Source organism: Novosphingobium sp. BL-S-21 (assembly GCF_055521655.1).
The window spans coordinates 1846301-1903247 of sequence record NZ_CM145496.1 but is presented as its reverse complement, the minus strand read 5'-3'; the positions used below and the strand labels follow the sequence as shown (position 1 = coordinate 1903247).

Below are 56947 nucleotides of genomic sequence, written 5' to 3'. Positions count from 1 at the left end.
CAGATCGGCAAGGCGGTGGTCGGCCAGAGCGCGACGGTGGAGCATCTGCTGATCGCCCTTCTGGCGCGCGGCCATGTCCTGCTGGAAGGGCCTCCGGGCACGGCCAAGACTTTCCTGGCGCAGTGCTTCGCCGCGACCCTGGGCCTGGATTTCGGCCGCATCCAGTTCACGCCGGACCTGATGCCGGGCGATATCCTGGGCTCGAACCTGTTCAACTTCCAGACCAGCCAGTTCACGCTGACTCATGGTCCGATCTTCTGCGACCTGCTGCTGGCGGACGAGATCAACCGCACGCCGCCCAAGACCCAGGCCGCGCTGCTGGAAGCCATGCAGGAGCGCCGCGTCACGCTGGACGGCACCGCTCATGCCCTGCCGGAGCAGTTCATGGTGGTGGCCACACAGAACCCGATCGAGAGCCAGGGCGTCTATCCGCTGCCCGAGGCGCAGCTCGATCGCTTCCTGTTCAAGGTGAGCGTCGATTACCCCAGCTTCGAGGAAGAGCTGCGCATCGTCGCGCGCTTCGGCGAGAATCGCGGCGCGCCCAGCCCGGCCGCCTGCGGGGTGGAAGCCATTGCCAATCACGCGGTGATCGAGGCGGCGTCCCGCACGGTTTCGCAAGTGACCCTGGCCGAGAGCGTGACCGACTATATCGTCCGCCTGGTGCGCGCCACGCGGGAAAGCCCGGACCTTGCGAGCGGCGCCAGCCCGCGCGCGGCCGTGCTGCTGGCCGGCGCCGCGCGCGCCCGCGCCGCGCTGGACGGGCGCGACTACGTGGTGCCCGACGATGTCAAGGCGCTCGCCGGTTCGGTCCTGCGCCACCGCCTGCTGCTCAGCCCCGCCGCCGAGATCGAGGGCAAGCAGGTGGAGGCGCTGGTCGCCCAGCTGGTCGAGCAGACCGAGGCGCCCCGGTGATCCTGCGGTCCTGATCCGATGAGCCTGCGCTCCGCTCCCATGGTGCCCACCGCGCGTGCGGCCGGGTTACTGGCGCTGGCCGCGCCGGTGGCGCTGGTGATCGGTGCGACGCGGCCCGAAGCCTGGGTCGTGGCGCCGGTGTTCGGGCTGGCGGTGCTGGCGTTGATCGCGATCGACGCGCTTCTGGCGGGGCGCCTGGGTGACTTGCGGATCGCGGTACCCGCCGATGTCGAAGTGGGAGAGCCGGCCGAACTGACCGCCGCGCTGGATCTTTCCGCTGCGCGGGCCTCGCGGGTCGAACTCGCCCTGGAATGCGATCCACGCCTCGTTCCCGGCGGACGTGCCAGCCTCACTCTGGCGAACCGGGGCGAGGACGGCTGGCGCGGCACGCTCGCCTTCCGCCCCTCGCGCCGCGGCACCGGCCGGATCGCGCGGACCTGGCTGCGCTGGACCGGACCTATGGGGCTGGGCGCACGGCAGTTTCGCGGTGAACTCGGCCGGGAAGTGCGCGTCTGGCCCAACATTGCCGCCGTGCGCTCCCCGGCGCTGCAGACCTTCCTCAAGGATGCGCAATATGGCCTGATCGCCCGCCGCATCCGGGGCGAGGGCACCCAGTTCGAATCGCTGGCCGAATACGAGCCGGGCATGGACCGCCGCCGGATCGACTGGAAAAGCTCGGCGCGGCACGTCCACCTCTATGCCAAGGAATACGAGACCGAGCGGAACAACCAGATCGTCTTCGCCTTCGATTGCGGACAGACGATGTGCGAGCCGATCCAGGGCATGCCCCGGCTCGACCGCGCGGTTTCCGCCGCGCTCGCCACCAGCTACGTGGCGCTCAAGGGCGGCGACCGCGTCTCGCTGTTCGGCTTCGCCGCGCGGCCCGAAGTGGCGACGCCTTTCGTCACCGCATCGCGCGACTTTCACCGGCTGCAACGCGCGGCGGCGGGGCTGGAATATCGCTCCGAGGAGCCGAATTTCACGCTGGCGCTGGCCACCCTGGCCGCGCGCCTGCAGCGCCGTTCGCTGATCGTGGTGTTCTCCGACTTCACCGACCCCACCAGCGCCCAGCTCATGATCGAATCGATCGGCCGGCTCGTCTCGCGCCATGTCGTGCTGTTCGTCACCATGGCCGACGACGAGCTGGAGGCGATCTCGGGCGCGGCGCCGGACGACCTCGAAACGCTGTCCATGGCGGTTTCCGCAGATACCCTGCTGCGCCAGCGCGCGCTGGTCACCCGGCGGCTGCAGCAGCTGGGCGTGGACGTGGTGGAAGCGCCTTATCACACGATCGGCACCCGGCTGATCGATGCCTATCTCGAAATCAAGCGATCGGGAGCGATCGGATGAACGCCGCCACTCTGCCTTCAGGTACGGGGCGCTCCGATACCGGGCTTCCCGATTCCGTCTCCGCCATCGAGAGCGCGGCGCTGCGCTCCGACCGCTTCCGCCTCGAGCGCGAGGCCGACTGGCAGCGGCTGGAAGCGATCGTCACCAGCATGGAGAAGGGCCGCCTCCGCCGCCTGTCGGACGAAGACCTGCTGGCTCTTCCGGGGCTCTACCGCACCGTGGCCTCCAGCTTATCGATCGCGCGGGAAACCTCGCTCGATGCCGCGACGCTGGCTTATCTCGAAGCGCTGGTGCAGCGCGCCTGGTTCGTCGTCTACGGCCCGCGCAGTTCGCTGTGGGACTGGCTGCGCGGCTTCCTGGGCGGCGGTTGGAGCGCGGCGGTGCGGGCGATCTGGCTGGACATCCTGGTGGCGCTGGTGGTGATGGTGGCCGGAACCGCGGTGGGCTGGCTGCTCGTGGCGCACGACGTGGACTGGTACCATGCCCTTGTCGGCGGCGACATGGCGGGCGGCCGCGTGCCCGGGGCGACCCGCGAAGCCCTGCGCCACACGCTGTTCGGCGATAGCGGCCGCAACGGCATGAGCCTGTTCGCCACCCAGCTGTTCAGCAACAATTCGCAGGTCTCGATCCTGGCCTTCGCGCTGGGTTTCGCTTTCGGCATCCCCTCTCTCCTGCTGCTGGTGCACAACATGGCCATGCTGGGGGCGATGCTCTGGCTCTACCATGGGGCCGGGCTGCTGACCGATTTCGCCGGATGGCTCGCCGTCCACGGTACGACGGAACTCTTCGCCATCATGCTGGCGGGCGCGGCAGGGCTGCACATCGGCCGCTCGCTCGCCTTTCCCGGCAACCGGCCGGTGCTTCAGGCGACGGCGGAAGCCGGGCGGCGCGCGGCGCTGGTCATGACCGGGGTGGTGCTCATGCTGATCGTCGCCGCGCTGCTCGAAGGCTTTGCGCGCCAGCTCGTCGACCAGACTTTCGGACGATTCGCTATCGGCGGCTTCATGCTGGCGGCCTGGTGCGCCTATTTCTTCGCCTTCCGGGGCAACCGCGGCAAAGTGCGCGCGGCATGAGCGTGCTGCCGACCCGCTACCGGCGGACCTCGCGCGACCGCGTGCTGGTGACGCCGGAAGGCATCTCGGTCCCGGTGACGGTGGCCAGCCGGGGATCGCGCGTGGGCGCGCTCATGCTCGATTTCCTGGTGATCCTGGTGCTCATGGGCCTCACGACCTGGGGGCTCATCGAAATCGCCGGCGGGTTGACCGGGATCGATCGCAATCTCGAACAGAAGAATGCGCTGGGCCATGCCCTGCAGTTCCTCGTCATCGTCTGGCTGGTGGCGATGTTCCTGTTTCGCAACGCCTATTTCCTGTTCTTCGAACTGGGACCGCGCGGCGCCACGCCGGGCAAGCGTATCGCCGGCATCCGCATCGCCGCCCGCGATGGCGGGCGGCTGACGGCGGACATGGTGATCGCCCGCAACCTCCTGCGCGACATCGAGCTGTTCCTGCCGATCGTCTTCATCCTGCAGGCGGGGGCGCAAAGCGGCATGGGCTGGCTGACGGCCACCGGCTGGCTGGCGATTTTCCTGCTCATGCCCTTGTTCAACCGCGACGCCTTGCGGGCCGGCGACATGATCGCGGGGACCTGGGTGCTGGAGCGGCCACGCCAGAAGCTGGAGGCGGCGATGTCCCTCGCGCGCGCGCCGGCGGCAAGGCATGAGGACGAGGTCGCCCTCGATGCCGGCGCGGCGCCGGCGCGGCGCACCTATCGCTTCGAGGAAGCCGAACTGGCGGTCTACGGCGAATACGAGCTGCAGGCGCTGGAACGCGTCCTGCGCGACGACCGCGCGCAATCGCTCGAAAGCGTCTACGAAACCATCGCCCGCAAGATCGACCGCAACGATGGCTGGAACGACGAGCGGGCCTTCCTGGAAGACTACTACACCCAGTTGCGTGCCCGCCTGGAAGCAGGCATGCGCATGGGCCGCCGCAAGGCAGACAAGTTTTCCGGGAGCCAGGAATGACGCTTCATCTGACGATCGTGGAAGATGACCTGACGGGCCGTGACGTACTCAATCTCCTGCAGTTCCATCTCGACGAAATGCACCAGTGGTCGCCGCCGGAGAGTGTCCACGCCATGCCGGCCGCCCGCCTGCGCCAGCCCGATGTCACGTTCTTCTCCGCCTGGGATGGCGAGCGCCTGGCCGGGTGCGGGGCGATCAAGCGTCTGGACGAGGGCCACGGCGAACTGAAATCGATGCGCGCGGCACCGGACTATCGGGGGCGAGGCGTGGGCAAGGCCATTCTCCTGCGCCTGATCGAGGAAGCCCGCACGCGGGGCTATCACCGCGTCAGCCTGGAAACCGGGCGGCCGGAGCCGTTCCACGCCGCCCATGCGCTCTATCGCGCGCACGGTTTCGCGGAATGCCCGCCTTTCGGCAGCTATGAGCACGATCCCTTCTCCATGTGCATGACTCGGGAACTGACATGAATCTTCGCCCCGCCAACCCCGCCGATGCCGCGGCCCTGGCCGAACTCGGCGCCCGCAGTTTCGTCGCGAAGTTCGGCCATATGTACACGCCCCAGGATCTGGAGAATTTCCTGGCCGATTCGCACAGCGAGGCGAAAGTGGCCAAGGAGATCGCGGACCCGGCCATGCGCGTGCTGCTGGCCGAAGAGGACGGCGCGCTGCTGGGCTTTTGCAAGCTCGTCATGGCCTGCGGCTGGCCCGAACATGCGCGGCACGAGCGGGTGGTGGAACTCAAGCAGCTCTACACCGATCCGGAAACGACCGGGCGCGGCATCGGCGCTGCGCTGATGGACCGCGCGCTGGAGATCGGGCGCGAACATGGCGCCGGGGAAATGCAGCTTTCGGTATGGAGCGGCAATGAAGGCGCGCAGAAGTTCTACGCCCGCTACGGCTTCGGCAAAGTGGCCGACATCCATTTCATGGTCGGCGAACAGCGCGACGAGGAATTCCTCTACGCCCGGATGCTGTGACCGGCGGCGCCGGACGGGCGCCGTGAACGCGCCTCTCCGGTGCCGCTCTATCGGCCACCCGAAAGGGGATTGCGCACCCCTGCGCAATGGTGCTTCAAACCGTCACTGCAAAGGCCTATAGGGGGCGCATGTCTTCCGTACGTCCCTGGCGCGATATCGAGCGCCGCAAGAGCCGCCAGATCATGGTCGGTAATGTTCCCGTCGGCGGCGATGCCCCGATCACGGTGCAGACCATGACCAACACCCTGACTTCCGACGCCAAGGCGACGATCGACCAGATCCGTCGCTGCGAAGAAGCCGGGGCGGACCTCATCCGCGTTTCCTGTCCCGACGTGGAGAGCACGGCGGCAATGAAGGAAATCGTGCGCGCCGCGAACGTCCCGTTGATCGCGGACATCCATTTCCACTACAAGCGTGCGCTTGAGGCCGCCGACGCCGGCGCTGCCTGCCTGCGCATCAATCCCGGCAATATCGGCTCTGACGACCGCGTGGCCGAAGTCGTGCGCGCGGCAAAGGCCAACGGCTGTGCGATCCGCATCGGCGTGAACGCGGGCAGCCTCGAAAAGGACCTATTGGAAAAGTACGGGGAGCCTTGCCCCGAAGCGCTCGTCGAATCCGCGCTCGACCATATCAAGCTGCTCCAGGACCACGATTTCCACGAATACAAGGTGGCCGTGAAGGCCAGCGACGTGTTCCTGGCCGTCGCGGCTTACCAGGGCCTGGCTGATGCGGTGGATTGCCCGCTGCACCTGGGCATCACCGAAGCGGGCGGGCTCATCGGCGGCACGGTGAAATCCTCGATCGGCATGGGCATGCTGCTCTGGTCGGGCATTGGCGACACCTTGCGCGTCTCGCTTTCGGCCGAGCCGGAAGAGGAAGTGCGCGTGGGCTTCGAGATGCTCAAGGCGCTCGGCCTGCGCACGCGCGGCGTTCGCGTGGTGTCCTGCCCGTCCTGCGCCCGCCAGGGCTTCGACGTGATCCGCACGGTGGAAGCGCTGGAGGACCGGCTGCAGCATATCAAGACGCCGCTCTCGCTCTCGGTGCTCGGCTGCGTGGTCAATGGCCCCGGTGAAGCGCGCGAAACCGATATCGGCCTCACCGGCGGCGGCAATGGCAAGCACATGGTCTACTTGTCCGGCGTGACCGACCACGTCGTGCAGTCCGAAGACATGCTGGACCACATCGTCAAGCTGGTCGAAGCCAAGGCGGCTGAGATCGAAGCCGCGAACGAGGCGCAGGCGCAAGCCGCGGAATGAATCCGGGCAGAGCGCCGAAGGCGAAAGCCCTGCGCGCGTCCGCGCGGAGGGCGGCGCACGCGCCTGCGGCGATGGAAGCGGGGGCGGGGGCGCCGATGGAGCGGCTCCGCGCGGAAGCCCGCGGCTTCTTCGCCTCGCTGCGAGACAGTCTTGTCTTGTGGAACCTGGCGCCGGTAATCCCCGCGCTCGCCGCCATCCCGGAATTCGCCCAGCATGTCGTCGAGATCCGCCTCGGCATGTTCGCCAGCCGCGATGCCTTCGCCGCCCTGGGCTCGGACCCGGCGCGGCTCTCGCTGGGTTCGGTCAAAGTCGCGGGATTGGTCTTCGCCATGCTGCTGGCGGCGCGCTTCTGGGCCAACCGAGAGGCGGGCCTGCGCAGCCTGAGCCTGGCCGGGATCGGCTGGAAGCAGGTCCTGACCGGATTTCTGGTCCAGGTTGTCTTCACGCTGCCGGGCCTGATCGACTTCCGGATGCCTGCGGCGGCCTTTGCTATCTCGATCCTCGCGACGATCGCCAGCATGCCGGGCCTCGTCCTCATGGTCGGCGGATTGCTGGGCGACCGCGAGGCCGGGCTGGCCGATGCCTATCGGCGCGGCTGGGGCAAGGCGCTGCGGATGCTGATCTACATCGCCCCCGCGCTGGCGATCCTGCAGCCGCTGCACCGCTGGGATCATATGGTTGTCCTGGGGCAGCCCCAGGCGCTCGTCTGGGCGCTGATGGCCTGGGATGCCTTGGTCGTCGGGCTCATGGCGGCTGTGGCCGGTACGGGCCTGCACCGGGGCTATACCTTCTGGCAGAGAGCGGGCTGACAAGCCGAGTCCGGGCTTTGGCCAATCCAGCATGATTCGCGTGGCGGCTTCCGCATGAGGTCCGTCACGAGGCCATAAGGGCGCAGTTGAGAGCCCGCGGCTAAAGGCGGGCTAAAAGCGGAAGTTGGCAGCGATCGTTGCAGCGCCCTGCGCACGGTGACAGCCACTGACGATTCGGAAAACGCGATGGATCAGAAACGAGCGCCGTGGATCCTGCATAATCGGATCGAAAACGGCTCTATCTCTCCGCGATCGGACGTCGGCGTCCCCTGAAATGCCAATCCAGTAGGAATGGGCGTCAGGCGAAGGCGCTGAATCCCGCAAGGCTGGACCAGACTGCGAGCGCAGCCATGGCGATGACCGAAGCCATCGCGGCAGGTACGATCTTGGACTCAGGGTTGCCCATCCGGAACCAGCCTTGCGAGAGAGCGGGGGTGCGGTCGCTATGCCCGGAAAGGCGCCCGCGAGCCATGTCGCCCGTCGAGCGCGGTAAGCCGCCTATCGAAGCCGCCCCTTGGCCGCACCGCCTTGACGCAGGCCCGTCATGCCCAAAGCAAAAGGCCCCGCCGGATCGCTCCGGCGGGGCCTTTATTCTGCCTGTCAGGCGGTAGCGGGGAGACTTACGCCTCGTCGCCACCTTCCGGCTGTTCGCCTTCCGACTGGTCGTCGCCCTTGATCAGGTAATCGCCGGCATCGGCGTCCAGACCATGGGTTTCACCCTCGACCGCGGCAAGCGGATCGTTGCCGATCGCGGCTTCCGGGCCCTGGGCCAGTTCGGCTGCATGCTCTTCTTCCGCCGTGTTGGCGGCGATCAGAGATTCCTGCAGGCGACGGTAGGACGCGCGCAGGGCGGCATCGCGGCTGGTGGCCGCCACGCGGACGCGGTTCATGCCGGCACCGGTACCCGCCGGGATGAGGCGGCCGACGATGACGTTTTCCTTGAGGCCGATGAGCGAGTCCTTCTTGCCCTCGACAGCCGCCTGCGTGAGCACGCGGGTGGTCTCCTGGAACGACGCCGCCGAGATGAACGAGCGGGTCTGCAGCGAGGCCTTGGTGATGCCGAGCAGCACCGGCTTGCCTTCCGCGGGCATCTTGCCCTCGGGAAGCTTGCTGTTGATCTCGAACATTTCCTCGTAGTCGACCTGTTCGCCCGGCAGCAGGGTGGTGTCGCCACCGGCCGTGATCTCGACCTTCTGCAGCATCTGACGAACGATCGTCTCGATGTGCTTGTCGTTGATCTTCACGCCCTGCAAGCGGTAGACTTCCTGGATTTCCGCCACGAGGTATTCCGCAAGTGCCTCGACGCCGAGAACTTCCAGAATGTCGTGCGGATCGGGCGAGCCCGAAATCAGGTTGTCGCCCTTCTTGACGAAGTCGCCTTCCTGCACGTCGATCACGCGGCTCTTCGGGATCAGGTACTCAACCGGATCACCCTCTTCCGGGATGATCGCGATCTTGCGCTTGGCCTTGTAGTCACGCACGAACTCGATGCGACCGGAGACCTTGGCGATGATCGAGTTGTCCTTCGGCTTGCGGGCCTCGAACAGTTCGGCAACGCGCGGCAGACCGCCGGTGATGTCGCGGGTCTTGGCGGCTTCGCGCGAGGCACGGGCGATGATGTCGCCGGCCTCGACGGTCTGGCCGTCTTCCACCGAGAGGGTCGTGCCCGGCGCCATCATGTAGCGCGCGGATTCGCCGGACGCGTCGTCGAGAAGGGTGATGCGCGGACGCAGGTCCTCCTTCTTCTTCGCGGTGCGCGACGAACGGTCTTCCGTCACGACGCGGCTGGTCATGCCGGTCGCATCGTCGACATGCTCGGTCAGCGTGCGGGTGTCGATCAGGTCCTGATACTTCACCGTACCCGAGGTTTCGGTGATGATCGGGAGCGAGAACGGATCCCACTCGGCCAGGCGTTCGCCTTCCTTCACCTTCGCGCCATTGGTGTGGAGCAGCACGGTGCCGTAAGGCACGCGGTGCATGGCGCGCTCGCGGCCTTCGGTGTCCATCACGACGATTTCGCCGTTACGGGCCAGCGAGAGGCGACGGCCGCGCTTGTCCACGATCGTCGGGATGTCGCGATATTCGACGGAGCCTTCGCAGATCGATTCCAGATGGCTGGTTTCGTTCAGCTGGGCAGCGCCGCCGATGTGGAAGGTACGCATGGTGAGCTGCGTGCCCGGTTCACCGATCGACTGTGCGGCGATGACGCCGACAGCTTCACCGATGTTGACCGGCGTACCGCGTGCGAGGTCACGGCCGTAGCACTTGCCGCAGACGCCCTGCTGGGCTTCGCAGACCAGCGGCGAACGGATGCGGGCAGCCTGCAGGCCGGTCGCCTCGATCGCAGCCACGGCGGCTTCGTCCAGGAGCTGGCCCTTGGCGGCGATGACGTTGCCTTCCTTGTCGGCAATGTCCTCGGCCAGGGTACGACCCAGGATACGCTCGGCGAGCGAGGCGATGGTGGAACCGCCCTGCACGATCGAACGCATTTCCAGCGCGCGCTCGGTACCGCAATCCTCGATCACGACGACGCAGTCCTGCGACACGTCGACCAGACGGCGGGTCAGGTAACCCGAGTTCGCCGTCTTGAGCGCCGTATCCGCCAGGCCCTTACGAGCACCGTGGGTCGAGTTGAAGTATTCAAGAACGGTCAGACCTTCCTTGAAGTTCGAGATGATCGGCGTTTCGATGATCTCGCCCGACGGCTTGGCCATGAGGCCGCGCATACCGCCAAGCTGCTTCATCTGTGCCGGGCTACCACGCGCACCGGAGTGGCTCATCATGTAGATCGAGTTGATCTGGGCCATGCGGCCCGTCTCGGGATCGACCGGCTGAGCCTTCAGCTCTTCCATCATGGCGTTCGCCACCTGGTCGCCGCAACGGCTCCAGGCGTCGATCACCTTGTTGTACTTTTCCTGCTGGGTGATCAGGCCGTCCTGGTACTGCTGCTCGTAGTCGGCAACCAGTTCCTTGGTTTCGCCGACCAGGGCTTCCTTCGAGTCCGGGATGATCATGTCATCCTTGCCGAAGGAGATGCCCGCCTTGAACGCGTTGCGGAAGCCGAGCGACATGATCGCGTCGGCGAACAGCACCGTGTCCTTCTGGCCGGTGTGGCGGTAGACCTGGTCGATGACGTCGCCGATTTCCTTCTTGGTGAGAAGGCGGTTGACGACGTCGAAGGGCACGGTGTGCGACTTCGGCAGGCATTCGCCCAGCAGCATGCGGCCCGGCGTGGTCTCGAAGCGCTTCATGTACTGCTCGCCGTTCTCGTCGGTCTGCGGCACGCGGGCCTCGATCTTCGAGTGCAGCGTCACGGCACCGACGTGAAGCGCCTGGTGCACTTCGGCCATGTCCGCGAACTTCATGCCTTCGCCCGGCTCGCCGATGCGGTCCATCGACAGGTAGTACAGGCCGAGAACCATGTCCTGCGAAGGAACGATGATCGGCTTGCCGTTTGCCGGCGAGAGGATGTTGTTGGTCGACATCATCAGCACGCGCGCTTCCAGCTGGGCTTCCAGCGAGAGCGGCACGTGGACGGCCATCTGGTCACCGTCGAAGTCGGCGTTGAACGCCGAGCAGACGAGCGGGTGAAGCTGGATCGCCTTGCCTTCGATCAGGACCGGCTCGAACGCCTGGATGCCCAGACGGTGAAGCGTCGGCGCGCGGTTCAGCATGACCGGGTGCTCGCGAATGACTTCGTCGAGGATGTCCCAGACTTCCTTGCGCTCCTTCTCGACCCACTTCTTGGCCTGTTTCAGGGTCATGGAAAGACCCTTGGCGTCCAGACGGGCGTAGATGAACGGCTTGAACAGCTCGAGCGCCATCTTCTTCGGCAGGCCGCACTGGTGCAGCTTGAGTTCCGGTCCGGTCACGATGACCGAACGGCCCGAATAGTCGACGCGCTTGCCGAGCAGGTTCTGACGGAAGCGGCCCTGCTTGCCCTTGAGCATGTCGGACAGCGACTTCAGCGGACGCTTGTTGGCGCCGGTGATGACGCGGCCGCGGCGGCCGTTGTCGAACAGGGCGTCGACCGCTTCCTGCAGCATGCGCTTTTCGTTGCGGACGATGATGTCCGGCGCACGCAGCTCGATCAGGCGCTTCAGGCGGTTGTTGCGGTTGATGACGCGGCGATAGAGGTCGTTGAGGTCCGAGGTCGCGAAGCGGCCACCGTCCAGCGGCACCAGCGGGCGCAGTTCGGGCGGAATGACCGGCACGACGTCGAGAATCATCCACTCGGGGCGGTTGCCCGAATCGATGAACGATTCCACGACCTTGAGGCGCTTGATGATCTTCTTGGGCTTGAGTTCCGACTTGGTCGTCTCAAGTTCCTGGAGAAGGTCCGCACGCTCCTGCTGGAGGTCGAGGTTGATGAGCATGTGCTTCACCGCCTCGGCACCGATGCCGGCGGAGAACGAATCCTCGCCGTACTCGTCCTGGGCGTCGAGCATCTCGTCTTCGGTGAGGAGCTGGTACTTCTCGAGCGGGGTCAGGCCCGGCTCGATCACGATGTAGCTTTCGAAGTAGAGAACGCGCTCAAGCTGCTTGAGCTGCATGTCGAGCAGCAGGCCGATGCGCGAAGGCAGCGACTTCAGGAACCAGATGTGCGCGACCGGTGCGGCCAGCTCGATGTGGCCCATGCGCTCGCGGCGCACCTTGGTGACGGTGACTTCGACGCCGCACTTTTCGCAGACGACGCCCTTGTACTTCATGCGCTTGTACTTGCCGCAAAGGCATTCGTAGTCCTTCACGGGACCGAAGATGCGGGCGCAGAAAAGGCCGTCACGCTCAGGCTTGAACGTACGGTAGTTGATGGTTTCCGGCTTCTTGATCTCGCCGAAGGACCAGGAGCGGATGCGCTCGGGCGAGGCCAGACCGATCTGGATCTGATCGAAGGTCTCGGGCTTCGCCATCTGGTTGGTGAACTTGGTCAGGTCGTTCATGTTTCAGTCCCTCTGGGGGTGAATTCTCGAGGCGGAAGGAAGGGAAGGCGGGGCCGTGCGGGCCCCGCCCGATCCCGTTATTCCGCCGCCAGGGCCACGCCGTCGTCGTCCTCGTTGTCGTCGTGGCTGGTAAGCTCGACGTTGAGGCCCAGCGAGCGCATTTCCTTGACGAGCACGTTGAAGCTCTCGGGGATGCCGGCCTCGAAAGTATCGTCGCCCTTGACGATCGCTTCGTAGACCTTGGTGCGGCCGACCACGTCGTCCGATTTCACCGTCAGCATTTCCTGGAGCGTGTAAGCCGCGCCGTAGGCCTGGAGAGCCCAGACCTCCATTTCACCGAAGCGCTGGCCACCGAACTGCGCCTTACCGCCCAGCGGCTGCTGGGTGACGAGCGAGTAGGGGCCGATCGAACGCGCGTGGATCTTGTCGTCGACAAGGTGGTGCAGCTTGAGCACGTACTTGCAGCCGACGGTCACCTTGCGGTCGAAACGATCGCCGGTGCGGCCGTCGTAGAGGTCCACCTGGCCTGACTCGTCGAGACCGGCGAGGCGGAGCATGTCGGTGACGTCCTTCTCGACGGCGCCGTCGAAGACCGGCGAACCCATCGGCACGCCCTTGCGGACGGACTGAGCGAATTCGACGATCTGCTCGTCACTGCGCGCCTCGATCTCGGCGGTGTAGTTGGAGCCGTAGACTTCCTTGAGCAGTTCGCGGACCGCTTCCGGCGGTTCGCCGGCCACGGGATCCGGATTGGCTGCGCGCCAGTCGTCCAGAGCTGCACCGATACGCGCGCCCAGGCCGCGGGCGGCCCAGCCGAGGTGCGTTTCGAAGATCTGGCCGACGTTCATGCGCGAAGGCACGCCCAGCGGGTTCAGCACGAAGTCGACGGGGGTACCGTCCTCGAGGAAGGGCATGTCTTCCAGCGGCAGGATGCGGCTGATGATACCCTTGTTGCCGTGACGGCCGGCCATCTTGTCGCCCGGCTGAAGCTTGCGCTTCACGGCCACGAAGACCTTGACCATCTTGAGCACGCCGGGCGCGAGTTCGTCACCGCGTTCCAGCTTCTCCTTGCGGTCCTCGAACTTCTCCTGGATCGCCTTGACGGTGAGGTCGTACTGGGTCTTCACCGCTTCGAGCTGCGACTGCATGTGGTCGTCCGCAACGGCGAACTTCCACCACTCGTGACGCTCGACCTCGTCCAGCACCTCGTCGGTGATGTCCACGCCCTTCTTGATGCCCTTGGGCGCCGAAGCGGCGACCTGGCCGAGGAGCATGTCCTTCAGACGGTTGTAGGTGGCGCGGTTGAGGATGGCGCGTTCGTCCTCGCGGTCCTTGGCGAGGCGTTCGATTTCCTCGTTCTGGATCGCGCGGGTACGGTCGTCGACCTCGATGCCGTGGCGGTTGAACACGCGCACGTCGACGATGGTGCCCGAAACGCCCGGCGGCAGACGCAGCGAGGTGTCGCGGACGTCCGAAGCCTTTTCACCGAAGATGGCGCGGAGGAGCTTTTCTTCCGGCGTCATCGGGCTTTCGCCCTTCGGCGTGATCTTGCCGACCAGGATGTCACCCGGGTGCACTTCGGCGCCGATGTAGACGATGCCCGCTTCGTCGAGGTTGCGCAGGGCTTCCTCGCCGACGTTCGGGATGTCGCGGGTGATGTCTTCCGGACCCAGCTTGGTGTCGCGGGCCATCACTTCGAACTCGTCGATGTGGATCGAGGTGAAGACGTCTTCCTTCACGATCCGCTCGGAGATCAGGATGGAGTCTTCGTAGTTGTAGCCGTTCCAGGGCATGAACGCGACGAGCACGTTGCGGCCCAGGGCCAGTTCGCCCAGCTCGGTCGAAGGACCGTCGGCGATGGTGTCGCCGGCCTGGATCACTTCGCCCACCTTCACCAGCGGACGCTGGTTGATGCAGGTCGACTGGTTCGAACGCTCGAACTTCTGCAGGCGGTAGATGTCGACGCCGGACTTGCCGGGTTCGATATCGCCCGAGGCGCGGATGACGATACGCGTTGCGTCGACCTGGTCGACGATGCCGGCGCGCAGCGCCGAGATCGCGGCGCCGGAGTCACGCGCAACGGTTTCTTCCATGCCGGTGCCGACGAACGGAGCGTCCGCCTTCACGAGCGGCACGGCCTGACGCTGCATGTTCGAGCCCATGAGCGCGCGGTTGGCGTCGTCGTTTTCCAGGAACGGAATGAGCGAGGCGGCCACCGAGACGAGCTGCTTGGGCGAAACGTCCATCAGCGTGATCTGGTCGCGCGGGCTCATCACGAATTCGCCGTTCTGGCGAGCCGAGACGAGTTCCTCGACGAACGAACCGTCGGTGTTCAGCTCAGCCGACGCCTGCGCGACGGTGTGCTTCTGCTCTTCCATGGCGGAGAGATAGACGACGTCCTTCGAAACATGACCGTCGACGACGCGGCGGTAGGGGGTTTCGATGAAGCCGTACTTGTTGACGCGCGCGAAAGTCGACAGCGAGTTGATCAGACCGATGTTCGGGCCTTCCGGCGTTTCAATCGGGCAGATACGGCCATAGTGCGTCGGGTGAACGTCGCGGACTTCGAAGCCGGCGCGCTCACGGGTGAGACCACCCGGGCCCAAGGCCGAAACGCGGCGCTTGTGAGTGACTTCCGACAGCGGGTTGGTCTGGTCCATGAACTGCGAGAGCTGCGAGGAACCGAAGAACTCGCGAACGGCGGCCACGGCGGGCTTGGCGTTGATGAGGTCGTTCGGCATGACCGTCGACACGTCCACCGACGACATGCGCTCCTTCACGGCGCGCTCCATGCGGAGCAGGCCGACGCGGTACTGGTTCTCGAGCAGCTCGCCCACCGAACGCACGCGGCGGTTGCCGAGGTTGTCGATGTCGTCGATTTCGCCCTTGCCGTCCTTCAGGCCGACCAGTTCCTTGACCACGGCGAGGATGTCCTCGACGCGCAGCGTGGTGACGGTGTCCTCGGCATCGAGGCCCAGGCGCATGTTCATCTTCACGCGGCCCACGGCCGAGAGGTCGTAGCGGTCGGCGTCGAAGAACAGGCCGGCGAAGAGGGCTTCAGCGGTTTCCTTCGTCGGCGGTTCGCCCGGACGCATGACCTTGTAGATCGCTTCCAGACCCATGTCGCGGTTCTCGGCCTTGTCGGCCTTGAGCGTGTTGCGGATCCAGGGACCGGTGTTCACGTCGTCGATGTCGAGCAGGTCGATCTGGTCGATGCCGGCCTGGTCGAGCGCCTCGAGGTTCTCGGGCGAAACTTCGTCGCCGGCTTCGATGTAGATGCGGCCGGTCGACTCGTTGATGAGATCCTTGGCCGAATAGCGGCCGAAGATTTCCTCGGTCGGGATCAGCAGCTCTTCAAGACCGTCCTTCTGCGCCTTGTTGGCGGCACGGGGGCTGATCTTGGTGCCGGCCGGGAACACGACTTCGCCCGACTTGGCGTCGACGATGTCGAAGGCGGGCTTGGCGCCGCGCCAGGCTTCCGACTGATAGGGCAGCTGCCAGCCGCCCGAACCGCGCTTCCAGGTGACCGTCTCGTAGAAGTAGTCGAGGATCGCTTCGTTATCGAGGCCGAGGCCGAACAGCAGCGAGGTCACCGGCAGCTTGCGCTTGCGGTCGATACGGACGTTGACGATGTCCTTGGCGTCGAACTCGAAGTCCAGCCAGGAACCGCGGTAAGGGATCACGCGGGCCGCGAAGAGGAACTTGCCCGAGGAGTGGGTCTTGCCGCGGTCGTGGTCGAACAGGACGCCCGGCGAACGGTGCATCTGCGAGACGATCACGCGCTCGGTGCCGTTGATGAAGAAGGTGCCGTTCTCGGTCATGAGCGGCATGTCGCCCATGTAGACGTCCTGCTCCTTGATATCGAGGACCGAACGGGTCTCGGTCTCGGCATCGACTTCGAACACGATGAGGCGCAGCGTGACCTTCATCGGGGCCGCATAGGTGATGCCGCGCTGGCGGCACTCGGTCACGTCGTACTTCGGCTCTTCCAGCTCGTAGTGCACGAAGTCGAGTTCGCTGGTGCCGGCGAAGTCGCGGATCGGGAAGACCGAACGCAGGGTCTTTTCCAGGCCCGAGACGTAGCCCGTCGCAGGGTTCGAGCGCAGGAACTGCTCGTAGCTCTCGCGCTGGACCTCGATCAGGTTGGGCATCTGGACGACTTCGTGGATGTCGCCGAAGATCTTGCGGATCCGCTTCTTTGCAGAGCGGACGCTTGCGGGCTTGGTGGCCATGAGCTGGTCTTTGCCTCTTCGCTTCAAAGGACCGATTCGCGTGAATCGGGCCGGAAAAATTCGTCGTCGCGAGTGACGTTATCCCTGCGTGGGGCAGGGCATCCGAAACGCCAAAAGGCCGCCCGGCACGCGCGGAAAACCTGGAGTTTTACCGATGCGGCCAGCAGCCTTCTGCGTCAGATGAAACCCGTATCGCTTCCTTCCCGGGCCTGTCCCCGCGCATGGACAAGCCTTGCTCGAAGCGATCGAGCGAGGGCGTCATATAGAAGTGGAGGGGCCTGGTGTCAAACCGTCTGGCGATGGCGCGCAGAAAGATTCGTGAAAGCGGAGGGCGCGCGTCAATCCAGAAGCGATAGTATCGTCAATTTTCGCGTGAACGTCAAATTAACATCCGGCGGCGTCAATTTAATAAAGCACGGCAGAGGCGAACGGATATGTGTATAAATGCGTAGATGTGTGCATTTCGTCCGGCTTTTCATTTCCTTTCGTCTCTTGGCGAGTCATTTCGGCGTAACTTCATTGTCTCCCATGCATTGAGCTTGCATGGAAAAAGATCCCGCCCCCCGCCCGTATGGCGCGGTAACGGCGATTGCCGCCGTTCTCGTGCTTTCTGCAACCTCGGCTCTGGCCCCGGCTCAGGCCCAGGACATGACGTCCGGTACCACTTTGCCGACCCAGCCGGGCTCGGCGCCGGTTCCCAGCACGGTCGTGGTGCCTGCTCTGCCCAGCGCGGTGCCGCCGGCGCCCGCTCCGGTGGCGCCCCAGGTCGTGCTGCCGGATTTCAGTCCAGCACCGGCCGTGGCTGCGCCGGAAGCAGCCACCCCTGAAGCAGCCTCGGGCGCAAGCAATGCGGCGCCGCTGCCCGCAGCGCCTGCCGAGGCGGCCAGCAGTACCGCTCCGGCGCGGGCTATCGCCCGCTCGGCTCCCGAACCGACCCGCGTGCCCACGGCGGCCGATGCCGGCGCCGCGCGTGACGGGGCGCTGGCCGGCGGCGATGCTCCGCCGCCCGTCGCTGCGCCGCCGCGTGATGCATCGTCTGTTAGCCCATCCGCGGCCGCGCTGGCTGCACCCGCGGCCAGCGCGCCTGCCGGCAATGGACCGGCCCGGAACGAGGGTCTGCCGGTCGAGGGTGTCCTTGGCCTGCTGGCGGCCCTTGGCGTGGCCGGTGCGGGTATCGCGGCGATGATGATGCGCCGCCGCAAGCCCGAGCCGGAGGCCGATTCCTATTCCGAGCCCTGGGCAGCGACCTCCGTCGACGACAGGGCCTATGTGCAGCCGCTGGAACCCGCCGCGGAGGCGCGTCCTGCCGAGGCCGCCGTGCCGATCGCGACCGCGGCCGTGATCCCGCCGCCAACAGGTCCTTCGGCCGATGCGATGGCGGAAGGTCCCGTGCCCTTGCAGCAGGATCGCCGGGCCTTGCTCGAAGCCATGGTCGATGCGCCGCCCGACGCCGCCAATCCCTTCACCTCGCGCAAGGGCCGCATGCGCCGCGCGCGCCTGATCCTGCAACGCCGCGAGCATGCGCAGACCGAGGGCAAGCCCTTCGACTGGCGCACCTATAAGCCAACGACCACGCCCGCCGCGCCGGCAATTGCCGGGCGCAAGGAGCCGGTCGAGGTCTGACGCCGCGCTGCCGTAACCCCTACGCGGCAAGCCGGCGTGTGCGGGGCGGTTCCTCAGGGAGCCGCCCCGCTTTTCGTTGCCTGCGCGATTCGCGGGTCCTGACCTGATAGACCTGGCACGGCCGTCGCTTCCCGCGCGGCGATGGAACCGGGTGTGGGGGCACTCGGGAACTGGATCCAGAGTGGCGGATTCTCGTGCATTTTCGACGGTGCTTCTCGAAAAGCAACGAGCCTCATATCGTTTTTCAATATTATTGTTTGACGATATGCCGAATCGAGTTTATTGAATTTCGATATCAGGCATATCGGAGAACGAACAATGATCTTCTCGACTACCCAGGCCGCCAGCCGACCTTTCGTCATTGTCCTTTCCCTGGCTTTCGTTGCCGGCTTCTGGCTGCCGACGATCTCCACGCCCGCGCATGCGGCCGATACGGTGGTCCATGAAACGGCCTCCCGCGACGGCGCCGTCACGCGCATCGTCATCGCCGCGCCCGTCGCGCCGGCCTTGATGTAAGCCGAACAGAAAAGGGGCAGGACGATGACTTCCACCATGCACGCGCTCACCCGCGATCCGCTGCTCGCCATTGCCAAGGGCATGCTCTGGTTCCTGATGGGCGCGATGGCCCTCGCCATCGGCGCCTGCCTTGTCGCGATCCCGGCGATGCTGGTGTTCCAGAACGAGATCTCGGCGGAAATGGCCAGGGAAATGCCGCTGCTGCTGCCGCAGTTCTATTGGGTGGTCAGCGGGATTCTGGTCCTCGCGGCGGTCCTCTGCGGGGTGCTGTTCCGGATATTCCAGCTGCTGAAGCGCATCGTCGGCACCGTGGGCGACGGCGACCCCTTCGTCCCCGAGAATGCTCGGCGGCTGACGCAGATGGCGTGGCTCAGCCTTGTCGTGCAGCTTCTCGGCCTGCCGCTCTCGGCGCTGGGCGCGCTGATCAACAAGATCGGCAAGGGCGAGACTCATCTGGACTCGATCGGCGGCATCTCGGGCAATGGCCTGCTGCTCATGCTGATCCTGTTCATCCTGGCGCGGGTCTTCCGCAAGGGCGCCGAGATGCGCGCCGAACTGGAAGGGACCGTCTGATGGGCGAAGACAGCACAGAAGGAGGCAATATCGTGGTGAAGCTCGACGACCTGCTCCATGCCCGCCGCATGACGCTGACCGAACTGGCGGAGCGCATCGGCATCACCCTGGCCAATCTCTCGATCCTCAAGACCGGCAAGGCCAAGGCCATCCGCTTCTCCACGCTGGAAGCGATCTGCCGGGAACTGGATTGCCAGCCCGGAGACCTGCTGGGCTACGATGCCGCCGGCGAGGCCATCTGAGATCGATTGACTCGCGAAACTTGACTCGGGCCGCGCTTTCAGCCAAAGGCGCGGCCGAACCACATGGGTCCCGGCCCATGGTTCATCCGTCCGAGACAGTTGGTGCCCTCGATTTGCGAGGGCTTAATTTCCAGCCTAGACGGGGAACAGGAAAATTTCCGGCCCGGCATTCCTTCGCGGAATGTGGTGCCAGGTTCGTGTTTCGGCACGAAAAACTCCTTCCCCATCGCCAACGGACTCGCCCGAAGTGCATTTGCGCTTCGGACAAACGTAGCCGGCCGTGCGGGATGCAAGTCCCAAGCGGTCACATGTGAAGGAGTAAGGCATGGATCGTTTGCAGAAAGCCGATTCGGTCGCCCAGCTCAACGCAGTCTTCAACGAGGTCGGCGTGGTGGTCATCACCCGTAACCTCGGCATGTCGGTGGCCCAGTCCACCGCCCTGCGCGGCAAGATTCGTGATGCCGGTGCTACCTATAAGGTTGCAAAGAACAGTCTTGCCAAGCTTGCCATCGCGGACACCGACTATGTCGGTATCGGCGACTTCCTCAGCGGCCCGACGGCCATCGCCACCTCGGTGGACCCCGTCGCAGCAGCCAAGGCCGTCGTCGATTTCGCCAAGACGACCGACAAGATCGAGATCGTCGGCGGCGCGATGGGTTCGCAGGTTCTGAACGCCGATGGTGTCAAGGCTCTCGCCTCGATGCCCTCGCTCGACGAACTGCGCGCCAAGCTCATCGGCCTCGTTCAGGCTCCGGCGACCAAGATCGCACAGCTTCAGACCGCTCCGGCGGCCAAGCTGGCGCGCGTCTTCGCTGCCTACGCCGACAAGGCTGCTTGAGCTCAGGCCTGAGGCGGTCTCTCGCAGATCGCCAAAGGGCAAGCCTAAGCAATTCTATTCGTTTCGATTTATCCCGGTGGACCGCATCCAGCACCCCGGGACCACAGATCAGGAGTTATTATCATGGCCGATATCGCCAAGCTTGTTGAAGAACTGTCGCAGCTGACCGTCCTCGAGGCCGCTGACCTCGCCAAGGCCCTTGAAGAAGCATGGGGCGTTTCCGCCGCTGCCGCTGTTGCCGTGGCTGCTGCCCCGGCCGGCGACGCTGGCGCCGCTGTCGAAGAGAAGACCGAATTCGACGTCATCCTCACCGGCGACGGTGGCAAGAAGATCCAGGTCATCAAGGAAGTCCGCGCCATCACCGGTCTGGGCCTCGCTGAAGCCAAGGCTCTCGTCGAAGGCGCTCCCAAGGCTGTCAAGGAAGGCGTCAACAAGACCGAAGCCGAAGACATCAAGAAGAAGATCGAAGAAGCCGGCGGCACCGTCGAGCTCAAGTAATCCGCTGCGGGTTTCGGCCCGCAAGGATTCTCCCGGATTCGCTCCGGGATCGATCTCTCGGTTCTTCCGAGCAGACAGGGAAGGGCGGCTCCTCGGAGCCGCCCTTTCTCTTTGCCCGCTTGACGGTCCGGGCTTATCTCCATAACGCGATATATAACGTGATATGGAGTTGAATGCATGACCGATGTGATCGCCCGTCTCGGCGGTGTCTATCTCGGCAGCCGCCTCAAGCGCCTGGCCGAGCGGCTCCAGGGCGATGCCGCGCAGATCATCCAGGCGGCGGGGATTCCCGCGCAGCCGGGCCAGATGCCGCTGCTGACCGCGCTTGACGATGGCGCCAGAACGATCGGCCAACTGGCCGAGGCCGTGGGCTCCAGTCAGCCCGGCGTCACCCGCGCGATCGGCCAGCTCGCCGCACAGGGACTGGTTCAGACGGCCCAGGGCAGCGACCTTCGCCAGCGGCACGTATCGCTCACCCCGGCCGGCGAAACGGCCATGGCGCGGACGCGCATGCATGTCTGGCCCGGCATCGGGCTGGCCGTGGACGAGATGTGCGGCGGCGACACCGCGACCTTGCTGGCGCTTCTGGAGCGGGTCGAGAATGCGCTGGACGAATCCTCGATGGTGGCGCGCTACGATCGGCTGAAGCCGCCCGTCCTGCGCATTCGCGAATTCGAGGATGGCCTTGCCCAGGATTTTCACGACATCAATGCGGAGTGGATCGCGGCGATGTTCCGCCTCGAACCCACCGATCGCGAGGTTCTGGAAAACCCGCGCCAGCGGATCGTCGATCCGGGCGGGGCGATCCTGTTCGTGGAGGCAGAAGGGCTGGGGATCGTCGGCACTTGCGCGTTGCAGAAGACGGGCGAGCGGTCGTTCGAACTCACGAAAATGGGGGTGCGGGCTTCTGCACGCGGGTTGAAGGCCGGGGAATTCCTGCTCGATGCCATGATTGCGCGGGCAGGGGAGATGGGCGCCGATCCGCTCTATCTCCTGACCAACAGGCACTGCGAGGCGGCGATTCACCTCTACGAAAAGCTGGGTTTCCGCCACGATGCCGGGATCATGGCGCAGTACGGCGCACGCTACGAGCGGTGCGACGTGGCCATGCTTTACAGGCGATGAGCTGAGCCTGCGCGGGCCTGAAGCGAAGGGGCGCCGTCATCCGGTGTTCAGCTTGGCGGGCGCAGCTTTCGCCTCCGGAAGGGCTGCACCGACGGCCCGCTTTCAGGAGTTGTTTGCCCATGCGAATGCCTTCGAGGACATATCTTTTCGGCGCTGCCGCGCTGGCCCTGCTGGGCGCGGGCGTTGCCGAAGCAGCCACGGCCAGGCTGCACACGATGAACGTCGACGCGCCGGACGGTTCGCAGATCCAGGTTCGCTACTTCGGCGATACCGCGCCGCAAGTGGAAGTCGTGCCCGTGGAGGCCGCCGCCGAGGTCGGTGATGCCGGTGATGCCGGTGATGGCGGGGTCATGGCCGATCCCTTCATGGCAATGGCGCGGATCTCGGCAGCGATGGATGCGCGCATGGATGCGATGATGCAGCAGGCGGCGCTCGTCCAGCGCCATGCCGCGCAGATGCAGCAGCAGGCGGTGGCCCGCGGCAATGCGCAGGGGGCACCCGGCGTGATCCTGGTCGGAGACATGCCGGCCGGCTCGCATGTGACCTATTATTCCTCGTCCACCGACGCGCGGGGCTGCACACGCTCGGTTTCCTACAGCTCCGACAGCTTCGGCGCGGCGCCGAAGATGACGCAAGCCGCTTCGGACGGCTGCGATGCCGCCGGAGCCACGAACCGTGCCATCCCGGCCGCTCTCCCCGCCCGGATCGAGCCCACCGCCGAGCAGCAGGTCCCGCCCGGCCGCAAGGTCTGATTCCCTTTCCCGGTCCTGGCTCCGGCCTCACCTTCGGCCGCACCCCCCGCAAGGACCGGTGGAAAGAAGGGCGCCGCACGTACCCGCGGCGCCCTTCATTTCGCAACCCAAGTCAGCCGGCCAGGCCAAGTCAGCCGGCCAGGCCAAGTCAGCCGGCCAGGCCAAGTCAGCCGGCCAGGCCGATGACGGCGCTCCCCTGGAAGCCGCCCGCCGCAGAGCCGCCGACCTCCAGTGTCATCACCTTGATCCGCTCGGTGCCATTGTCGCCGAAAACCATGTCGCGCGCGATCTCGCGGGACTGCGCCCAGGTTCGCGCCGAGCGCGCGTAGACCGAGGACGTGTAGGCCGCGTCGCAGGTCTCGGCGGGGACGGCGAGCTGCGAGGTCAGGCGCGCGAATTTCCCCGCCGTCGCGACCGGCAGGCTGGTGAAGGCTTCGAAGTGGATGTGGGGATAGCGGCCCATGTAGCACCCCGGCACGATCGTGCGGAACCGGACGAGACCGTTGTCGTCAGTGACCTGCAATCCGCGCAGCCAGCTGCGATCCGGCTGGTCGTAAAGCGAATACTGGCCGTTCGGATCGCAGTGCCAGAGATAGATGGCATGGCCCGGAAGCGGCATGCAGCCGGTGTTGACATCGACAAGGCGCAGCGAGAGGTCGAGCGGGATGCCGGGCACTGTGTTGCCGCCGCCGATGTCGCTGCGAATGTCCTGGCGTTGCAGGCCCGAGCGGCCGAGCACGTTGGCCACCTGTCCGCGCGCCGTGTTGGAGCCATCTGCAGGATAGGGCCCCTCGGTCTCACGCGCGAAGGCCACGCAGCGCGTGCCGTTGGATGCGGTGCCGGTGACGACCGGGCCGTTGTCGATCTGCGGCGGCGGTCCTCCCGGGCCATGATCGCCGAAGTCGCCGGGCGGGGGACCGCGCCTGCCGCCGGGCGGTGGGCCGCCCATGCCGTCAGCCGGCGGGCCGGCCCAGCCGCCGGACGGCGGCCCGCTCCGGCCCGCAGGCGCAGCGCAGCCGGCTAGTGCGGCGAGTCCGCCGATCGCGCCCAGCGAAAGCATTCGCCGCCGGCCGAGATTCATCTGTTCGATCCGCGTCAGGTCCGCCGCGAGGCCTTCCCGTTCCTGTCTGTCCATCCGTTCTTCTTCTGCTGGAAGCCATGTCGCACCATGGCAGGCCCTAGCAGCGTGAAGCGGCGGATCGCGGTCGTAAATTGTCGCCGATGGTAACCCGGCCGGGGCCGGGCGACGGTCTCACTTCAGGGATTCGAGGTAGTCGATCACGTCCTGGCGCTTCTTCGGATCGGGCACGCCGATCACCATCTTCGTGCCGGGCACCATCTTCATCGGACCCTGGAGCCAGGTGTCGAGCGACTGCCGGTCCCAGGTCACGCCCGAACCCTTGAGCGCGGGGCTGAAGTTGTAGCCGGGTACATCGCCGGCCTTGGTGCCGACGATCCCGAACAGCGAGGGGCCGACGCCGTTGCGGCCCGGTTCCACCGCATGGCAAGAACGGCAGACGGCAAAGGCCGCCGGCGCATCGGCGGCAGCCCGGGCACTGCCCGGCGGGGGACTGGCGGACGTTCCGGCATCCGCGGAAGTCTGCGCGGTTTCGGACTTATCCTGACCCGATCCGCCGCAAGCGGTGAGGACGAGCAGGGGGGCGATCAGGGAAGCAACAGTAGTAAGGCGTGCAGGCGTCATGGTTCCTCCGGCGCTGCGGTGGTGCCTATTCGACCGGGCGTGGGATGGAAAGCCATGATGCAGCGCAAATCGGCCTTTGAAGCCGCAGGAAAACGGCAGGAATTTCCTTTCGCTTGTCGGTCCGCTCCCGTATCGCCCTGACCGATAATGGCTTCGCACCTTCTACCTTCGACTTTTCGCGCCGAATTGGGCGCCACCATGCGTCTTGCCGGGCCGCTGGCGCTCGCCAACCTGCTGCAGATGGCGGTCTTCGCGACCGACGTGATTTTCGTGGCACGCCTGGGGCAGCAGGCCCTGGCGGCCTCGAGCCTGGCGATCGCGATCGTCGCGCTGATGATGATGGGCATCAATGGCGTGACCGGCGCGGTTGCCCCGCTGATCGCTGCTGAAATCGGCCGCCGCCGCAATTCCGTGCGCGAAGTGCGCCGCTCGACGCGCATGGCGCTGTGGGTGGCGGTCCTGTTCAGCCTCGGCGCCATCGCGCTGTCGCAATTGGGCAACCTGCTGATGGAAGCCACCGGGCAGGATCCCGAGGTTTCCGTGACGGCGTCGGCCTTCCTCAGGCTGGTGAGCATCGCCGTGCTGCCGATGACCATCGCCAACGTGCTGCGCACCTTCGTTTCAGCGTTGGGCCGGCCGTTCTTCGCCACGGTGATCACGGCGCTGGCGATCGGCGTCAATGCCACCGGCAACTACGTGCTGGTCTTCGGACACTTCGGCTTTCCGGCGCTCGGCCTCATGGGTTCCGCGCTGGCCAGCATCACCACGGCCTGCGTGATGGTGCTGGCCTATATCGTGGCCATCCGCAGCGACCGCCGCCTGCGCCGCTATCATGTGCTTGGGCGCATCTGGCGGACCGAATGGCAGCGCCTGCGCCAGATCCTCTCGCTCGGCCTGCCGATCGCGGCGACGCTCATTGCGGAGGGCGGGCTGTTCAGCGGCGCCGCGTTCCTGATGGGGCGCATCGGCGAAGCGCAGCTTGCCGCGCATACCGTCGCCCTCCAGATCGCGGCTTTCGCCTTCCAGGTGCCGTTCGGCGTGGGTCAGGCCGCGACGATCCGGGTCGGCTATCACTACGGCGCGGGCAATCGCATCGGCGTGGGCCTGGCAGGCTGGGCTGCGATCACCGTGGCGATGATCTTCATGGTCCTCTCGGCATCGACCATGCTGCTGGCGCCGCGCTTCATCCTTTCCGCCTATGTCGACGTGGAGGCGCCGCAGAACGCCGTGCTGGTGGGTTTTGCGCTGCATTTCCTGTTCGTGGCGGCGATATTCCAGCTGACCGACGGGCTCCAGGCGGTGGCGGCCGGCGCTCTGCGCGGCATCCAGGACACCCGCGTGCCGATGGCCATCGCGCTGTTCGGATACTGGGTCACGGGCTTCGCCACCTCGGCCCTGCTCGGCCTGTTCACCCCGCTGGAAGGCGTGGGCGTGTGGATCGGCCTGGCCGTGGGGCTGACCGTGGCGGCGGTGCTGCTGCTGGCGCGCTGGCACTGGCGCGATGAGTTCCACCTCGACCGGGTGTAACCGTCTCGTCTCATCCCGCGCCCATACCGGGTGAGAAATTTTTGGAAGCGATGCGCTTGACGTCGCCCCGGGCCAGAACCATATCCACGGCCGTTGGCACTCTACAACCATGAGTGCCAATTCCAGTTTCTTGCCCTTTAGTTCGTAGGATTAGGGAGATCCCCATGACTTTCCGCCCGCTGCACGACCGTGTTCTCGTGCGCCGCGTCGAGGCCGAAGAAAAGACGGCCGGTGGCATCATCATCCCCGACAGCGCCAAGGAAAAGCCGGCTGAAGGCGAAATCGTCGCCGTCGGCACCGGCGCCCGCGCCGAAAACGGCACCATCACTCCGCTCGACGTCAAGGTCGGCGACCGCGTGCTGTTCGGCAAGTGGTCCGGCACCGAAGTCAAGGTTGGCGGCGAAGACCTGCTGATCATGAAGGAATCGGACATCCTCGGCGTTATCGGCTGAGAATCGACGATTTCCGCATTTTCCAGATTTTCTAAAAGGAATTCAAAATGGCAGCCAAGGACGTAAAGTTCGGCCGCGACGCGCGTGAACGCATTCTCGCCGGCGTCGACACCCTCGCCAACGCCGTCAAGGTGACCCTGGGCCCCAAGGGCCGCAACGTCGTGATCGAGAAGAGCTTCGGCGCTCCCCGCATCACCAAGGACGGTGTCTCGGTCGCCAAGGAAATCGAACTCAAGGACAAGTTCGAGAACATGGGCGCGCAGATGCTGCGCGAAGTGGCCTCGAAGGCCAACGACAAGGCCGGTGACGGCACCACCACCGCGACCGTCCTCGCCCAGGCGATCGTTCGCGAAGGCATGAAGTCGGTTGCCGCCGGCATCAACCCGATGGACCTCAAGCGCGGTATCGACCTCGCCGTCCACAAGGTCGTCGAAAACCTCAAGACCCGCTCGACCCCGGTCGCCGGTTCGGCCGAAATCGCCCAGGTCGGCATCATCTCCGCCAACGGCGACGTCGAAGTCGGCGAGAAGATCGCCGAAGCGATGGAGAAGGTCGGCAAGGAAGGCGTGATCACCGTTGAAGAGGCCAAGGGTCTCGAATTCGAACTCGATGTCGTCGAAGGCATGCAGTTCGACCGCGGATACCTCTCGCCCTACTTCGTCACCAACCCCGACAAGATGACGGTCGAGCTCGAAAACCCCTACATCCTCATCCACGAAAAGAAGCTTTCGTCGCTCCAGGCGCTGCTTCCGATCCTGGAAGCCGTGGTGCAGTCGGGTCGTCCGCTCCTCATCATCGCCGAAGACATCGAGGGCGAGGCTCTTGCCACGCTCGTCGTCAACAAGCTGCGTGGCGGCCTGAAGATCGCCGCCGTCAAGGCTCCGGGCTTCGGCGATCGTCGCAAGGCGATGCTGGGCGACATCGCCACGCTGACCGCCGGCGAGATGATCTCGGAAGACCTCGGCATCAAGCTTGAGAGCGTCACGCTCGGCATGCTTGGCGAAGCCAAGAAGGTCACCATCGACAAGGACAACACCGTCATTGTCGACGGCGCCGGTTCGCATGACGAAATCAAGGGCCGCGTCGAGCAGATCCGTTCGCAGATCGAAGTCACCACTTCGGACTACGACCGTGAAAAGCTGCAGGAACGCCTGGCCAAGCTGGCCGGCGGCGTTGCCGTCATCAAGGTCGGCGGTGCCACCGAAGTCGAAGTGAAGGAACGCAAGGACCGCGTCGACGACGCTCTCCACGCGACCCGCGCTGCGGTTGAAGAAGGCATCGTCCCCGGCGGCGGTACCGCGCTGCTCTACGCGATCCGCGCTCTCGACGGCCTGGCCGGCGCGAACGAAGACCAGACCCGCGGCGTGGACATCGTCCGCAAGGCGATCTCGGCTCCGGTGAAGCAGATCGCCGAGAACGCCGGCAGCGACGGCGCCGTCGTTGCAGGCAAGCTGCTCGACCAGACCGACGAGAACATCGGCTTCAACGCCGCGACCGACGTCTATGAAAACCTCAAGGCTGCCGGCGTGATCGACCCGACCAAGGTCGTCCGCACCGCGCTGCAGGATGCGGCTTCGGTTGCCGGCCTGCTGATCACCACCGAAGCGGCGATCAGCGACAAGCCGGAAGACAAGGCCTCCATGCCGGCAATGCCCGACATGGGCGGCATGGGCGGCATGGGCGGCTTCTAAGCCACTCCCGTCACCGACGCGAATTGGGGCCGGAAGGAGCAATCCTTCCGGCCCTTTTTCTTGGCCGGGTAAACGGCAACGACATTCGCCTACTCCTCTCCAAGTCCGTCATTGCGCGCAATGACGAAAGGATGGGAGCGGTTTTCAGCCAGCCAGTGTTACCTTCGCTCAACGGATTCGTTCATCTGGGCGAAAGGATTGTACGATTCCGAGCAATTGCCCGCATGGAACATGCAGTTCGTCGCGCCGGGCTGGCGCTTTATCTCGTTACCGTTAACTCTGTAGGAACATGTACAAGTACAGGGTGGGATCTGCATGATCGGGGCAGAGAAACTCGTTGCGCAGTGCCGCAAGGGCACGGGGCGCTTCCTTCAGATTGCGGGCTTGGTCGCCGCGGGCCTTTCGCTGGGCAGCTTGTCGCTGGCACCGGCGCAGGCGCAAGTCCGGACGCAGTTCCGCGCCCATTCGGGTGCCGTCAATGCGTCGGGTTCCAGCTATCAGGCCGGGGCCATCGGCGATGTGCAGGATTCGTTCGATTCGGTGTTCGGCACCGAGGAACGGGCGCCGCGCACCTATTCCAGCGATTTCGGTAAGCAGCTCGCTTCGGTGGCGAACGCCTCGCAGGGCCGCATCGGCGTCGCGGCGGTGGACCTGTCCACCGGGCGCATGGTCGACGTGCTGGGCAACCAGCGCTTTCCCATGGCCAGCACCAGCAAGATCGCCATTGCCGCGACATTCCTGGAAGGCGTGGACAAGGGCAAATGGACGCTTTCCAGCGAGTTCCCGCTGATGGTTCCAGTGCCCTCCGCGCCGTTCTCCAGCGCCGTCGCGCCGGTGCGGGCCGGCACTTACATGAGCGCTCGCCAGCTGATCGAGCTGATGATCACCCGCTCGAACAACTACGCCACGGACGCCTTGCTCAAGGTGGTGGGCGGGCCATCGGCCGTGAACGCCTGGGTCCGCCGGACCGGCATCGATGAGTGGCATATCGACCGCGACATCGCCACCCTGGTCCGCGACGATGGCGCCATCGATCCCGCCAAGGTCGTCGACAAGCGCGACAGCGCGACGCCGATCGCGGTGGTCGAACTGCTCTCGGGCATCTACCAGGGCAAGTGGATGAGCAAGCAGGGCCGCGACGTCCTGCTCGGCGCCATGAGCCGTACCGTCACCGGCAAGCGCCGCATTCGCGCGGGGCTTCCGGCCGAAGTGTCGGTTTCGCACAAGACCGGATCGCTCAACAACACCTCCAGCGACATCGGCATCATCGAGACGCCGGATGGCCGGGCCTATGCCGTGGCGATCTATGTCACCGGACAGGGCACGCGCCCGAACCGCGAGGCGCGTATCGCCAGCATCGCCCGCGCCATCTACGAGGGCTACCTGGCGGAAGGATCTTCCTACCGCACTGCCGTGCGCTGAGCCTCCGCACGGCCCCGGCCGTGCAGAAGCCACGAAAAAGGCGCTTCGGACCGGGTCCGAAGCGCCTTTTTCGTAATCGCAACCGGGCGGCGGGGGCCCGGTCCGCGAGGATCAGTGCTGGTCGGCGGTGTCGTGCGGGGTGCTTTCCGCATCGGTGACGTCGGCGGCGGCCTTCTCGGCATCCGCGGCGATGTCGTCAGTGGTCTTTTCGGCCTTCTTGGCAGCGTCGGCCGCGGCATCCTTCACGCCGTCGGCAGCGTCGCCCGCAGCGTCCGAAGCCTTGGCGCCGAGATCGGTCATGGCATCGCCCACGTCATCGGCAGCGTCCGACACGTCGCTGGCAGCCGAAGTGGCGGTGTCCGATGCGGCGTCCTGCGTCTTCTCGGAGCAGGCGGCGAGCGACAGGGCCGCGACGGCGGCAGTGGCGGCGATAACGATCTTGCGCATGTTCTCGGTATTCCCTCGTTTGCTGAAAGCGTTTGCTGAAAAGACAAACCCTGTGAGCCCATCCGCGCGGATGCGGGCGGCTTCCCCCCGTGGAAGGAGAAACTAGGCCGCTCGGACGCGCGATTCAAGCAGTCGCGGGCAAACGACGGGGGAGCGAATTGGTTCCATCTATTCCGCCGGGTGATTTCACCCGTCTCTTTCCACTGCCCTGCTGACGGCCCGCGCCCGCGCTGCTAGTGGTCTTGCCATGGATTCCAAGCAGCATCTCTACCTCGTCGACGGCTCGGCCTACATCTTCCGCGCCTATCACCGTCTGCCGCCCCTGACGAACCCGGAAGGGACGCCGGTGGGCGCGGTCTACGGCTATACGACGATGCTGTGGAAGCTCGCGGACGACCTGAACAAGGCCGATGGCCCGACTCACCTGGCGGTGATCCTCGATGCCGGCAGCCATTCGTTCCGCAACGACATCTACGACGACTACAAGGCCAACCGCCCGCCGCCGCCCGAGGATCTGGTCCCCCAGTTCCCGCTGATCCGCGACGCCACCCGCGCGTTCTCGCTGCCCTGCATCGAGGAAGCAGGCTTCGAGGCGGACGACCTGATCGCCTCCTACGCCCGCGCCGCCACGGCGCAGGGATGGGACGTGACCATCGTGTCCTCGGACAAGGACCTGATGCAGCTGGTCGGCAAATGCGGGATCGGTGGCGGCTGCGTCGACATGCTCGACACCATGAAGAACCAGCGCATCGACATTCCCGAAGTGGTCGAGAAGTTCGGCGTCCCGCCCGAAAAGGTGGGCGACGTGCTGGCGCTGATGGGCGATTCGGTGGACAATGTGCCCGGTGTCTACGGCGTCGGCCCCAAGACTGCCTCGAAGCTGATCCAGGACTATGGCGACCTCGAATCCGCGCTCGCCGCAGCGCCCTCGATGAAGAAGTCCAAGCTCCAGGAACGCCTGATCGAACAGGCCGAGCAAGCCCGCCTGTCCAAGGTGCTGGTCACCCTGAAGGAAGACTGCACGCTGCCGATGGCGCTGGAGGACTTCAAGCTGGACGCGATTCCGCCCGCGCCGCTTGCGGAATTCCTGGGCAGGCACGGCTTCACCAGCCTGCTCAAGCGTCTGGACGGCGGCACCGGCAGCCCGGACCGGCCGACCCAGCTTCACCCGGCCAAGCCGGTCACGGCCGCCAGCGGCCCCACCGAGGGCGCGGCGCGCCAGTCGCTGCCGGAATGGCCGGCGGTGGACTATGCCGCCTACGAATGCGTGCAGACCGTGGAAGCGCTGGAGCGCTGGGTGGCGCGCGGGCTGGCCGCCCATGTCGTGGCCATCGACACCGAGACATCGATGCTCGATTCGATGAAAGCGGATTTGGCAGGCGTCAGCCTTGCGCTCGGCCCGAACGATGCGTGCTATATTCCGCTCGGCCATGGCGGCACCGACATGTTTGCCGAAAAGCCGCAGCAGGTGCCGCTGCAGACTGCGCTGGCGCTGCTCCAGCCGCTGCTGGAGAGCGATGCGGTGCTCAAGGTCGGGCAGAACATCAAGTACGATCTCAATGTGCTGGCCCGCCACGGCATAGACGTGGCGCCGGTGGACGATACGATGATCGTCAGCTTCTGCCTTGACGCCGGCCGCCAGATCGAGGGCATCGGCGGCGGGCACGGCATGGACGAACTGTCCGAACGCCACCTTTCGCACAAGACCATGGCCTTCAAGGACGTCTGCGGCACGGGCAAGAAGGCGATTCCCTTCGGCGAGGTGCCGCTGGACCGCGCCACGCCTTATGCGGCCGAAGATGCCGACGTGACCTGGCGCCTCCACGCCCTGCTCAAGCCGCGCCTTGCGGACGAAGGCGGCACGCGCATCTACGAGCGGGTCGACCGCCCGCTGATCCCGGTCGTGGCGCAGATGGAGCGCCACGGCATCAAGGTGGACCGCGAGAAGCTGGCCGGGCTCTCCAGCCAGTTCGCCGAAGCGATCGGCGCGCTGGAAGGCGAGATCTACGGCAAGGTCGGCCAGGAATTCACCATCGGCAGCCCCAAGCAGCTCGGCGATATCCTGTTCGAGAAGCTTGGCTACAAGGGTGGCAAGAAGGGCAAGAGCGGCCAGTATTCCACCGACCAGTCGGTTCTGGAGGGCTTGGCCACCCAGGGCGCGGAAGTTGCCACCAAAGTGCTGGAATGGCGCCAGCTTTCCAAGCTCCGCTCGACTTATACCGAGGCCCTGCAGGCGGCGATCAACCCGCGGACCGGGCGGGTCCATACCAGCTACAGCCTTGTCGGCGCGCAGACCGGGCGTCTGTCCTCCACCGATCCGAACCTCCAGAACATCCCGATCCGCACCGAAATCGGCCGCCAGATCCGCGACTGCTTCGTGGCCGAGCCGGGCCATGTCCTGCTGGCCGCCGACTACTCGCAGATCGAACTGCGCCTGGCCGCGCACATGGCCGACGTGCCCAGCCTCAAGGAAGCGTTTGCCGAGGGCGAGGACATTCACTCGCGCACGGCGATGGAGATGTTCGGCACCGTGGACCGTGACACGCGCGGGCGCGCCAAGACCATCAACTTCGCGATCCTCTACGGCATTTCCCGCTGGGGCCTCGCCGGCCGTCTCGGCACCGAGGCGGACGAAGCCCAGGCCATGATCGACCGCTACTTCGAGCGGTTCCCGGGCATCCAGCGCTACATCGTCCACACCCTCGAACAAGTGCGCGAGCGCGGCTATTCGGAGACCCTGTTTGGCCGCAAGACCTGGTTCCCGCGCATCACCTCGAAGAACGGCGCCGAGCGTCAGGGCAGCGAGCGCGCGGCGATCAATGCGCCGATTCAGGGCACCAGCGCTGATATCATCAAGCGCGCCATGGTCCGCATGAACCCGGCGCTCGCGGCAGCGGGGCTCGGCCATGTCCGCATGTTGCTTCAGGTGCACGACGAACTGGTGTTCGAACTGCCGGAAGCCGATGTCGCGGCCGCGTCCGACGTGATCCGCAGCGTGATGGCCGGCGCGGCGGCGCCTTCCGTCAGCCTCGACGTGCCGCTGGGCGTGGAGATCGGCTCGGGCCTGAGCTGGGGCGCGGCGCACTGACGGCTAGGGTTGGGGGAGGCGCCGGCGGCAAGTGAGCCGCGGCGCCGATCCCCGGACAGCGCTTAGCTTCCACTGGCCCTGCCGGGGAGCGTCCGCCGCCCCAGGCCATTCCCGTCAGGCGACGGCAGGACGGTGTCCGCTATCCGGGACATCGGTTCCTTACCGGCCGGGCATGAGGCGGTATGCCACCATCACGCGCCATAGGCCCTCGAAATGGCCTGCGGAATGACGGGCGATGGCCTCCGCTTCGCGCGAAACGCCCTGCAACACCGATGAATCGAAGCCCGGGATGAAACTGCTGCGATGCAGCATTGTTTCAGCACCATGATCCAGTTCATCGATCGCATCCTCGAAGGGTTGCCCGATTGGGCGGAGCGGCCGCTCATGGCGGTGCTGGCCGCGCTGATCGGGCTGGTGCTGGCATTCGCTGTGCACACTTTGCTGTTCCGCATCCTCAACCGCATTGCCCATCGCAGCGCGAGCGAGGCGGACGACCTGGTGGTGAACCGGCTCAACCGGCCGACGCGCTGGGCTTTCCTGGCGATGGGCGTGGTGCTGGCCGCGCGCGAGACCCCGGCGCTGGAATCGGTATGGGAGCGGTTCGCGCCTTTCGTCATGCCGCTCCTCACCGGCTGGGTCGCCGTGGCCGTGCTGCGTGCCTTCGTCGAAGCGATGATCGTGCGCGCCGACATCTCGGTGGAGAACAACCGCAATGCCCGCCGCCGCCGGACCCGGCTGGCGATCTTCAGCCGTATCGGCACGTTCCTCATCGTGTTCCTCACCGTATCCGGCATGCTGGCCTCGGTGCCCGGTGTGCGGGAGATCGGCGTGACGCTGATGGCTTCGGCGGGACTGGCGGCCCTGGCGGTCGGTGCGGCGGCGCAGCCCGCGCTCAAGGCGCTGATCGCCGGTTTCCAGATGGCGATGACCGAGCCGATCTCCATCGACGACGTCATCATCCTCGACGGCGAATGGGGCCGCATCGAGGATATCCGCACGACATACGTGGTCGTGCGGCTGTGGGACGACCGGCGCCTGGTGGTACCGTCCAACCGTTTCCTGGAGGACACCTTCCAGAACTGGACCAAGACGACCTCGCAGCTCCTGGGCACGGTGTTTCTCTATCTCGACCAGGGCACCGAAATCGGCCCGATCCGCGAGGAATACAGCCGCCAGATCACGGCGCACCGCCTCTGGGACAAGCGCGCCCAGGTGCTGCAAGTGACGGATTGCAAGGACGAGGCCATCGAAGTGCGCCTGCTCATGAGCGCCAAGGACGGCCCGACCCTGTTCGACCTGCGCTGCGAGATCCGCGAGAGCATGATGGACTGGATCCGCCGGAACCAGCCCGAGGCGCTCGTGCGGCGGCGGACCCTGCCGGTCGGGCCGGTGGAAATGGGTGCCACCGCGGGTTTGGCCGAACTTGTCGCCGCCTCGGGAAATGGCGAGGCTAGGAAGGCGAACTGACCGGGGGGCCGGGACGTGGGCGCTAGCCCAGCGCGATCTCTTCACCCAATTCCAGCGCCGCGCGAAAATCCGCGTCGTGGCTGACGCAGAGGATGGCGCCGTCGTAGCCGCGCAGGGCCTCCTCCAGCATCTCCACCGAGGCGAGATCCAGGTGATTGGTGGGCTCGTCGAGGATCAGCAGCCAGGGGACGTCCCGGCGCGTGAAGAGGCAGGCCAAAGCCAGCCGCATCCGCTCGCCGCCGGAGAGGGTGGCGACGTCCCGCTCGGCCCAGGCGCTGCGGAAGCCGAAGCGGGCAAGGGCGGCGTGGGCGGCGTGGCGGTCGGCATCGGGGTTGAGCCGCAAGTAGGCGTCCAGCACGCTTCCGCGCTCGCCCAGCAGGGATACGTGCTGGTCCAGCAGGGCGATGCGCGCATTCCTGGAATGAAGATCGCCGCTATGGATATAGCCAGCGTCGGGCCGGTCGAGCCCGGCCAGGATGCGGATCAGGCTGGTCTTGCCCGAGCCATTCGGCCCGGTCACGGCGATCCGGCGCGGGCCGCGCAGAAGGAGATCGAGCGGACCGAACAACCGGCGTCCGCCGCGCTCGCAGCATAGGCCCCGCGCCTCGATCAGGGTGTGGCCGGCAGGCAGTCCGCTCGGCGGCAGGTCGATATGGATCGGCGCCAGCACTTCGACTTCGCGGCGGGCCACGTCGAACTGCTCCTGGACGCGGCCGACCAGTTCATCGCCCAGCTTGCGCTGTCGTCCGCCCGTTTCCTCGGCCCGCTGCTTGCGCGCGCCGAGCAGGATCTTTGGATCGCCGCCCTTCGCAGCGTCCTTGCGGCCCTTGCTGTCGCGGCGCGCCTGCTTCTCGGCTTCCTGCTGCTTCTCGCGCCGGGCCTGCCGCAGGGCGTCCTCGCTGCGTTCGAGCGCCGAGGCCGCGCGGGCGCGTTCGGCGCTGCGCTGTTCGTCGAATGCGTCCCAGCCGCCGCCGACCATATGGATGCCCACGCTCGTCAGTTCGACGATGCGGTCGGCGCGGCGAAGCAGGTCGCGGTCATGGCTGGCGACGAGGGCGCCGCCGCTCCAGGCACCCAGCAAGTCGGCCACGGCCTGGCGTCCGGCATCGTCGAGATTGTTGGTCGGCTCGTCGAGCAGGAGCACGTCGGGTTCGCCCAGCAGCAGCCCCGTCAGCATGAGGCGGGTACGCTGCCCGCCGCTGAAGCTGGCGAGCCGGCGCGCGGGGTCAAGCTCCGCGAAGCCCGCCAGGGCGGCGGCTTTCTCGAAACGTTCGGCAAGGGTCCAGTCGGCGAGGTCGAAATCGTCGTCCTCGAACCGGCCTTGCGTGATGCGGTCGAGCCGGGCGAAGTGCGCGGCAAGGCCCAGCGCCTCGGCGACGCTGGCGTTCTCATCGGGGGGAAGCTGGCGCAGCAGGCCGATCCGGCCCTGGCGGGTGATCGTGCCTTCGGAAACCGGCACTTCGCCGGCAATCGCGCGCAGGAGCGTGCTCTTGCCCGCGCCGTTGCGGCCGACCAACCCCAGGGTTTCGCGGCCGAGCGCGAAAGTGAGATCGCGGAAGAGGGGAGAACCGTCGGACGCCGAGCAGGCAACGCGGTCGAGAGTCAGAAATGTCATGGGAACACCGGCAGATAGCGTTTGGGAAAAACGGGCTATGTGCTCAGATGTCCATCGATCCATTCCTTCGGTTGCGACCGGTTCCTTACCTCAACGCGCTTCCATGGGCAAGTCAGGCCCCTTTGGTGCAGGCCGGGGTGATCTGGAATATCTGGTTCCAGTTCTTGCCGGTCACGAAAATGCGGCGGCCAGGCGCGTCCCAGGCGATACCGTTGAGCACGGCATCGACACCGGCGCCGCCCGCCTGCTCGCGCAGCCCGGCAAGGTCGAGCCAGGACTTCACTTTGCCGGTCTTCGGGTCGATGCGGGCGATGCGGTCCGTCATCCAGACATTGGCCCAGATCTCGCCGTCGATCCATTCCAGCTCGTTGAGATTCTCGACGGGCTTGCCCTCGGCCGTGACGGCGAGGCTGCCGGTCTGGCGCATGGTTGCCGGATCGCGGAGGCGCAGGGCGGCGGACCCGTCGCTCTGGTAGATCGTGTTGCCGCTGCGGGTCATGCCCCAGCCTTCGCCTTCGTAATGGAAGGTTCCCAGCGGTTTCAGCGTGGTGCGATCCCAGCGATAGCCGATCCCGTCGCGCCAGGTCAGGCTGATGAGCTGGCCGTTCCAGTCGATCAGCCCTTCGCCGAAGACCGCAGGATCGATCTCGATCTGCCCCACCGGCTCCAGCGTTTCCAGCTTGCGCACGACGATGCGGGAATCGCCCTTCTGGCCGGTGCTTTCGTAGAGCAGGCCCCGGTCGAAGAAGAGGCCTTCGGTGAAGGCGGCGGTGTCATGCGGGAAGGCGTTGTCGATGCGGTAGCCGCAGACCGGCACATCCTTCGCCTGCGCGGCAGGGGCAGCGGTGAGGGCGAGTGCGGCGGCGAGCAAGGCGCGGACGGGAGAATTCATGCGATGCAGGTGCCGCAAGGGCGCGGCCTCCGCAAGAGGCGATGGGGATGGGGAGGGGCCGTCGTCCCGGACCGGGTCCGGGACGACGTACCGCTCAATCGCCGTGCTTCTTTTCGCGGCGGGATTCGACCATGCCGGGGGCGATGAAACCGATCGGGATCACTTCCATGGCCCGCTTTTTCAGTTCGCCCTTCATGCGCTCGTACTCGGCTTCCATTTCCTCGGTCACCGTGGCGCGGCTGTCCTCGAGTGCATCGTCGAAGTCCTCGCGGCGAACCTGTTCCACTTCGGCCCCGCGCTTGCGGATGGCGATCAGACCGGCGCGGCGCACCACGTCCTCAAGGTCCGCGCCGGTGAACCGCTCGGTCCGCGCGGCGACATCGCGCAGCGAGACATCGTCGGCCAGCGGCATGCGGGCGGTGTGAATGCCCAGGATGTGCTCGCGCCCGGCCTCGTCAGGCGTGCCGACATAGACCAGCTCGTCGAAGCGGCCGGGGCGCAGCAGGGCGGGATCGACCAGCGCCGGGCGGTTGGTCGCGCCGATCAGCACGACCGACTGCAGTTCCTCCATGCCGTCCATCTCGGCAAGGATGGTGTTGACCACGCGGGAGGTGACTTGTGGTTCGCCGCCACCGCCGCCCATGCCGCGGGCGGGCACGAGGCTGTCGATCTCGTCGATGAAGATCACGCAAGGCGCGACCTGGCGCGCGCGGGCGAAGAGGCGGGCGATCTGCTGCTCGCTCTCGCCGTACCACTTGGACAGCAGGTCGGACGACTTGATCGAGATGAAGTTCGCCTCCGCTTCCTTGGCGACGGCTTTGGCGAGCAGGGTCTTGCCGGTGCCCGGCGGGCCGTAGAGCAGGAAGCCCTTGGCGGGGCGGATGCCCAGCTTGTGGAAGGCTTCCGGGTTCTTCAGCGGCAGTTCCACGCCTTCCTTCAGCTTGAGCTGCGCATTGTCGAGGCCGCCGATGTCGGCCCAGCCGATGTTGGGCACCTGCACCATGACTTCGCGCATGGCCGAAGGCTGGACGCGCTTGAGCGCGGCCACGAAATCCTCGCGAAGGACCTGGAGTTCTTCCAGCACTTCGGGAGGGATGGTGCGGGCTTCGAGGTCGAGCCGGGGCATGATCCGGCGCACGGCCTCGATCGCGGCCTCACGGGCGAGGGCGGCCAGGTCGGCGCCGACGAAGCCGTGGGTGGTGCGCGCGAGTTCGTTCAGATCGACCTTGCTGCCCAGCGGCATGCCGCGCGTGTGGATGCCGATGATCTCGCGGCGGCCGGCTTCGTCGGGCACGCCGATCACGATCTCGCGGTCGAACCGGCCGGGACGGCGCAGGGCCTCGTCGATGGCGTCGGGCCGGTTGGTGGCGGCGATCACCACGACATGAGCGCGGCTGTCGATGCCGTCCATCAGGGTGAGCAACTGGGCAACGAGGCGCTTTTCCGCCTCGCCATGAACCTGGCTGCGCTTGGGCGCGATCGAATCGATCTCGTCGATGAAGATGATCGCCGGCGCGGCCTTGGTGGCCTGCTCGAACACCTCGCGCAGGGCCTTCTCGCTCTCGCCATAGCCCGATCCCATGATCTCGGGACCGTTGATGGTGAAGAAGTTGGCCTCGCTCTCATTGGCGACCGCCTGGGCGAGGCGCGTCTTGCCGGTACCCGGCGGGCCATGCAGCAGCACGCCCTTCGGCGGGGCGACGCCGAGGCGGGTGAACAGTTCGGGATAGCGCAGCGGCAGTTCCACCATTTCGCGCAGCTGGCGGATGGTGTCGCTCATGCCGCCGACATCGTCGTAGTTGACGTCGCCGCGCGCGTCGTGGGCTTCCTCGAAGACCTCGCGCAGTTCCACTTCCGTGTTCTCGTCGATGTGCACGATGCCGCGCGGCGTGGTGGAAACGACGTTGAGGCGGATCTGGGTCAGCGCATAGGCCGGTGCATCGAACATGCGGCGAAGCTGCGGGGGAATATCCGCGACCTGCTGCTGGCCGGTGGTGGCGACAAGGTCTCCCTGCACCATCGGGCGGCCGAAGAAGTTGCGCTTCAGCGCCGCCGAGGGCCCCTGGAGGCGCATATCCTTCTGCGCGGGCGCGAAGACCACGCGCTGCGCGGGGCGCGATTCCGCCTTGCGCACGATGACGTGATCGCCGGATCCGACTTCGGCATTGCCGCGCTGGAGGCCGTCCAGGCGAATGACCTGAAGGCCTTCGTCCTCGTCATAGGCGAGCACGGCGCGTGCGACGGTGGCGGCCTTGCCGGTGATTTCCAGCACGTCGCCTTCCATCGCGCCGATCTCGGAAAGCGCCGCGCGCGAGAGGCGGGCGATTCCCTGGCCGCTTTCTTCCTGTCGGGCAGCCGCGACCTGCAGCTTCACGGTCCGATCGTCGACGTTGGTCTGGGCGTCCGCCATGAGTGTCCTTTCATCCTCCCGATGCCGGCATGCACCGCTTCGTGCGTGCCGTCCGGGGTGTGGATCAGGAACTAGGTATCGGCTTCCCGGATTTCAAACCAACCAACGGTCACTGCGGATGTTTCCGATGGAACTCTTTGAGAACGCCGTTCTCAAATAAGCAAAAAGAAGGCCCGGACGTTGCCGGCCGGGCCATGAAAGTTTTGGGAGAGGATGCCTGAAAGGCAGCTTCTATATGCTCCGAATCGGGTTTTTGTGCAAGTGCGAAAACACCGATTTGAGATTGCGAAACGCGCAAGCAACGTTGCGCGACTGGTAACTACCCTGGGTATACGACCTGTAATTTAAATAAAACAATGGCTTATGAAATGAATCAGCTTTCATGTCGGTCTTGACGCAATCGTCAAGGCGATGCGCCTGTCCGCCAGAATGCAAACGTTGACTGTTGCGTCGCGCCATTTGCTCACCGTGCTGAGTATCCAGCGGAAAAGGCGCCCGATCATGCGAAAGGGCGCCGGGGCACGGCCTGAAGCCGGCACCGACGCCCTCGATACGATTTACCCCCGCGCCTTGCGGGAACTCGTCAGTGCGAGAACAGGACCGCGGGGGCGCTCGCTTCGGACAGGAAGTGGGCGGTGACGCCGCCGAAGAGGAATTCGCGCAGGCGGCTTTTGCCGTAGGCGCCCATGACCAGCAGGTCCGCGTGGTTCTGGTTCACGGCCAGCGCCAAGGTTTCCTCGGTGGAACCGCGCCTTTCGTATTCCTCGTACTCCGCGTGAAGCCCGTTGCGCGACAGATAGCGCAAGGCATCGGTTACCGGAAAGCCGCCGGACTTCTCGATCACGGTCACCAGCTTGACCGTCTGCGCGCTCTGCAACAGCGGCACGGCCGCCTTGAGGGCACTGGCGGCTTGCTCGCCGCCGTCCCAGGCGATGACGGCGCGGCGGATCGGCAGGGCCAGCGTGCGGCCTTCGGGCAGGGCCAGGACCGGCGCGCGGGCCACCATGGCCAGTTGCCCGGCAATGCCGCTGGAGCGCGAGACGACCACCAGGTCGGACAGGCGCGCGGCGCCGGCAAGGGCGGGAACCGGGTCTTCCTCGCTGCGGATCACTTCGAAGGGAATGTCGCCGCGCGTCAGGCGTGCCTCGATGGCCTCGGCGGCGCTGTCGTCCTCGCCGCGCGCCTTGTCGAGCGCTTCGGAGATGACATAGCTGCCGCCCATCGGGTCCATGGCGATGTAGCGCGACACCGGGGTATCGACGAGCACGGTTACGTGGCCGTCCATGTGGCGGGCGAGTTCGAGCGCGGTGGCGACGCGGCTGTCGCTATCGGGCTTGCGGTCGGCGTTCACGAGTATCGAGCGCATGGTATTTCTCCCGTTGATGGCAGCTAACCTATGGCCCGGTAACCTATCGTAAGGTCATGGAATTGCCATGACGAAGATCAAACTTCCGCTTCTCCGGCCGTTTCTATGGAGAGGCGGGTGGCGCGCTCGAACAGGTCCAGGATCATGGGATCGCGCTCTCGCGTGCGGATCGCGGCTTCGAAATGGACTTTTTGCTGCGGGCGGGGGAGCACTTCCACCAGGATGCCGCGTTCCAGCTCGCGGCGGACCATGGTTTCGGGCAGCACTGCCGCGCCCTGGCCGCGCGAGACGATCTCGATCAGCATGCGCACGTTGTTGCAGGTGTTGAGCGTGCGGGGCGCGATCCGGTGCTGCTCCAGGGTCTCCAGCGTAACTCCGTGGAGCGGGGAGTGGTCGGGCAGGGACCAGACCGGAAAGGAAGGAGCGCCCGGCGTCCCGTTGCGGCGCAAATCTGCGGATTCGGCCAAGGCGGGGCTGGAGGCCCAGACCAGGTCGACGGCGCCGATCGGCGTGGTCCGCAGGCCGGGGCTGGCGACGGGGCCGGCCAGGAACACGATGTCGCGGGTGCCCGAGAGAAGCTGCTGGAGCAGCCGGGCCGTCAGGTCGAGTTCGATTTCCAGTGTCACGCCGGGGCGTTCGCGCGCAATCGCGCCGATGAAGCCGGGCAGGCAGGTGGCGGCCGCGATCTCGCCCGAGCCGATCCGCACGGTGCCGCTGGCCCCGGCGAAGTCGCTGGCGTCGAGCAGCACGCGCTCCAGACCCTGCCGCAGCGGCTCGCAATCCTGCACCAGGCGGCGGCCGCGTGCCGTCAGCACCATGCGCCGTCCGTCGCGCTGGAACAGCGATACGCCGAGTTGCTCCTCGATCTCGCGAACCCGCGCGGAGATGGCGGGTTGGGTGGTATTGAGTCTTTGCGCCGCGCCTGCGAACGTGCCGAGCCGGTCGATCCACATCAGCGTTTCGAGATGGAAAAGGGCGATACGTTTCATAACCGTGTCTTATCCATTCCGATAAATAACAATCGCTATTCGTAATGGAATTGCCTGTCTAGGCTCGCTTGCCGGAGCGATTTTCCGAGCCGACCAGAACGGCCCGGATGCTCCAAGATTTTGGTTTGCCGCGTTTTCCGGGCCAGAGGGTGATGCCACCCGATCGGAAGACGCTCTAACGGGAGAATGGCATGAACAAGGTCTATCCCAGCGCCGATGCCGCGCTGGACGGATTGCTGAAGGATGGCCTGCTGATCGCCGCCGGTGGTTTCGGCCTTTGCGGCATCCCTGAGCGCCTGCTCGATGCAGTGCGCGATTCGGGCGTGAAGAACCTGACGTTCGCCTCCAACAATGCCGGTATCGACAACGAAGGCATCGGCAAGCTGCTGCGCACCAAGCAGGTGAGCAAGATGATCTCTTCCTACGTCGGCGAGAACAAGGAGTTCGAACGCCAGTTCCTCTCGGGCGAACTCGAAGTCGAATTCTGCCCGCAAGGCACTCTGGCGGAGCGCATGCGCGCCGGCGGCGCCGGGATTCCGGGCTTCTACACCAAGACCGGCGTCGGCACCCAGATCGCCGAGGGCAAGGAAGTGAAAGTCTTCCGCGGCGAGGAATTCATCCTGGAGGAAGGCATCTTCGCCGACCTCAGCCTGGTGAAGGCGTGGAAGGCGGACGAGACCGGCAACGTCGTGTTCCGCAAGACCGCCCGCAACTTCAACGTGCCGGCCGCCACTTGCGGCAAGGTCTGCGTGGTTGAAGTGGAAGAGATCGTCCCCACCGGCTCGCTCGATCCGGACGGCATCCACCTGCCGGGCGTGTTCGTCCAGCGCCTGGTCCTCGGCGCGCCCTACGACAAGAAGATCGAATTCACGACCACGCGCGAGAGGGAGACCGCCTGATGTCCTGGGACCGCAACGAGATGGCCGCGCGCGCGGCAAAGGAACTCCAGGACGGGTTCTACGTGAACCTCGGTATCGGCATCCCGACCCTGGTGGCGAACCATGTGCCCGGCGGCATGACGGTGACGCTCCAGTCGGAAAACGGGATGCTCGGCATCGGGCCGTTTCCTTACGCCGACGAGGTCGACGCCGACCTCATCAACGCGGGCAAGCAGACCGTCAGCGAACTGCCGCAGTCGGCCTATTTCGACAGCGCCACCAGCTTCGGCATGATCCGCGGCGGACACATCGACCTGGCCGTGCTGGGCGCGATGGAGGTTGCCGAGAACGGCGACATCGCCAACTGGATGATCCCCGGCAAGATGATCAAGGGCATGGGCGGCGCGATGGACCTCGTGGCCGGCGTGAAGAAGATCATCGTCGTGATGGAACACAACGCCAAGAACGGCGATCCGAAGTTCATCCCGGCGTGCACTCTGCCGCTCACCGGCAAGAACGTGGTCGACATGATCGTCACCGATCTGGCCGTGTTCCAGCGGCCCGACCACCAGAGCCCATTCAAGCTGATCGAACTGGCTCCGGGCGTGACGGCCGACGAAGTCGCCGCTAAGACCACGGCGCACTACACGACCTGATGTCCCGCAAAGGAGAGTTCCGGATGGCCTATACGTTGATCACCGCCAATCGGAACTACTCCAGCTGGTCGCTGCGGCCGTGGCTGTTGATGAAGGCGCTCGGCATCGATTTCGCCGACCGGATCGAGCCCTTCACCGCGCCGGCGAACTACGACGCATTCCGCAGCTTCTCGCCCACCGGGCAAGTGCCCGCGCTGATCGACGGCGACCGTACCTTGTGGGATTCCCTGGGCATCACGCTCTATCTCGCGGACCGCCATCCCGGCATCTGGCCGGCCGACGAAGCGGCACGCGCCTTCGCGCAATGCGCGGTCGCGGAAATGCACGGCGGCTTCTCCGCCCTGCGCAACGACTGCACGATGAATGTCGGCGTCCGCGTTCGCCCCAAGCCGATGCGGCCGGGGCTGGTCCGCGATGTGGCCCGGCTGCGCGAGCTGTTCAGCGAGGGTCTCTCGCGCTTCGGCGGTCCCTGGCTGGCCGGGGCCAGCTTCACCGCCGTGGACGCCTTCTTCGCCCCGGTTGCCTTCCGCATCCGCACTTACGGGCTCGACGTCGGCACCTGCCAGTCCTGGGTCGATGCAGTGCTGGATCACCCCGCGATGAAGCAGTGGGAAGCCGAAGCCCTGGCCGAGACCTGGCGTGAGGAAGGCCACGAGGCGGAACTGGCCGAATGCGGCGACGTGATCGCCGACTACCGCAACGCGGATTGATCGCGCGCAGCCTTGCCGCCAATGCCTTGCTTGCGTCACCAAGCTGACGCAGTCTCCGTCCCCGAACCTATTCCCTCGCATCCCTTGGAGAGCCTCGAATGTCCGATATCGCCCAGATTCCGCTGACCCGCATCGATGGCAGCGCCGACAGCCTGGCCAATCACGAAGGCAAAGTCCTTCTGGTGGTCAACGTCGCCTCCAAGTGCGGACTGACGCCGCAGTACGAAGGGCTGGAGAAGCTCTACGAGGACTACAAGGGCAAGGGCTTCGAAGTGCTGGGCTTCCCGGCCAATGATTTCGGCGCGCAGGAGCCGGGCACCGACGAGGAAATCGTCGAGTTCTGCCAGCTCAACTACGGCGTCTCGTTCCCGCTCTTCACCAAGGCCGACGTTACCGGCGAAGCCAAGCAGCCGCTCTATGCCGCGCTCACCGCAGCCATTCCCACCAAGCAGGGCGATGTCGATGGCATGAAGGAGCGCTTCAAGGGCTATGGCATGACCCCGAACGACGATCCCGAAGTACTGTGGAACTTCGAGAAGTTCCTGGTCTCGCGCGAGGGCGCCGTGGTCGGACGTTTCGCGCCGGGCACCACCCCGCAGGATCCGCTGCTGGTGGATGCTATCGAGGGCGAACTGGCCAAGTAAGGCGAACTGGTCAAGTCGGGTAGGGCGGGCCGGACGGGGAGGTTCCCCGGTCCGGCCACCTGCTCATTCGCCGACGAGGACGAAAGGCGCCCATGTAGCAGGGTGGGACCCGCCAGCCACATGGGTGTCCCCAAGCACGGTCATCTGCGCGCGTCTCAGCGCCTCGGCGCGGCTGGTCCGACCATGCGCCGCCCGCACGGTGCGCAGCGTCATGCGGCTGGCGACATCGTCGCGGACGGGCCAGTGCGACAGCAGGAGCGCGCGGGCTCCCGCCGAAACGAAAGCGCGGGCCAGGCCCGAATACGTCGGGGCATTCTCGCTCTCGCCCGCGCTGGTGTCGCAGGCGGATAGAATCACCCAGTCCGCATCCAGGTTCAGTCGCGCGATCTCCGAAGCGGTCAGCAGGCCATCTTCGGAGTCATCCGAGCCGGGAGCGGGCGTGAGCACCAGGGCAGGCTCCACCAGGTTGCGGTACGCGCCGCCGACCAGGCCGTGAGTGGCGAAGGCGATCACCCCGGCGGCCGAGAGCGGGGCCGCTTTCACGGCCGCCTCGGTCGCCCCCGCTCCCACGAGAACCTGGCGCTCGCCATGAAACGACCGGGCCATGGCCTGAAGTTCCTGCGCCGCGCCCGGCAGTTCGGGCAGGCCGGCGAGCGTGGATTCGAGGGAGCTCGTCCAGCTTTCCGTTCCGCCCCGGGGCAGAAGCGGCGCACCGATCCCGGCAAATCCGCGCGGGCGGGCATGGCGTTCGCCGGGGCGGGCGAGCGGCGCTGCGGTCACCAGCGTGCTCACGCCGTGATGGCGGGCGAGCCAATCGGTCTGGCGCAGCGCCTGCGGATCGGCATCGTCGCCAGTCGGGGGCCTTGTCACCAGCGCGCCGAAGGGCAGGGCGGACAGCATGCCCGGCGCCAGGATCGCGACATCGCGGCTTTCCTGCAGGGCCCTGGCGATCGGCTGGGGGAACAGCAGCCGGTAGAGCTGGTAGGCCGAATCGCGGTCGAAGGCGGATTTGCCGTCGGTGAGCACGCCGTCCTCGATCGAGGCGCGAAGCCGCCGCTGCAATTCGGCCAGGCGGCGTCCGGGGATCGGCGTTTCCGCCGCCGTCACGGCCTTGCGGGTGACGGCCATGATCACCAGGCCCTCCGCGTCCTGCCCGTAGAGCAGGAGCGCCTGGCCCGGCGCCAGTCGGGACCGGGCGGCGGCCAGGCTGGCCGGTTCGAAACCCGTCAGCGAGGCATAGCCGGGCACCAGCGCGCCGATCCGTTTGTCCAGTGCGCGGAGGTTTTCCTCGGCCGCGGCGATCCTCTTGGCGGTCGGGTCGGGGCTCTCGTTCGGGCTTGCGCCGGTCCGGTCCCGGGTGAGCGCGCGGTCGCGCTGCTTGTGCAATTCGCGCAGTTCGGCGCTGGCGGAGAGATAGGCGCGGATCGCGGCATTGGCCTCGGGACCATAGCGATCGGCAATGGCGTCGACGGAAGTGAACGCGGTCTGGAGATCGCCCATCCCCGCCATCTGCAAGGCGTCGAACGCGGTTTCCCGGTCCCCTGCGGCGATGGCGATCCGGGCTTCGAGGACGAATGTGCCCGCGGCCTGGTCGCGAAGGCGAATCGTGCCGGTGGCGGCGCTGGTGCGATCCAGCAGATGGCTGCGCAGAGGTTCGAGCGCGGGCTTTGCCGCAGCGAGCGCCGCCGCCGGATCGCCCCGGCGGGCGTCGACGGCGGCGCGCAGGGCCAGCGCGGCCACCCGGTCGAGATTGGTCGGCAGCGCCCGGCGCGCATAGGCTGCGTTGACATGGTCGAGCAGCGCCTGCGCCGCATCGATGTCTCCGGTGGCAAGGAGCAGTTTGGCCAGGCTGAGTTCGGCGCGGAGCACTTCGGGATCGTCGGGCGAGGCGGCGATGCGCCGCGCCATGCCCAGCGCCTTGCGGTCGAGCGCGAGGGCGCGGTCGATCTGGCCGTCGTCGCGGACGATCCGGGCGATCTGCCCGAAGACATTGGCGCCGGACATCGGCTGGTCCGAAGCGGGCAGCTTTTCGAAAATCTCCGCCGAGCGCTCGTAGAAGCCCAAGGCGTCCTCGGAAAATCCGGCCAGATCCAGCGCATAGGCCACGGCATTGAGCGAATAGCCCAGATCGCGCGGGTCGGGATCGCTCTTGGCCATGCGCAAGTCCAGCGCCCGCCGCAGGATCGGCGTGGCCTGGGCGTAAAGCCCCGCATCGTTGAGCGCGGCGCCCAGCGCATTGAGCGTGGCCAGCGTCAGGCGGTGCTCCTTGCCGAGATGCGAGTCGGCCCAGATCGCGGCGGCGCGGGCGGCGGCGATCGCGGAGGTCGAATCGCCGGCCTGAATCTGCAGGGTGCTGAGAGTGATGCCGTAGACGGCGGGACTCTCGTTGTTACGGCCCGTCCGCGTGCTGGCCAGGGTGGCCACGGTCACGGCCTGCTGCACTTTGGGAATCGCTTCCAGAGGCAGTCCGCGGCGGTAGTCTATCAGCGCCAGCCCGTAGAGCGCGGCGGCATATTCGCTGCTGTCGCGCCCGGCGAGGGTCTCGCTCAATTCCAGTGCGCGCAGCTTGTAGGTTCGCGCTTCGTCCAGCTTGCCCAGGCTGGAGAGTGCGGATCCGATGTTGTTGACGATTTCCGCGCGGCGCGGCGTCATGGGTTGATTCCGCGCGGTCATCTCCGCGTCGAAATTGCGAAAGCCCGCCAGCGCTTCCTTGTAGCGGCCCATCCAGAACAGCGCTTCGGCCCGGGTGGCTTCGGCCATGAGGCGGTCCACGGGATCGACGGCGCCGGCCTTGCGGGCACCGGCAAGCGCGGCATCGACCCGGCGGAGCGCGGCCTTGGGATCGCCCGAGGTGTCGTAATCGGCAAGGGCGCGAAGTTCGGCCACGGCGGAAACTGGCCCGGGCGCTGCCGAGGCTCCTGCCGCAGTCCGGGCCGAAGCCAGCGCCGCCGGAACGCCCACCGTCATTTCCGCCAGAAGGCCCGCTGCCAGGCAGGCCCAGAGCCGAGTCTTCATGCTTGCCCCCCGCCGTAAGTCGATGGCCGGGGCGAATCCCCTTCATCGAAACCGGCAACGCTCTTTCAAGGGCAGAAATCCGGGCCTCGGGCAAGCATCCAATTGTTCTGACAGCGCAAACCCTGCTTCAGGAGGGGCGCTCAGGCGTCTCCGGTGGCGACGGGCCGGGCCGGGTCGGCGATCCATTCGCTCCATGATCCGGGGTAGAGCCTTGGCTGCGGCAGGCCAGCCACAGCCATCGCCAGGGCATTGTGACAGGCGGTCACACCCGAGCCGCAGGAGAGCAGGGCCGGCTGCTTCCCCAGCAGGGCGGTGAAGGCGGCGCCGAGTTCGTCGGCCGGGCGGAAACGTCCATCGGCGGCGAGGTTGTCGCGGAAGAAGCGGTTGCGGGCGCCCGGGATATGCCCGGCTACGGGGTCGACGGGGTTGGGATCGCCCCGGAACCGCGACGGGTCGCGCGCGTCCAGCACTTGCGCCGCGCCTTGCTCGATATTGGCCAGGACCTCCCGCGCCGTGGCCGGCGAGGGGACGAGCGGATCGCCGGCGACGAAGTCGCCCGGCACGGCGGGTGCGGCGTCGCCGGTCTCCAGCGGCAGGCCGGCGGCCGTCCAGGCTTGCTTGCCGCCGTCGAGCACGGCGACTCTGGCGTGGCCTATCCAGCGCAGCAACCACCAGGCCCGCGCCGCCCAGGCGCCGCCGCTGGAATCGCAGGCCACCACCTGCTGGCCCTGCTTGAGTCCCTGAGTCCGCAGCCAGGCCGCGAAAGCGACGCGCGCGGGCAGCGGATGGCGGCCGTTGCTGCCATCGGGCGGGCCGGCCAGATCCTCGTCGAGATGGGCGTAGCGCGCGCCCGGCAGGTGCCCGGCGCGATAGGCGGCACGGCCCTTGTCCGGCATGCCCAGTTCGAAATCGCAATCGAGCACCAGCACGTCCGCACCGTCCGCGAAGAGCACGTGCAACTGCGGGACGGATATCAGCGTGTCGTAAGCCATCGGGAATGCCTCGGAGAAGAGATCGGATGCCATTAGGCCAAGGCCGGGCGTGCTGTCGACGCCGCGCATCGCGAATAGCGCAGCACCGGGCGCAGGCGGATGACAGTGGGGAGAAAAGTCCGAACCTGGCTGGACGGAACGAAAACGGGCCGGGTTCCCGCGTGGGAAACCCGGCCCGCTTCAAGGCCGTCCGCCGAAATCCGGGATCAGGTCCCGGACCGGACTGCGGTTCAGGCCAGAGCGGCCTTCAGCGCGTCGGCAAGGTCGGTGCGTTCCCAGGGGAACAGGTCGCCTTCGGGCTTGCGGCCGAAGTGGCCGTAAGCAGCCGTCTTGCCGTAGATCGGCTTGTTGAGGCCAAGACCCGTGCGGATGCCGCGCGGGGTCAGGCCGCCGAGCTTGTCCGCAGCGACCTTGGCGATCGCCACTTCGAGATCCGCGTCGCTGGCCGAGCCGGTGCCGTGCGTATCGACATAGAGCGAAAGCGGCTCGGACACGCCGATCGCATAGGCGATCTGGATCGTGCAGCGCTTGGCGAGGCCGGCTGCGACGACGTTCTTCGCGAGGTAGCGCGTGACGTAGGCGGCCGAACGGTCGACCTTGGTGGGGTCCTTGCCCGAGAAGGCGCCGCCGCCGTGCGGAGCCGCACCGCCGTACGTGTCGACGATGATCTTGCGGCCGGTCAGGCCGGCATCGCCGTCAGGGCCGCCGATTTCGAACTTGCCGGTGGGGTTGATGTGGAACTTGGTGTTTTCGGTGACGAAGCCGGCGGGCAGGATCTCGCCCACGGCCTTCTTCACGTATTCCTTGAGTTCCGCGTCCTTGCCGCCTTCGTGGTAGCCGGCCTTGTGCTGGGTGGAGACGACCACGGCGGTCGCTTCCACGGGCACGCCGTCCTTAAAGCGCAGGGTCACCTGGCTCTTGGCATCGGGTTCGAGGAACGGCGCGGCGCCCGAGTGACGGTCGGCCGCGAGGCGTTCGAGGATCTTGTGGCTGTAATCGAGCGTGGCCGGCATGAGGTCCGGCGTTTCGTCGCAGGCGAAACCGAACATGATGCCCTGGTCGCCGGCGCCTTCGTCCTTGTTGCCGGCCGAGTCCACGCCCTGCGCGATGTCCGCGCTCTGCGGGTGCAGGTGGTTCTCGAACAGCAGGTCCTGCCAGTGGAAGCCGGCCTGTTCGTAGCCGATGCGCTTCACGGTTTCACGGACGATGTGCTGGATTTCCTCCTGCGCGCCGTCTTCCCAGTGACCGTCCTTGTCGATCATGCCCTTGCCGCGTACTTCGCCGGCAAGGACGACACGCTGGGTGGTCGTCAGGGTTTCGCAGGCAACGCGGGCTTCCGGGTCCTTCGAAAGGAAGAGATCGACGATGGCGTCGGAAATCTGGTCCGAAACCTTGTCGGGATGGCCTTCCGAGACGCTCTCGGAGGTAAAGACATAGTCATTTCGCATCGTGACACCACATATAAAGAAATCTTTATGTGGGCACTGGTCTAGCGACGACGACGGCGGAGCGCAATAACGGAAAGCGCAAGCGTCCAGAAAGCCGTGGCAAGTGTCAGCGGCAGCAAGTTTCCGAATATTGCGAAAGGCGTCGGTTCGCGGGGCGGCGGGATGCGTCCGTCGAGCCTGCCGGCGCTGTGCCAGGGCACATAGGCGCGCACCAGGCCATCGGCATCGATCACCGCGCTGATCCCGGTGGTGGTGGAGCGCATGACCGGAAGCCCTTCCTCGATCGCCCGAAGCCGGGCCTGGGCCAGGTGCTGCGGCGGGCCCCAGCGTCCGAACCAGCCGTCGTTGGAAGGGTTGAAGATATAGTCCGGCCTCACGCGCGGGTCGGCCACCTGACCGCTGAAAACGATTTCGTAGCAGATCTGCACGCCCGCCTTGCCCCAGGCACCGAGGTCGAACGTGCGCGGACCCGGTCCGGGCCAGAAATCCAGCGCGCCGGGCACGAGGCGCGTCGCGCCGAGCGGTTCCAGCAACCAGCGCAGCGCGAGGTACTCGCCATAGGGGACGAGATGGGCCTTCGAATAGCTCGCCAGCAGATTGCCGTCGCCGTCGATCATGGAGACCGAATTGCGTGCGGCGATGCCTTCGCCGTCCTTGATGACGAGGTCGACCGCGCCGGTCATAAGCACGGCGTAAGGGCCGATGACCCGGCCGATACGCTCGCGCGCCAATACGGGGTCCTCCGCATAGGTATACATGCGGTAGAGGAACTGCGGATAGCCATCGCGAATATAGTCGCCCAGGCCCGATTCCGGCCAGAACACCACGCGCCGGTCACCCGGCGCGCGCGGCAGGGACAAGCGCGCCAGCTTGACGAAATTGGCCTCGTAGAAGCGCGGGTCGTCGATGAATTCCTGGCGAATGTCCGGCTGGACAAGCGTGTAGCGAACGGCGCCTTCGGCGCGCGCGGCCCAGGGGTCTGGCAGGGTCATCAGCGCCGCGAGCGGCCCGAACAGGGCGAGGGCAGGGAGTGCCCAGGCCCAGCGTGCGCCGCCGCGCGATCTGCGCGAAAGCCGCCAGAGCAGGCCGGGGACACAGGCGATCAGGGCGAGGAGCCCGGACAGCCCATAGGTCCCCACCCAGGGCGCGAGCAGGGCCAGTCCGCGCGTATCGTGACCGCCGAGCATGGCCACGCCAAGCGGGTTCCAGGCAAAGCCGGTGAAGACCCAGGCCCGCAGCCATTCGGTGACGATCCAGGCCGGGGCAAAGGCCAGCGCAAGAAGCAGGAAAGCGCCGGGACCGGCGGCATTCGGCGGGCTTTCCGGGGTTCGGCCGCGGTCCAGCCGCAGCAGCAGCCAGGCGCCCAGCGCGGCGAGGCCCGGATATACCGCGAGATAGAGAGAGATCAGGCAGACGGCGATCATGCCCAGCCAGGCAGGCATCGAGGCCTGATAGGTAAAGGCCGTCGCGATCCAGTTGTCGCCGAGCGTGAAGTGACCGAGACCGAAGAACCAGCCGATGAAGAACGCGCGCTTCCCGCTGGGCGCCCGCGCGATGAGTTCCACCAGCACGGCCACGCCGAGCAGGGTCAGCGGCCAGAGGCCCAGGGGTTGGAAGCCGCAGGCGGCGATGACGCCGGCCAGAATCGCGACAAGTCCGGCCGCAAGGCGCGGGCGGCGATCGAGGAAGTCCATTACGGGTTTCAGAGCCGGGCCTCGCGCCGATGGGAATCCAATGGCGCCGCTATGTAGGGGCCTGTCGTGGGAGGCAAGCGAAGTTCGTGAAAAGAGCGGATTTGCCTGCGCCGTGCCTGAACTCGCTGCGCATATTGCCGGCCCGGAAAAGCGACGACCCACGTCCTGCCTTGCGGCGAGACGTGGGTCGCGAAATGCTGGACGTTTCCGCCCGGCCGGTCAGGCTCTTACGAGTTGACGGCTTCCAGCGGGTTTTCACCGCCCTCGTCCGACGACGGCGCAGCCTTGCGGGTGCGGCGGCGACGGGGCTTTTCCTCGGCGGCTTCGGCCTCCTCGGTGGGCTTTTCAACCAGCTTTTCCGCAGCCTTGGCGGCGCGGGGCGCGCGCTTGGCCGGAGCGGCGGCGATGGCGGGCGGCAGGATCGCGGGATCGAGGTTGCCAGTCGGTTCGGCTTCCACGGCGGGAGCCTCTTCACCGGCATTTTCGCCCGCTGCTTCTTCGTCACGGCGGCCGCGCGGCTTGCGCTGCTTCAGGCCGCGCGAGGCGCGATTGTCGCGAACGAACGGGTTTTCCGCCGGTTCGTAGACCATCGGATCGCCGGTGACTTCCGCCTCGTTGCCGGGTGCGGCAACCGCCTCTTCCTCGACCGATTCGGGGCGGGGAGCGCGCTCGTCGCGGCGGCTGTCGTCGCGACGGTTGTCTTCGCGGCGGGTATCCTCACGACGCCCATCCTCACGGCGGGTATCGTCACGACGGCTATCGTCACGGCGCGAATCTTCGCGGCGGGGCTGGCGCTCCTGGCGCTGCTCCTGCCGATCGAAGTTGCGCTCCGGACGCTCCTGGCGTTCCTGCCGTTCCGGGGCGGGCGATTCGTAGTCGCCATATTCGTCGACTGCGTAATCGTCGCCATAGTCGGAACCGCGATCGTCGCGGCGCGGCTGGCGCGAATCTTCTTGGCGTTGCTTTTGATCAGCAAGGACGCGGAAGTAGTGGTCTGCGAACTGGAGGTAATATTCCTCCTGCACGCGGTCACCATTCAGATGCGCGTCATGGGCCAGCTTCTTGTACTTCTCCAGCAACTGCGGCGCATTGCCGCGAGCCCTGCTGTCGATCCGATTGATCTGCTGACCGCCCTGCTGGCGATTGTTACCGCGGCCACGCCGACGGTTATTACCACGATTATTATTCAAGGATTATTTCCTCAAAAACCCAGGGCATCGGCCTGTTCCCGTCGGGCCGATCTGCCACACGTCACATGATCACGGATCGCCCCCGAGTGCCGTGAACTCCACCGTTGCCGGGTCGTAGCCACTTCAGGCCGCGACGATCTGCAAAGGTTGGAGGCGAACCACCCACATGGGAAATTCCATCCATGTGCTGGTTCGCCGTAATCCTTAGGCATTCCGGGCCGGAATTCCAAGTGAAAACTTACGCAGCTGTTGAAAACTCCAGCACCCTGGGACGATTTCCCAGATCGCGATGGAGGCGGCTGGAGAGGCCGCACTCGCTGCCGATCGCGGCGACGGGCTCGGCCTGTTCGTGGCCGATCTCCACCAGCGCGGCGCCGCCCGGGGCAAGCAGGCCCGGCAATTGCGGGATCAGCACGCGATAGTCGTCCAGCCCCAGTTCGCCCGCGTAGAGCGCGCTGGCCGGCTCGTATCCGGCGACCGAGCGGTCAAGCGTCACGGTCGTCTCGACATAGGGAGGATTGGCGAGAATCAGGTCGAACGGGCCGCCCAGCGCATCGGCCCAGCCGGGCGCATGCCAATCGGCCAGCGCCATGCGGGCGCGGGCGCCAAGGCCCAGCGCTTCGGCATTGCCGGTCGCCACCGCGAGCGCGCCGGGGGAACTGTCCACGCCCACGCCGCGCGCTTCGGGCAAGTTGGCGAGCACGGCCAGCAGCAGGGCGCCGGACCCGGTCCCGCAGTCCAGCACGGCGCGGGCCGCGGGCCGGGCGGCCAGTGCCGCCTCGACGAGAATCTCCGAATCCCCGCGCGGGATCAGCACGTCCGGCCCGACCGTGAACGGCAGGCCGAAGAACTCCTGAGCGCCGGTGATATAGGCGACGGGTTCGTGCTCCGCGCGGCGCGCGACCAATGCGGCGAAACCTGCGGGCGCTGGATCGCGCATGCGCGAGAGCAGCAGCGACGAGCGCGAGCAGCCGATGGCGTGGGCCATGAGCACTTCGGCGTCGAGACGGGCGGTGTCGCTGGTCGCGGAGAGAAGTCCGGCGGCTTCGCGAATCGCCTCGCCGGCCGTGAGCGCGGGGTCAGTCATGGTTGGGCGCGGTCAGCAGGCGCGGGGCGCTTGACAGGCACCCGGCGCCAAGGCCGGATCCTCAAGCATCCATGGCCGCGAGGCGCTTGGCCTCGTCCTCGGCCAGCAGGGCGTCGACCATTTCGGCAAGGCCCGGACCTTCGAGAATTTCGGGCAGGCGGTGCAGGGTCAGGTTGATGCGGTGATCGGTCACGCGGCCCTGCGGGAAATTGTAGGTGCGGATGCGCTCCGAACGGTCGCCCGAACCGACCATCGCCTTGCGGGCTTCGGCCTCGGCGCCATGGGCCTCTTCGCGCATCTTCTCGTAGAGACGCGCGCGCAGGACCTGCATGGCCTTGGCCTTGTTCTTGTGCTGGCTGCGCTCATCCTGGCAGATCACCACGAGATTGCTGGGCAAGTGCGTGATGCGCACGGCCGAATCGGTGGTGTTGACGTGCTGGCCGCCCGCGCCCGAGGCGCGGAAGATGTCGATCTTGAGGTCCTTGTCCTCGATCTGGACGTCGACTTCGCTCGGCTCGGGCAGCACCGCGACGGTCGCCGCCGAAGTGTGGATACGGCCGCCCGATTCGGTGACCGGCACGCGCTGGACCCGGTGGACGCCGCTCTCGAACTTCAGCTTGGCGAAGACGCCCGCGCCGGCGACATTGGCGACCACTTCCTTGAAGCCGCCGAGATCGTTGGCGTTGACGGAGATCATCTCGACCCGCCAGCCCTGTTCCGCGGCATAGCGCTCGTACATGCGATAGAGGTCGGCCGCGAAGAGGGCGGCCTCGTCACCGCCGGTGCCGGCGCGGATTTCCAGCATGGCCGGGCGCACGTCTGCCGCGTCGCGCGGGAGCATGGCGATGGCCAGCTGGCGTTCGGCCTCGGGCAGTTCGGCCTTGATCCGGTGGATTTCCTCCTCGGCCAGGGCGCGCATGTCGGGGTCGGGGTCTTCCAGCGTCTGGAGCGATTCCATTTCCCCGCGCATCGACACGACTTCGGCAGCGACGCGCGCCACCGGTTCCAGCTCGGCATAGTCGCGGCTGGCGGTGACGAAGGCGTCGCCTTCCAGCGTGCCCGAGGCGAGGCGCGCCTCAAGCTCGGAGAAACGCGCGGCGATCTGCGCCAGACGGGTGTCGGATATGCTCACGGATGGACCGACTGGAGGACCTGCTCGACCGCGAGATATTCGGCGGTCGGTTCGGCCGCGCGCAAGTTGGCGCTGGGCTGGCCGTCCTTGGCGCCGAACGAGACGAGCACCTTGGCGCCCATCTTCACGGCCTTGTCGAAGCGCTTGCGGGGGCTGCCGGTGGCGACCATCTCCGCGTCGAGGCCCTGGAAACGCAGCGCGGTGATGACCTTCTGGGCATAACCCAGCGCGGCATCGTCCTCGACCGCAAGCACCACGGTCAGCGGCGCTTCGGTGAGCGTGCCGGCATCGGCCACCAGCATGGCGAGCCGCTCGATCCCTGCCGCCCAGCCCACGGCCGGGGTGGCAGCGCCGCCGAGGCTTTCCATCAGTCCGTCATAGCGGCCGCCGCCGAGCACGGTGCCCTGCGCGCCGAGGCGGGTGGTGACGAATTCGAAGGCGGTGTGGCGATAGTAGTCCAGCCCGCGCACCAGCGACGGCGCGCGCTCATAGGCGACGCCGGCGGCATCGAGCCCGGCGGTCACCGCGGCGAAGAAGTCCTGCGCCTCTGCCGAGAGATAGGCGTCGATCTTCGGCGCATCGCCCACGAAGACCTTGTCGCGCGGGTCCTTGGAATCGAGGATGCGCAGCGGGTTGCGTTCGAGGCGGTCCTGCGAATCCTCGGACAATTCCGCCTTGTGAGCGCGGAAATATTCGATCAGCGCCGCGCGCCAGGCATCGCGGCTGGCAACGTCGCCCAGGGTGTTGAGCTGGAGCGCCACGCCGTCGGAAATGCCGAGTTCCTTCAGCAGGTGGTCGGCCATGACCAGCAGTTCCACGTCGGCCAGCGGCTCGGGCGAGCCGATCAGTTCGGCGTCGATCTGGTGGAACTGGCGGTAGCGGCCCTTCTGCGGGCGTTCGTAGCGGAACAGCGGGCCGTGAGTGGCGACCTTGAGCGGGGCGAACTGCTTCCAGCCGTCGGTCAGGTAGGCGCGGGCGAGCCCGGCGGTGAATTCGGGGCGCAGCGTCAGCGATTCGCCGCCGCGATCCTCGAAGGAATACATTTCCTTGGACACCACGTCGGTGGTCTCGCCGATCGAGCGCGAGAACACTTCGGTCTTCTCGAAGACCGGCATTTCCACCCGGCGGAAACGGTAGAGCTTGCGGACACGCTCGAACGTCGCGACGACATGGGAGAAAGCCTCGGCATCGGTGCCGAAGATGTCCTGGGTTCCGCGAATAGCCTGTGGTGTGGTGCTCATGACGCGCGCGCTTAGCCCGATTGCAGCGGCGGGGAAAGTGGCCCCGGCCGGTTTAGTGGATTGGACGGTTGCCAAATCGGGCAACTGTCGCAAAGAATGACGTAATGAAATATCGTTCCGCGGTCGTCACGCTCCTCGCCCTCCTCTCCGTATCAACCCCGGCCCTCGCGCAGGACACGGCGCAGCGCAGCCGTCCTGCGGCCCCCGCGCTGCCCGCACCGCTTCCCGCCGCGCAGGACAAGGCCTATCCCGGCACGATCGCGCTCGACATCGATGCCAGCGATGTCGTCCACGGCGTCTACCGCGTCACGCAGCAATTCCCCGTTGCGGCCGGCACCGACAAGCTGATCCTCGTCCAGCCGAGCTGGCTGCCGGGCAACCATTCGCCCACCGGCCCCGCGGCGCTGCTTGCGCAGGTCCATTTCTTTGCCGATGGCAAGGAGATCAAGTGGCAGCGCGACACCGTGGCCGTGAATGCCTTCCATCTGGAGCTGCCGGCAGGAACGCAGGTCGTCACGGCCAGG

47 protein-coding genes (2 of these 47 cut by a window edge) are annotated in these 56947 nt (G+C 66.4%); 26 read left to right on the top strand and 21 right to left on the bottom strand.

The window, feature by feature from the left end; translation table 11 throughout:
• The 8 genes from ACZ1J6_RS17445 to ACZ1J6_RS17410 form a co-directional block, all read left to right on the top strand.
• A protein-coding gene (locus ACZ1J6_RS17445) for an AAA family ATPase (RefSeq protein WP_134094761.1) crosses the window boundary here: on the top strand, positions 1-912 show its 3' portion. 102 nt of this gene lie to the left of the window's left edge; 912 of the gene's 1014 nt are visible here — the last part of the coding sequence; its start codon lies beyond the left edge, outside the window; its stop codon occupies positions 910-912.
• A gap of 18 nt (positions 913-930) precedes the next feature.
• Positions 931-2262: a DUF58 domain-containing protein gene (locus ACZ1J6_RS17440; protein ID WP_465127621.1), complete on the top strand. Its 1332-nt coding sequence runs from the start codon at positions 931-933 to the stop codon at positions 2260-2262.
• Positions 2259-3335, top strand: a complete 1077-nt coding sequence (locus ACZ1J6_RS17435) for a stage II sporulation protein M (RefSeq protein ID WP_465127620.1) — start codon at positions 2259-2261, stop codon at positions 3333-3335. Before ACZ1J6_RS17440 ends, ACZ1J6_RS17435 begins: the two co-directional genes overlap by 4 nt.
• Positions 3332-4288, top strand: coding sequence for an RDD family protein (locus ACZ1J6_RS17430; RefSeq protein WP_465127619.1), 957 nt, complete (start codon positions 3332-3334; stop codon positions 4286-4288). The genes ACZ1J6_RS17435 and ACZ1J6_RS17430 overlap by 4 nt, the downstream gene beginning before the upstream one ends.
• Positions 4285-4755, top strand: a complete 471-nt coding sequence (locus ACZ1J6_RS17425; protein WP_465127618.1) for a GNAT family N-acetyltransferase — start codon at positions 4285-4287, stop codon at positions 4753-4755. Before ACZ1J6_RS17430 ends, ACZ1J6_RS17425 begins: the two co-directional genes overlap by 4 nt.
• Positions 4752-5264: an N-acetyltransferase family protein gene (locus ACZ1J6_RS17420; protein ID WP_465127617.1), complete on the top strand. Its 513-nt coding sequence runs from the start codon at positions 4752-4754 to the stop codon at positions 5262-5264. The genes ACZ1J6_RS17425 and ACZ1J6_RS17420 overlap by 4 nt, the downstream gene beginning before the upstream one ends.
• A 128-nt stretch (positions 5265-5392) precedes the next feature.
• Complete coding sequence (gene ispG, locus ACZ1J6_RS17415; RefSeq protein ID WP_132264510.1) at positions 5393-6520, top strand: flavodoxin-dependent (E)-4-hydroxy-3-methylbut-2-enyl-diphosphate synthase; 1128 nt, start codon at positions 5393-5395, stop codon at positions 6518-6520.
• Entirely contained in the window at positions 6517-7329 is an 813-nt protein-coding gene (locus ACZ1J6_RS17410) for a hypothetical protein (protein ID WP_465127616.1), read from the top strand. Before ispG ends, ACZ1J6_RS17410 begins: the two co-directional genes overlap by 4 nt.
• A 298-nt stretch (positions 7330-7627) precedes the next feature.
• Here ACZ1J6_RS17410 and ACZ1J6_RS17405 read toward each other — a convergent pair whose 3' ends face one another.
• The 3 genes from ACZ1J6_RS17405 to rpoB form a co-directional block, all read right to left on the bottom strand.
• On the bottom strand, positions 7628-7801 hold the full coding sequence (locus ACZ1J6_RS17405; RefSeq protein WP_166675279.1) for a hypothetical protein: 174 nt from the start codon (positions 7799-7801) through the stop codon (positions 7628-7630).
• A 148-nt stretch (positions 7802-7949) separates the two neighbouring features.
• On the bottom strand, positions 7950-12269 hold the full coding sequence (gene rpoC / locus ACZ1J6_RS17400) for a DNA-directed RNA polymerase subunit beta' (RefSeq protein ID WP_132264512.1): 4320 nt from the start codon (positions 12267-12269) through the stop codon (positions 7950-7952).
• Positions 12270-12346: 77 nt separating this feature from the next.
• On the bottom strand, positions 12347-16501 hold the full coding sequence (rpoB, locus tag ACZ1J6_RS17395; RefSeq protein WP_132264514.1) for a DNA-directed RNA polymerase subunit beta: 4155 nt from the start codon (positions 16499-16501) through the stop codon (positions 12347-12349).
• A 543-nt stretch (positions 16502-17044) separates the two neighbouring features.
• On the opposite strand from rpoB, the gene ACZ1J6_RS17390 reads away from it, so the two are divergent.
• Positions 17045-18124, top strand: a complete 1080-nt coding sequence (locus ACZ1J6_RS17390) for a hypothetical protein (protein ID WP_465127615.1) — start codon at positions 17045-17047, stop codon at positions 18122-18124.
• A gap of 53 nt (positions 18125-18177) precedes the next feature.
• On the opposite strand, the gene ACZ1J6_RS17385 is transcribed toward ACZ1J6_RS17390, so the two are convergent.
• On the bottom strand, positions 18178-18678 hold the full coding sequence (locus ACZ1J6_RS17385; RefSeq protein WP_465127614.1) for a hypothetical protein: 501 nt from the start codon (positions 18676-18678) through the stop codon (positions 18178-18180).
• Here ACZ1J6_RS17385 and ACZ1J6_RS17380 point away from each other — a divergent pair.
• The 6 genes from ACZ1J6_RS17380 (at position 18665) to ACZ1J6_RS17355 (ending at position 22668) form a co-directional block, all read left to right on the top strand.
• On the top strand, positions 18665-19213 hold the full coding sequence (locus ACZ1J6_RS17380) for a DUF2975 domain-containing protein (protein WP_465127613.1): 549 nt from the start codon (positions 18665-18667) through the stop codon (positions 19211-19213). The two genes, ACZ1J6_RS17385 and ACZ1J6_RS17380, sit on opposite strands and share 14 nt — an antisense overlap.
• Complete coding sequence (locus ACZ1J6_RS17375; protein ID WP_134094754.1) at positions 19213-19455, top strand: helix-turn-helix domain-containing protein; 243 nt, start codon at positions 19213-19215, stop codon at positions 19453-19455. The genes ACZ1J6_RS17380 and ACZ1J6_RS17375 overlap by 1 nt, the downstream gene beginning before the upstream one ends.
• Positions 19456-19780: 325 nt before the next feature.
• On the top strand, positions 19781-20293 hold the full coding sequence (gene rplJ / locus ACZ1J6_RS17370) for a 50S ribosomal protein L10 (RefSeq protein ID WP_132264521.1): 513 nt from the start codon (positions 19781-19783) through the stop codon (positions 20291-20293).
• A gap of 123 nt (positions 20294-20416) precedes the next feature.
• Positions 20417-20791 (top strand): 50S ribosomal protein L7/L12, encoded by a 375-nt coding sequence (rplL, locus tag ACZ1J6_RS17365; RefSeq protein ID WP_132264523.1) that lies wholly within the window; start codon positions 20417-20419, stop codon positions 20789-20791.
• A 177-nt stretch (positions 20792-20968) separates the two neighbouring features.
• Complete coding sequence (locus ACZ1J6_RS17360) at positions 20969-21916, top strand: bifunctional helix-turn-helix transcriptional regulator/GNAT family N-acetyltransferase (RefSeq protein ID WP_465127612.1); 948 nt, start codon at positions 20969-20971, stop codon at positions 21914-21916.
• Between the two features lie 119 nt (positions 21917-22035).
• On the top strand, positions 22036-22668 hold the full coding sequence (locus tag ACZ1J6_RS17355) for a hypothetical protein (protein WP_465127611.1): 633 nt from the start codon (positions 22036-22038) through the stop codon (positions 22666-22668).
• A gap of 166 nt (positions 22669-22834) precedes the next feature.
• Here ACZ1J6_RS17355 and ACZ1J6_RS17350 read toward each other — a convergent pair whose 3' ends face one another.
• Positions 22835-23803 carry a dioxygenase family protein gene (locus tag ACZ1J6_RS17350; RefSeq protein WP_465127610.1) on the bottom strand — a complete coding sequence of 323 codons (969 nt, stop codon included), beginning with the start codon at positions 23801-23803 and terminating at the stop codon, positions 22835-22837.
• A gap of 117 nt (positions 23804-23920) precedes the next feature.
• Positions 23921-24370, bottom strand: coding sequence for a c-type cytochrome (locus ACZ1J6_RS17345; RefSeq protein WP_465127609.1), 450 nt, complete (start codon positions 24368-24370; stop codon positions 23921-23923).
• Positions 24371-24517: 147 nt separating this feature from the next.
• Between ACZ1J6_RS17345 and ACZ1J6_RS17340 the strand changes: the two genes are divergently transcribed.
• From ACZ1J6_RS17340 to ACZ1J6_RS17325, 4 genes are all read left to right on the top strand, one after another.
• The gene (locus tag ACZ1J6_RS17340; RefSeq protein WP_465127608.1) at positions 24518-25897 is read left to right on the top strand and encodes an MATE family efflux transporter; all 1380 of its coding nucleotides are present in this window, start codon (positions 24518-24520) and stop codon (positions 25895-25897) included.
• Between the two features lie 164 nt (positions 25898-26061).
• The gene (gene groES / locus ACZ1J6_RS17335; protein WP_086492655.1) at positions 26062-26349 is read left to right on the top strand and encodes a co-chaperone GroES; all 288 of its coding nucleotides are present in this window, start codon (positions 26062-26064) and stop codon (positions 26347-26349) included.
• 47 nt (positions 26350-26396) lie between these two features.
• The gene (groL, locus tag ACZ1J6_RS17330; protein WP_132264534.1) at positions 26397-28040 is read left to right on the top strand and encodes a chaperonin GroEL; all 1644 of its coding nucleotides are present in this window, start codon (positions 26397-26399) and stop codon (positions 28038-28040) included.
• Between the two features lie 315 nt (positions 28041-28355).
• Positions 28356-29462, top strand: a complete 1107-nt coding sequence (locus ACZ1J6_RS17325) for a serine hydrolase (RefSeq protein ID WP_132264535.1) — start codon at positions 28356-28358, stop codon at positions 29460-29462.
• 111 nt (positions 29463-29573) lie between these two features.
• On the opposite strand, the gene ACZ1J6_RS17320 is transcribed toward ACZ1J6_RS17325, so the two are convergent.
• On the bottom strand, positions 29574-29909 hold the full coding sequence (locus tag ACZ1J6_RS17320) for a hypothetical protein (RefSeq protein ID WP_132264537.1): 336 nt from the start codon (positions 29907-29909) through the stop codon (positions 29574-29576).
• Positions 29910-30156: 247 nt separating this feature from the next.
• On the opposite strand from ACZ1J6_RS17320, the gene polA reads away from it, so the two are divergent.
• The gene (gene polA, locus ACZ1J6_RS17315) at positions 30157-32997 is read left to right on the top strand and encodes a DNA polymerase I (RefSeq protein WP_465127607.1); all 2841 of its coding nucleotides are present in this window, start codon (positions 30157-30159) and stop codon (positions 32995-32997) included.
• A gap of 159 nt (positions 32998-33156) precedes the next feature.
• Here polA and ACZ1J6_RS17310 read toward each other — a convergent pair whose 3' ends face one another.
• Positions 33157-33309, bottom strand: a complete 153-nt coding sequence (locus tag ACZ1J6_RS17310; protein ID WP_465127606.1) for a hypothetical protein — start codon at positions 33307-33309, stop codon at positions 33157-33159.
• A gap of 12 nt (positions 33310-33321) precedes the next feature.
• Here ACZ1J6_RS17310 and ACZ1J6_RS17305 point away from each other — a divergent pair, with 12 nt between their 5' ends.
• Positions 33322-34464: a mechanosensitive ion channel family protein gene (locus ACZ1J6_RS17305; protein WP_465127605.1), complete on the top strand. Its 1143-nt coding sequence runs from the start codon at positions 33322-33324 to the stop codon at positions 34462-34464.
• Between the two features lie 22 nt (positions 34465-34486).
• Here the strand turns inward: ACZ1J6_RS17305 and ACZ1J6_RS17300 are convergent, their stop codons facing one another.
• The 5 genes from ACZ1J6_RS17300 to ACZ1J6_RS17280 all read right to left on the bottom strand — a co-directional run bounded on the left by ACZ1J6_RS17300 (position 34487) and on the right by ACZ1J6_RS17280 (position 41736).
• Complete coding sequence (locus tag ACZ1J6_RS17300; protein ID WP_465127604.1) at positions 34487-36079, bottom strand: ABC-F family ATP-binding cassette domain-containing protein; 1593 nt, start codon at positions 36077-36079, stop codon at positions 34487-34489.
• A 112-nt stretch (positions 36080-36191) separates the two neighbouring features.
• A complete protein-coding gene (locus ACZ1J6_RS17295) occupies positions 36192-36971 on the bottom strand; it encodes a glutaminyl-peptide cyclotransferase (protein WP_132264544.1) in 780 nt (259 codons plus the stop codon).
• A 94-nt stretch (positions 36972-37065) separates the two neighbouring features.
• Positions 37066-39381: a CDC48 family AAA ATPase gene (locus tag ACZ1J6_RS17290; protein ID WP_132264546.1), complete on the bottom strand. Its 2316-nt coding sequence runs from the start codon at positions 39379-39381 to the stop codon at positions 37066-37068.
• 583 nt (positions 39382-39964) lie between these two features.
• The gene (locus tag ACZ1J6_RS17285) at positions 39965-40747 is read right to left on the bottom strand and encodes a universal stress protein (protein ID WP_132264547.1); all 783 of its coding nucleotides are present in this window, start codon (positions 40745-40747) and stop codon (positions 39965-39967) included.
• Positions 40748-40824: 77 nt separating this feature from the next.
• On the bottom strand, positions 40825-41736 hold the full coding sequence (locus ACZ1J6_RS17280) for a LysR family transcriptional regulator (RefSeq protein ID WP_465127603.1): 912 nt from the start codon (positions 41734-41736) through the stop codon (positions 40825-40827).
• Between the two features lie 191 nt (positions 41737-41927).
• Here ACZ1J6_RS17280 and ACZ1J6_RS17275 point away from each other — a divergent pair, with 191 nt between their 5' ends.
• The 4 genes from ACZ1J6_RS17275 (at position 41928) to ACZ1J6_RS17260 (ending at position 44624) form a co-directional block, all read left to right on the top strand.
• A complete protein-coding gene (locus ACZ1J6_RS17275; RefSeq protein WP_132264550.1) occupies positions 41928-42635 on the top strand; it encodes a CoA transferase subunit A in 708 nt (235 codons plus the stop codon).
• Positions 42635-43270, top strand: a complete 636-nt coding sequence (locus tag ACZ1J6_RS17270) for a CoA transferase subunit B (RefSeq protein WP_314467617.1) — start codon at positions 42635-42637, stop codon at positions 43268-43270. The genes ACZ1J6_RS17275 and ACZ1J6_RS17270 overlap by 1 nt, the downstream gene beginning before the upstream one ends.
• Positions 43271-43293: 23 nt before the next feature.
• Positions 43294-43980: a glutathione S-transferase family protein gene (locus ACZ1J6_RS17265; RefSeq protein ID WP_132264554.1), complete on the top strand. Its 687-nt coding sequence runs from the start codon at positions 43294-43296 to the stop codon at positions 43978-43980.
• Positions 43981-44078: 98 nt separating this feature from the next.
• Entirely contained in the window at positions 44079-44624 is a 546-nt protein-coding gene (locus ACZ1J6_RS17260; RefSeq protein ID WP_132264556.1) for a glutathione peroxidase, read from the top strand.
• Positions 44625-44687: 63 nt separating this feature from the next.
• On the opposite strand, the gene ACZ1J6_RS17255 is transcribed toward ACZ1J6_RS17260, so the two are convergent.
• From ACZ1J6_RS17255 to hisS, 8 genes are all read right to left on the bottom strand, one after another.
• Positions 44688-47639 carry a CHAT domain-containing tetratricopeptide repeat protein gene (locus ACZ1J6_RS17255; protein ID WP_465127602.1) on the bottom strand — a complete coding sequence of 984 codons (2952 nt, stop codon included), beginning with the start codon at positions 47637-47639 and terminating at the stop codon, positions 44688-44690.
• 140 nt (positions 47640-47779) lie between these two features.
• On the bottom strand, positions 47780-48631 hold the full coding sequence (locus ACZ1J6_RS17250; protein ID WP_465127601.1) for a sulfurtransferase: 852 nt from the start codon (positions 48629-48631) through the stop codon (positions 47780-47782).
• Between the two features lie 230 nt (positions 48632-48861).
• Positions 48862-50079: a methionine adenosyltransferase gene (gene metK / locus ACZ1J6_RS17245; RefSeq protein ID WP_132264560.1), complete on the bottom strand. Its 1218-nt coding sequence runs from the start codon at positions 50077-50079 to the stop codon at positions 48862-48864.
• Between the two features lie 41 nt (positions 50080-50120).
• Positions 50121-51773 (bottom strand): apolipoprotein N-acyltransferase, encoded by a 1653-nt coding sequence (gene lnt / locus ACZ1J6_RS17240; protein WP_465127600.1) that lies wholly within the window; start codon positions 51771-51773, stop codon positions 50121-50123.
• A gap of 227 nt (positions 51774-52000) precedes the next feature.
• Positions 52001-52963, bottom strand: a complete 963-nt coding sequence (locus ACZ1J6_RS17235; protein ID WP_465127599.1) for a DUF4167 domain-containing protein — start codon at positions 52961-52963, stop codon at positions 52001-52003.
• 238 nt (positions 52964-53201) lie between these two features.
• Positions 53202-54050, bottom strand: a complete 849-nt coding sequence (prmC, locus tag ACZ1J6_RS17230; protein WP_465127598.1) for a peptide chain release factor N(5)-glutamine methyltransferase — start codon at positions 54048-54050, stop codon at positions 53202-53204.
• Positions 54051-54111: 61 nt separating this feature from the next.
• Positions 54112-55182, bottom strand: a complete 1071-nt coding sequence (gene prfA, locus ACZ1J6_RS17225) for a peptide chain release factor 1 (RefSeq protein WP_132264567.1) — start codon at positions 55180-55182, stop codon at positions 54112-54114.
• Complete coding sequence (gene hisS / locus ACZ1J6_RS17220) at positions 55179-56423, bottom strand: histidine--tRNA ligase (protein ID WP_134094738.1); 1245 nt, start codon at positions 56421-56423, stop codon at positions 55179-55181. Before hisS ends, prfA begins: the two co-directional genes overlap by 4 nt.
• Positions 56424-56527: 104 nt before the next feature.
• On the opposite strand from hisS, the gene ACZ1J6_RS17215 reads away from it, so the two are divergent.
• Positions 56528-56947, top strand: the 5' portion of a protein-coding gene (locus tag ACZ1J6_RS17215) for a M61 family metallopeptidase (RefSeq protein ID WP_465127597.1). The gene runs 1524 nt beyond the window's last position; the window shows 420 of its 1944 coding nt (coding positions 1-420); it begins with the start codon at positions 56528-56530; its stop codon lies off the right edge, out of view.

Bases quoted from the DNA above. Each gene is read 5' to 3' on its own strand.
- ACZ1J6_RS17440 (WP_465127621.1), top strand. From the start codon at position 931: ATGAGCCTGCGCTCCGCTCCCATGGTGCCCACCGCGCGTGCGGCCGGG.
- ACZ1J6_RS17435 (WP_465127620.1), top strand. From the start codon at position 2,259: ATGAACGCCGCCACTCTGCCTTCAGGTACGGGGCGCTCCGATACCGGG.
- ACZ1J6_RS17430 (WP_465127619.1), top strand. From the start codon at position 3,332: ATGAGCGTGCTGCCGACCCGCTACCGGCGGACCTCGCGCGACCGCGTG.
- ACZ1J6_RS17425 (WP_465127618.1), top strand. From the start codon at position 4,285: ATGACGCTTCATCTGACGATCGTGGAAGATGACCTGACGGGCCGTGAC.
- ACZ1J6_RS17420 (WP_465127617.1), top strand. From the start codon at position 4,752: ATGAATCTTCGCCCCGCCAACCCCGCCGATGCCGCGGCCCTGGCCGAA.
- ispG (WP_132264510.1), top strand. From the start codon at position 5,393: ATGTCTTCCGTACGTCCCTGGCGCGATATCGAGCGCCGCAAGAGCCGC.
- ACZ1J6_RS17410 (WP_465127616.1), top strand. From the start codon at position 6,517: ATGAATCCGGGCAGAGCGCCGAAGGCGAAAGCCCTGCGCGCGTCCGCG.
- ACZ1J6_RS17405 (WP_166675279.1), bottom strand. From the start codon at position 7,801: ATGGCTCGCGGGCGCCTTTCCGGGCATAGCGACCGCACCCCCGCTCTC.
- rpoC (WP_132264512.1), bottom strand. From the start codon at position 12,269: ATGAACGACCTGACCAAGTTCACCAACCAGATGGCGAAGCCCGAGACC.
- rpoB (WP_132264514.1), bottom strand. From the start codon at position 16,501: ATGGCCACCAAGCCCGCAAGCGTCCGCTCTGCAAAGAAGCGGATCCGC.
- ACZ1J6_RS17390 (WP_465127615.1), top strand. From the start codon at position 17,045: ATGGAAAAAGATCCCGCCCCCCGCCCGTATGGCGCGGTAACGGCGATT.
- ACZ1J6_RS17380 (WP_465127613.1), top strand. From the start codon at position 18,665: ATGACTTCCACCATGCACGCGCTCACCCGCGATCCGCTGCTCGCCATT.
- ACZ1J6_RS17385 (WP_465127614.1), bottom strand. From the start codon at position 18,678: ATGGTGGAAGTCATCGTCCTGCCCCTTTTCTGTTCGGCTTACATCAAG.
- ACZ1J6_RS17375 (WP_134094754.1), top strand. From the start codon at position 19,213: ATGGGCGAAGACAGCACAGAAGGAGGCAATATCGTGGTGAAGCTCGAC.
- rplJ (WP_132264521.1), top strand. From the start codon at position 19,781: ATGGATCGTTTGCAGAAAGCCGATTCGGTCGCCCAGCTCAACGCAGTC.
- rplL (WP_132264523.1), top strand. From the start codon at position 20,417: ATGGCCGATATCGCCAAGCTTGTTGAAGAACTGTCGCAGCTGACCGTC.
- ACZ1J6_RS17360 (WP_465127612.1), top strand. From the start codon at position 20,969: ATGACCGATGTGATCGCCCGTCTCGGCGGTGTCTATCTCGGCAGCCGC.
- ACZ1J6_RS17355 (WP_465127611.1), top strand. From the start codon at position 22,036: ATGCGAATGCCTTCGAGGACATATCTTTTCGGCGCTGCCGCGCTGGCC.
- ACZ1J6_RS17350 (WP_465127610.1), bottom strand. From the start codon at position 23,803: ATGGACAGACAGGAACGGGAAGGCCTCGCGGCGGACCTGACGCGGATC.
- ACZ1J6_RS17345 (WP_465127609.1), bottom strand. From the start codon at position 24,370: ATGACGCCTGCACGCCTTACTACTGTTGCTTCCCTGATCGCCCCCCTG.
- ACZ1J6_RS17340 (WP_465127608.1), top strand. From the start codon at position 24,518: ATGGCTTCGCACCTTCTACCTTCGACTTTTCGCGCCGAATTGGGCGCC.
- groES (WP_086492655.1), top strand. From the start codon at position 26,062: ATGACTTTCCGCCCGCTGCACGACCGTGTTCTCGTGCGCCGCGTCGAG.
- groL (WP_132264534.1), top strand. From the start codon at position 26,397: ATGGCAGCCAAGGACGTAAAGTTCGGCCGCGACGCGCGTGAACGCATT.
- ACZ1J6_RS17325 (WP_132264535.1), top strand. From the start codon at position 28,356: ATGATCGGGGCAGAGAAACTCGTTGCGCAGTGCCGCAAGGGCACGGGG.
- ACZ1J6_RS17320 (WP_132264537.1), bottom strand. From the start codon at position 29,909: ATGCGCAAGATCGTTATCGCCGCCACTGCCGCCGTCGCGGCCCTGTCG.
- polA (WP_465127607.1), top strand. From the start codon at position 30,157: ATGGATTCCAAGCAGCATCTCTACCTCGTCGACGGCTCGGCCTACATC.
- ACZ1J6_RS17310 (WP_465127606.1), bottom strand. From the start codon at position 33,309: ATGCTGCATCGCAGCAGTTTCATCCCGGGCTTCGATTCATCGGTGTTG.
- ACZ1J6_RS17305 (WP_465127605.1), top strand. From the start codon at position 33,322: ATGATCCAGTTCATCGATCGCATCCTCGAAGGGTTGCCCGATTGGGCG.
- ACZ1J6_RS17300 (WP_465127604.1), bottom strand. From the start codon at position 36,079: ATGACATTTCTGACTCTCGACCGCGTTGCCTGCTCGGCGTCCGACGGT.
- ACZ1J6_RS17295 (WP_132264544.1), bottom strand. From the start codon at position 36,971: ATGAATTCTCCCGTCCGCGCCTTGCTCGCCGCCGCACTCGCCCTCACC.
- ACZ1J6_RS17290 (WP_132264546.1), bottom strand. From the start codon at position 39,381: ATGGCGGACGCCCAGACCAACGTCGACGATCGGACCGTGAAGCTGCAG.
- ACZ1J6_RS17285 (WP_132264547.1), bottom strand. From the start codon at position 40,747: ATGCGCTCGATACTCGTGAACGCCGACCGCAAGCCCGATAGCGACAGC.
- ACZ1J6_RS17280 (WP_465127603.1), bottom strand. From the start codon at position 41,736: ATGAAACGTATCGCCCTTTTCCATCTCGAAACGCTGATGTGGATCGAC.
- ACZ1J6_RS17275 (WP_132264550.1), top strand. From the start codon at position 41,928: ATGAACAAGGTCTATCCCAGCGCCGATGCCGCGCTGGACGGATTGCTG.
- ACZ1J6_RS17270 (WP_314467617.1), top strand. From the start codon at position 42,635: ATGTCCTGGGACCGCAACGAGATGGCCGCGCGCGCGGCAAAGGAACTC.
- ACZ1J6_RS17265 (WP_132264554.1), top strand. From the start codon at position 43,294: ATGGCCTATACGTTGATCACCGCCAATCGGAACTACTCCAGCTGGTCG.
- ACZ1J6_RS17260 (WP_132264556.1), top strand. From the start codon at position 44,079: ATGTCCGATATCGCCCAGATTCCGCTGACCCGCATCGATGGCAGCGCC.
- ACZ1J6_RS17255 (WP_465127602.1), bottom strand. From the start codon at position 47,639: ATGAAGACTCGGCTCTGGGCCTGCCTGGCAGCGGGCCTTCTGGCGGAA.
- ACZ1J6_RS17250 (WP_465127601.1), bottom strand. From the start codon at position 48,631: ATGGCTTACGACACGCTGATATCCGTCCCGCAGTTGCACGTGCTCTTC.
- metK (WP_132264560.1), bottom strand. From the start codon at position 50,079: ATGCGAAATGACTATGTCTTTACCTCCGAGAGCGTCTCGGAAGGCCAT.
- lnt (WP_465127600.1), bottom strand. From the start codon at position 51,773: ATGGACTTCCTCGATCGCCGCCCGCGCCTTGCGGCCGGACTTGTCGCG.
- prmC (WP_465127598.1), bottom strand. From the start codon at position 54,050: ATGACTGACCCCGCGCTCACGGCCGGCGAGGCGATTCGCGAAGCCGCC.
- hisS (WP_134094738.1), bottom strand. From the start codon at position 56,423: ATGAGCACCACACCACAGGCTATTCGCGGAACCCAGGACATCTTCGGC.